General features: G+C 51.9%; 40 protein-coding genes and 2 tRNA genes (1 of these 42 only partly in view). 11 read left to right on the forward strand and 31 right to left on the reverse strand.

What is annotated here, in order from left to right:
- From nusG to ACQ4M4_RS06820, 7 genes are all read right to left on the reverse strand, one after another.
- Positions 1–326, reverse strand: partial view of a transcription termination/antitermination protein NusG gene (gene nusG / locus ACQ4M4_RS06790; RefSeq protein ID WP_430683722.1) — the 5' portion only. 313 nt of this gene lie to the left of the window's left edge; only the first 326 of its 639 coding nucleotides appear in the window; its start codon is at positions 324–326; the stop codon falls past the left edge of the window.
- Positions 326–577: a preprotein translocase subunit SecE gene (secE, locus tag ACQ4M4_RS06795; protein WP_430683723.1), complete on the reverse strand. Its 252-nt coding sequence runs from the start codon at positions 575–577 to the stop codon at positions 326–328. The genes nusG and secE overlap by 1 nt, the downstream gene beginning before the upstream one ends.
- A 241-nt stretch (positions 578–818) precedes the next feature.
- Positions 819–1997, reverse strand: coding sequence for a glycosyltransferase family 4 protein (locus ACQ4M4_RS06800; RefSeq protein WP_430683724.1), 1179 nt, complete (start codon positions 1995–1997; stop codon positions 819–821).
- Positions 1998–2075: 78 nt separating this feature from the next.
- Positions 2076–3731: an MFS transporter gene (locus ACQ4M4_RS06805; RefSeq protein WP_430683725.1), complete on the reverse strand. Its 1656-nt coding sequence runs from the start codon at positions 3729–3731 to the stop codon at positions 2076–2078.
- Between the two features lie 23 nt (positions 3732–3754).
- On the reverse strand, positions 3755–4762 hold the full coding sequence (gene recO, locus ACQ4M4_RS06810; protein WP_430683726.1) for a DNA repair protein RecO: 1008 nt from the start codon (positions 4760–4762) through the stop codon (positions 3755–3757).
- 10 nt (positions 4763–4772) lie between these two features.
- Positions 4773–5474, reverse strand: a complete 702-nt coding sequence (gene deoC, locus ACQ4M4_RS06815) for a deoxyribose-phosphate aldolase (protein WP_430683727.1) — start codon at positions 5472–5474, stop codon at positions 4773–4775.
- Between the two features lie 177 nt (positions 5475–5651).
- Entirely contained in the window at positions 5652–6503 is an 852-nt protein-coding gene (locus ACQ4M4_RS06820) for an Npun_R2479 family HD domain-containing metalloprotein (RefSeq protein WP_430683728.1), read from the reverse strand.
- Positions 6504–6775: 272 nt separating this feature from the next.
- Between ACQ4M4_RS06820 and ACQ4M4_RS06825 the strand changes: the two genes are divergently transcribed.
- Positions 6776–6847 (forward strand) — tRNA-Gly (locus ACQ4M4_RS06825).
- Here ACQ4M4_RS06825 and ACQ4M4_RS06830 read toward each other — a convergent pair.
- Entirely contained in the window at positions 6847–8463 is a 1617-nt protein-coding gene (locus ACQ4M4_RS06830; protein ID WP_430683729.1) for an MFS transporter, read from the reverse strand. The two genes, ACQ4M4_RS06825 and ACQ4M4_RS06830, sit on opposite strands and share 1 nt — an antisense overlap.
- 760 nt (positions 8464–9223) lie before the next feature.
- On the opposite strand from ACQ4M4_RS06830, the gene ACQ4M4_RS06835 reads away from it, so the two are divergent.
- From ACQ4M4_RS06835 to ppk1, 3 genes are all read left to right on the forward strand, one after another.
- The gene (locus ACQ4M4_RS06835) at positions 9224–10735 is read left to right on the forward strand and encodes a UbiD family decarboxylase (protein WP_430683730.1); all 1512 of its coding nucleotides are present in this window, start codon (positions 9224–9226) and stop codon (positions 10733–10735) included.
- A 22-nt stretch (positions 10736–10757) separates the two neighbouring features.
- The gene (locus tag ACQ4M4_RS06840) at positions 10758–11360 is read left to right on the forward strand and encodes a Uma2 family endonuclease (RefSeq protein ID WP_430683731.1); all 603 of its coding nucleotides are present in this window, start codon (positions 10758–10760) and stop codon (positions 11358–11360) included.
- Between the two features lie 97 nt (positions 11361–11457).
- Positions 11458–13602, forward strand: coding sequence for a polyphosphate kinase 1 (ppk1, locus tag ACQ4M4_RS06845; RefSeq protein ID WP_430683732.1), 2145 nt, complete (start codon positions 11458–11460; stop codon positions 13600–13602).
- Between the two features lie 242 nt (positions 13603–13844).
- On the opposite strand, the gene ACQ4M4_RS06850 is transcribed toward ppk1, so the two are convergent.
- From ACQ4M4_RS06850 to alaS, 5 genes are all read right to left on the reverse strand, one after another.
- A complete protein-coding gene (locus ACQ4M4_RS06850) occupies positions 13845–14198 on the reverse strand; it encodes a phenylpyruvate tautomerase MIF-related protein (RefSeq protein WP_430683733.1) in 354 nt (117 codons plus the stop codon).
- 84 nt (positions 14199–14282) lie between these two features.
- The gene (locus tag ACQ4M4_RS06855; protein ID WP_430683734.1) at positions 14283–14864 is read right to left on the reverse strand and encodes a GUN4 domain-containing protein; all 582 of its coding nucleotides are present in this window, start codon (positions 14862–14864) and stop codon (positions 14283–14285) included.
- A 180-nt stretch (positions 14865–15044) separates the two neighbouring features.
- Complete coding sequence (locus tag ACQ4M4_RS06860) at positions 15045–15524, reverse strand: flavin reductase family protein (RefSeq protein ID WP_430683735.1); 480 nt, start codon at positions 15522–15524, stop codon at positions 15045–15047.
- Positions 15525–15772: 248 nt separating this feature from the next.
- Positions 15773–16819: a DUF1517 domain-containing protein gene (locus ACQ4M4_RS06865; protein ID WP_430683736.1), complete on the reverse strand. Its 1047-nt coding sequence runs from the start codon at positions 16817–16819 to the stop codon at positions 15773–15775.
- A gap of 268 nt (positions 16820–17087) precedes the next feature.
- Positions 17088–19739, reverse strand: a complete 2652-nt coding sequence (gene alaS, locus ACQ4M4_RS06870; protein WP_430683737.1) for an alanine--tRNA ligase — start codon at positions 19737–19739, stop codon at positions 17088–17090.
- Between the two features lie 733 nt (positions 19740–20472).
- Between alaS and ACQ4M4_RS06875 the strand changes: the two genes are divergently transcribed.
- Positions 20473–21582 (forward strand): diguanylate cyclase, encoded by a 1110-nt coding sequence (locus ACQ4M4_RS06875; protein WP_430683738.1) that lies wholly within the window; start codon positions 20473–20475, stop codon positions 21580–21582.
- An 8-nt stretch (positions 21583–21590) separates the two neighbouring features.
- Here ACQ4M4_RS06875 and ACQ4M4_RS06880 read toward each other — a convergent pair whose 3' ends face one another.
- Together ACQ4M4_RS06880 and ACQ4M4_RS06885 are read right to left on the reverse strand one after the other, a co-directional pair.
- Positions 21591–21827, reverse strand: coding sequence for a hypothetical protein (locus tag ACQ4M4_RS06880; RefSeq protein ID WP_430683739.1), 237 nt, complete (start codon positions 21825–21827; stop codon positions 21591–21593).
- 61 nt (positions 21828–21888) lie between these two features.
- A tRNA-Arg gene (locus tag ACQ4M4_RS06885) sits at positions 21889–21961 on the reverse strand.
- Between the two features lie 36 nt (positions 21962–21997).
- On the opposite strand from ACQ4M4_RS06885, the gene ACQ4M4_RS06890 reads away from it, so the two are divergent.
- Together ACQ4M4_RS06890 and gntT are read left to right on the forward strand one after the other, a co-directional pair.
- Positions 21998–22486 carry a low molecular weight protein-tyrosine-phosphatase gene (locus tag ACQ4M4_RS06890; protein WP_430683740.1) on the forward strand — a complete coding sequence of 163 codons (489 nt, stop codon included), beginning with the start codon at positions 21998–22000 and terminating at the stop codon, positions 22484–22486.
- A 98-nt stretch (positions 22487–22584) separates the two neighbouring features.
- Positions 22585–23922 (forward strand): guanitoxin biosynthesis MATE family efflux transporter GntT, encoded by a 1338-nt coding sequence (gene gntT / locus ACQ4M4_RS06895; protein ID WP_430683741.1) that lies wholly within the window; start codon positions 22585–22587, stop codon positions 23920–23922.
- Positions 23923–24018: 96 nt separating this feature from the next.
- Here the strand turns inward: gntT and ACQ4M4_RS06900 are convergent, their stop codons facing one another.
- The 7 genes from ACQ4M4_RS06900 to ACQ4M4_RS06930 all read right to left on the reverse strand — a co-directional run bounded on the left by ACQ4M4_RS06900 (position 24019) and on the right by ACQ4M4_RS06930 (position 31700).
- Positions 24019–24819, reverse strand: a complete 801-nt coding sequence (locus ACQ4M4_RS06900) for a hypothetical protein (protein WP_430683742.1) — start codon at positions 24817–24819, stop codon at positions 24019–24021.
- Positions 24773–25687: a hypothetical protein gene (locus tag ACQ4M4_RS06905; protein ID WP_430683743.1), complete on the reverse strand. Its 915-nt coding sequence runs from the start codon at positions 25685–25687 to the stop codon at positions 24773–24775. Before ACQ4M4_RS06905 ends, ACQ4M4_RS06900 begins: the two co-directional genes overlap by 47 nt.
- Before the next feature lie 203 nt (positions 25688–25890).
- Positions 25891–26445, reverse strand: coding sequence for a Uma2 family endonuclease (locus ACQ4M4_RS06910; RefSeq protein ID WP_430683744.1), 555 nt, complete (start codon positions 26443–26445; stop codon positions 25891–25893).
- Positions 26446–26699: 254 nt separating this feature from the next.
- The gene (gene clpB, locus ACQ4M4_RS06915) at positions 26700–29321 is read right to left on the reverse strand and encodes an ATP-dependent chaperone ClpB (RefSeq protein WP_430683745.1); all 2622 of its coding nucleotides are present in this window, start codon (positions 29319–29321) and stop codon (positions 26700–26702) included.
- A 34-nt stretch (positions 29322–29355) separates the two neighbouring features.
- Positions 29356–29493, reverse strand: a complete 138-nt coding sequence (locus tag ACQ4M4_RS06920) for a hypothetical protein (protein WP_430683746.1) — start codon at positions 29491–29493, stop codon at positions 29356–29358.
- A gap of 133 nt (positions 29494–29626) precedes the next feature.
- A complete protein-coding gene (locus tag ACQ4M4_RS06925; RefSeq protein ID WP_430683747.1) occupies positions 29627–30544 on the reverse strand; it encodes a succinate--CoA ligase subunit alpha in 918 nt (305 codons plus the stop codon).
- Between the two features lie 4 nt (positions 30545–30548).
- Positions 30549–31700, reverse strand: coding sequence for an ATP-grasp domain-containing protein (locus ACQ4M4_RS06930; RefSeq protein ID WP_430683748.1), 1152 nt, complete (start codon positions 31698–31700; stop codon positions 30549–30551).
- 570 nt (positions 31701–32270) lie between these two features.
- On the opposite strand from ACQ4M4_RS06930, the gene ACQ4M4_RS06935 reads away from it, so the two are divergent.
- Positions 32271–33212 (forward strand): hypothetical protein, encoded by a 942-nt coding sequence (locus tag ACQ4M4_RS06935; protein WP_430683749.1) that lies wholly within the window; start codon positions 32271–32273, stop codon positions 33210–33212.
- Between the two features lie 136 nt (positions 33213–33348).
- Here ACQ4M4_RS06935 and ACQ4M4_RS06940 read toward each other — a convergent pair whose 3' ends face one another.
- The gene (locus tag ACQ4M4_RS06940) at positions 33349–34401 is read right to left on the reverse strand and encodes a DUF1611 domain-containing protein (RefSeq protein WP_430683750.1); all 1053 of its coding nucleotides are present in this window, start codon (positions 34399–34401) and stop codon (positions 33349–33351) included.
- A 402-nt stretch (positions 34402–34803) separates the two neighbouring features.
- On the opposite strand from ACQ4M4_RS06940, the gene ACQ4M4_RS06945 reads away from it, so the two are divergent.
- Positions 34804–35289, forward strand: coding sequence for a GNAT family N-acetyltransferase (locus tag ACQ4M4_RS06945; protein WP_430683751.1), 486 nt, complete (start codon positions 34804–34806; stop codon positions 35287–35289).
- 136 nt (positions 35290–35425) lie between these two features.
- Here the strand turns inward: ACQ4M4_RS06945 and ACQ4M4_RS06950 are convergent, their stop codons facing one another.
- Both ACQ4M4_RS06950 and ACQ4M4_RS06955 read right to left on the reverse strand, forming a co-directional pair.
- Positions 35426–36010 carry an Npun_F5749 family FMN-dependent PPOX-type flavoprotein gene (locus ACQ4M4_RS06950; RefSeq protein WP_430683752.1) on the reverse strand — a complete coding sequence of 195 codons (585 nt, stop codon included), beginning with the start codon at positions 36008–36010 and terminating at the stop codon, positions 35426–35428.
- 259 nt (positions 36011–36269) lie between these two features.
- Positions 36270–36776 carry a hypothetical protein gene (locus ACQ4M4_RS06955; protein ID WP_430683753.1) on the reverse strand — a complete coding sequence of 169 codons (507 nt, stop codon included), beginning with the start codon at positions 36774–36776 and terminating at the stop codon, positions 36270–36272.
- Between the two features lie 107 nt (positions 36777–36883).
- On the opposite strand from ACQ4M4_RS06955, the gene ACQ4M4_RS06960 reads away from it, so the two are divergent.
- Both ACQ4M4_RS06960 and ACQ4M4_RS06965 read left to right on the forward strand, forming a co-directional pair.
- Positions 36884–37060 (forward strand): hypothetical protein, encoded by a 177-nt coding sequence (locus ACQ4M4_RS06960; RefSeq protein WP_430683754.1) that lies wholly within the window; start codon positions 36884–36886, stop codon positions 37058–37060.
- Between the two features lie 41 nt (positions 37061–37101).
- Positions 37102–39051, forward strand: coding sequence for a calcium-binding protein (locus ACQ4M4_RS06965; RefSeq protein WP_430683755.1), 1950 nt, complete (start codon positions 37102–37104; stop codon positions 39049–39051).
- A 132-nt stretch (positions 39052–39183) separates the two neighbouring features.
- Here ACQ4M4_RS06965 and ACQ4M4_RS06970 read toward each other — a convergent pair whose 3' ends face one another.
- The 6 genes from ACQ4M4_RS06970 to ACQ4M4_RS06995 form a co-directional block, all read right to left on the reverse strand.
- Positions 39184–40038, reverse strand: coding sequence for a hypothetical protein (locus tag ACQ4M4_RS06970; protein ID WP_430683756.1), 855 nt, complete (start codon positions 40036–40038; stop codon positions 39184–39186).
- A gap of 136 nt (positions 40039–40174) precedes the next feature.
- Positions 40175–40915, reverse strand: a complete 741-nt coding sequence (locus ACQ4M4_RS06975) for a hypothetical protein (RefSeq protein ID WP_430683757.1) — start codon at positions 40913–40915, stop codon at positions 40175–40177.
- Between the two features lie 202 nt (positions 40916–41117).
- A complete protein-coding gene (locus ACQ4M4_RS06980; protein ID WP_430683758.1) occupies positions 41118–41648 on the reverse strand; it encodes a hypothetical protein in 531 nt (176 codons plus the stop codon).
- A 228-nt stretch (positions 41649–41876) separates the two neighbouring features.
- Positions 41877–42128: a hypothetical protein gene (locus tag ACQ4M4_RS06985; RefSeq protein WP_430683759.1), complete on the reverse strand. Its 252-nt coding sequence runs from the start codon at positions 42126–42128 to the stop codon at positions 41877–41879.
- Between the two features lie 174 nt (positions 42129–42302).
- On the reverse strand, positions 42303–42752 hold the full coding sequence (locus tag ACQ4M4_RS06990) for an SMI1/KNR4 family protein (protein WP_430683761.1): 450 nt from the start codon (positions 42750–42752) through the stop codon (positions 42303–42305).
- 323 nt (positions 42753–43075) lie between these two features.
- Complete coding sequence (locus ACQ4M4_RS06995) at positions 43076–43462, reverse strand: hypothetical protein (RefSeq protein ID WP_430683760.1); 387 nt, start codon at positions 43460–43462, stop codon at positions 43076–43078.
- Positions 43463–44136 lie beyond the last annotated feature (674 nt).

A 44136-nucleotide genomic window follows, 5' to 3' on the forward strand; every position in this document is an offset into this window, starting at 1 on the left:
GGCGTGTTTTTAACGACTTGCCATGTCTCATCATCCATCACCATGCGAATCAACACATAGCCCGGAAAAACTTTTTCTGCCCCTTCTTTCGCCTTATTTCCCTTTTGAGGCTTCAAAATTGGCGTCTGGGGAATCTCAATTTGCAGAATGCGGTTGGCCACATCCAGCGTATTGATGCGTTGCTCTAAGTTGAGTTTGACCCGGTTCTCGCATCCCGATGCAACCTGCACGGCAAACCAACGAGCAGATCCAACCGGAGCAGCTTCGTCCGCCGTGTCCACATCAGAGGGCATTAAGTTTTCCGAATCATCTGAAGCGAGAATCATCAGAACACCTGCTGGGCTATCCAGCTGAATAGGTTATCAAACAAATAGACAATGACAGCGGAAATTGTCACCATCAGCAAGACGGCGATGGACTCGCTAACGAGTTGCTGACGGCTTGGCCACACAACTTTGTCCAATTCTTCCTTCGTTCCTTTGAGGAATTCGGATGCGTTAAATCCAGAACCCTCTTCAGAAGTCTTGGTCTCAGCGGGCTTTGCTTCTTTGACTTTGGTGTCTTCTTTGTCTGCCACAGCGTTTCTTCCTTCGCCAGACTAGAGCCATAACTAGAACTATGTTGTCCTCGAGCACTCAGCCAATGCGGCCGAGAGGGAAGGAGTAGACACACTACACAAGCAGCACAGCCTGAATTTTGCGATCGCAAAATCCAGGCACCACTCCCGAATTTATCTAGGACAAAATTAGCGCTTTCCTATGATAACACTCCATACTCGCTGTTGTTCAGGAATCTACTGAACAAGGTGGGGCAGGATGTTAGAAGAGCGTTTGTCGAACGGTTCCCAGCGAGCCAATCGGAATCGTTTGGGATTTAGCCTCATCCAACACCTGTTGATACAGCGCCTCTAGATGAGAAATATTTTGGGTGAGCGTATAGCGATCCAACACCCGCTGTCGGGCTTTGTGACCAAGCAGGGCACTGAGCTCAGGCTGATCGCGAAAAAGAGGAAGCAGAGTTTGCAATTGGGAAGAGACCCGCTGAGTGCTGAGCACAACACCCGCCCCGCCATCTAACACTTCGCCATCGGCCCCAGCATCAGTCGCCAAGCAGGCAATTCCACAAGCCATAGCCTCTAGCAGAGATAGCGAAAGACCCTCCACGAGCGAAGGCAGGATGAAGGCATCGGCTCCTCGCAAAATCTCGATGCGTCGCTGCTCATTGGCCACAAACCCTAGCCAAACGACACCCGCCTCTGGGCCATAGAAGGGCATGAGCGTTGAAGCAAGGGGGCCACTACCCACGATGACCAGTTTGCTGCGATCGCCCATACCTGCAAGTTTCCAGGCTTTGAGCAAGGCTTCTACGTTTTTCTCAGGAGCGATACGGCCTTGATAAACAAAGAGTTGTTCAGCTCCGACCTGAGCCTTGATGGAGGAGTGGCCCGGCGAATACTTGTCCACATCCACCCCGTTGGGGATGACGGCAACTCGCCGTTCGGGAACCCCCAAACGAATCAGCAGCTCCTTTTGAATATAAGAAAATACAATAACTCGATTGTAGTGAGCTAGAAATGGAGCATGAAGTTGATACATCAGGTGCTGGGTGCCTGATGTTAGGTTGCGCCGCTTTCGATCAAAGGGAGGGTGAAAAGTCGCAACCAGCGGCAAACCTAGCTCTTCACAGATTTCGGGCAATACAAAATCGAGAGGAGAAAGTGTTAGCGATGCATGAATAACATCCGGCTTTAACCGACGAAGAGCGTCAGTTAATACCTTGCTAGAGCGTGGTGAAGGAATGGTATAGATCTGAGATTTGTACAAGCAAGGGATGGAGACCTCTTGCGGTTCTGCCGGAGTGTTTGTCGCTTCATCTTCTTGAGCGAAGTGTAGAAAGCTGACCTGATGGCCCCTTTCTAGAAGCGCATTCGTAACCTCTCGACCATAGGTAACGTTGCCACAAAAAGGAGATTTCTTACCGAGCCAAGCAATATGCATCCAACCACATTCTGAAGTGATCTGAAAGGTATGTTTAATACCTGAATTTAATCACTATTTAATCAATTGCGATACCGTTTAGGACAATTCAGAACGAGTCAGGCTCCAAGTTAAAACGCCACAGACGATCGCCAGTCCCGCAAGACCCAGCAACACAAGCCGAAGGCCAAACACGGTTTCAGCCACTCCAGCGAGGGCAAGCGGCAGGCTCAAGGCAATGTTGACCGCATTATTTTGCAAACCAAAAACCTTGCCGCGCATGTCTTCCGGAGTTTCTTCTTGAATAGCCGTTTGCATCGGCACACCCACAAAGGCGGCACTTGCCCCAAACCCAACGAGCACCAGCAGGGTCAGTATCAAGTAATGGGTAGAAAAGGCCAGGGCAGCGAGCCCTAATGCCATGCCCAGCGAGCCATACAAACTGAGCCGACTACGACTCATGTGATGGGCATAATGACCAATGGCGATCGCCCCAATGGCCATGCCCAAACCACCTGCCGCCAGCAAAAATCCAAATTGGGACGACTTGAGCGTTGGCATCACCTCAGCTAACCGCACCGCCAGCACCGCCAGCGCTGCAAAAATGGAAGACAAGATAACCAATTGCAGCATCGCCGCGCGGATGGTGGGTTTGTCTCGCAAATAGCGGAGCCCGTCGCGAATATTTTCCCAAACGGGTGGAAGATCCTCGCTCACCTGCTCATCTGGAGAGTGCGTGCGGATCAGCAGCAACAGCCCTCCTGCGGCAATATAGCTCAGTCCAACCAACAATTCTTTCCCAATGGTGGAGCCACCCCCAAAATGGGCGATCGCACTATCAGCCAGCACCAGCAACGGCTCCCCCACCGCAAACCCAATAATGACCGACGCCATCATGGTAGTCGTGTAAAGTGAATTGGCTGACAGCAGGTGCCGCCGTTCCACCACAAGCGGAATTACCGCTTGCTCAGCTGGGGCAAAAAACTGAGTCAACGTTGACACGAAGAACGTAATCGCTAGCAAAACGGCGAACCCAACGGGAATCCCCGCAATGGGTGACCATCCATGGGAGATCCACAGCAAGAAGGGCAACGCCAATACCAGCGCCCCACGCAGAACATTGGTGCTGACCAATACCGCTTTTTTCGACCAGTGGTCAACATACACCCCCGCAATCGACCCAAACAGGACAGCGGGAATCGTGAAAGCCACCATGATGGAGGATACCCAACCGCTGACGGTTTGGCCTGCCGCCTGAAACTGGCTGGTGATAATCATAATCATCAGCACGAGGTAGACCTTGTCGGCGAGCTGCGAAAAAACCTGGCCGCACCACAAAGACAAAAAGTTGCGATTGCGTAGAACCGGCGTGAAGCCCAATTCAGGATAATTGTCTGTAGCAGCAGGGGGAGATGGAGGTACAGTGGCGATCGCTCCATCCCGCTGAGGCTCGAACGGTTTAGACTCCTGATTCAACTTGGCGGTGCGATAGCCGTCCAACTCAAGCGCATAGCCTTCCCGTCCTTCTTCGGCGACATCGGTTTGATAGAGATGTGTCTGGGATGATTGAGCTTGGGGTATCGAATGCTTAGCAACTGGCTCCGCATGAGAGGGAGCGGGTTCTTCAGGTGACTGTTCAGCCCATTGATCCAACCGACCTTTGTAGTCTGGCTCAGAGTGATGCTTTTGCCGACCAAATTCGTCTAGCTTGGCCAGCATCGGATGATTGAGACCTGAGTCGTATCGTTGCATCATGGGTTGGTCAGGGTATCAGACAGCTAGGGAACCGCAAAACAGGCATCGATCAACGCGGCTGACTGGATGGAGCGTTCCAAATGATGTTGGGCGTGGTATCTCAAAACCCGTTCGATGGAGAGCCATACGCCCTTGGCGAAGGTTGGGGTAATGGATGCAGGGGTAGAGGTAGCTTCTTGGTTGCTCCCACTGGCGTGAGTGGTGTGCTCAAGCCACTGCAATAGCATGAGCTCAACAGCCGTCAGCGTTGTTTCTAGTGTGGCAGATGATGGACCTTTTCCTCTACGGGGGCGGTAGGATGCTGCGCCAGAGCGAACATACCCAGAATCACGCGGAGCGATCGCCGTTGAGAATAGAGGGCCCTGCGCGGATTGATCGCGCGTGACCTCAGAGGCTGGATGCCTATCTCCTGGATTGGCCTGGAGAGGCTCGGCATCCGCAGTTTGGGGCTGCCGATGATCTGGGGGCGAGGTCAAGCTCACAATACCACCAATCGCCGAGTGAAACCCAATCCGCCAATTTGGGTCGGTTGTCTCGGGTACCACCACCTGTTGAGTGACACAGCAGCGAGAAACCTGGGGTGCAACCCCTGCCAATGCCAGCAATTGAAAGGTGCCTTCTACTAATAATGACAAAGCTTGGGGGCTGGGTTGTTCCTCCAATCGATGGAAATATCCACTGAGGTGATCAAAAAGTTCATTTTGGGGTTGATCGCTCAGGGCTTGGCTCAGGGCGAGCTCGGCCAAATATTGGGCAGCCGTCAGCTTTTTTAGATCTTGACTTAAACCCGGAAACGATTCGAGGGTTTCGGCTTGAATGATCTTGTCCAGAGATTTGCCCTGCACAAGCAGGAGTTGATTAATCACAAACAATCCGCTGCGCCCCCGCAGACTGGATTGGTATTTGCGAGAACCGGGGGCGATCGCCCGCACCAGTCCCTGCTCCCGGGTGAGTACGGTCACGAGGCGATCGTTCTCTCCCATGGGGGAGCTTTTCAAATTCATTCCGATCGCCTTGTAGGTTCCCGGCATAGGTTGAGCTTTATTCTTCTGTCTGAGCGTGGTCTTGGTCGGCAACGTCCAGCATATCTAGCTGATGCAAAAGTTGAACGCTATAGGAAGTGCCAAGACGAGTTGCCCCCGCCATGACCATCTCAAGTGCTTGCTCAGCGGTTCGAATACCGCCGGATGCTTTAATGCCAACGCGATCTTTGGTGATTTCTTTCAGTAAGCGAACATCCGCAACCGTGGCTCCACCGTTCCAGCCGGTGCAGGTTTTCACAAAAGCGGCACCAGCATCCATACAAATCTCGGCAGCCAGCCGCTTTTCCTCATCGGTCAACAACGGCGTTTCCAAAATGGCCTTCACCGGACGGCCTTCGTCACAAATGGCAGCCAGGTCTTTGTACAAGGCTTCGGTATCTCCACTTTTGAGCCAGCTCAAGTTGATGACAACGTCTAATTCTTCTGCTCCGTTGTCGAGGGCTTCTTGTGCTTCGTAGAGCTTAACGGCTGAAGTGATGGCCCCTGTCGGAAAGCCAATGACCGTACTCACTTTGACGGAGCTATTGTGCAGCAAGTCTACTGCCTGACGCACGTGAATCGGTGCAACACAAACCGACGCAAATCGAAAGCGATCGGCTTCGTTGCACCATTGTGCAATATGGACTGGAGTGGCTGTTGCCACAAGCAACGTATGGTCAATCAAACTGGCGAGATCGATTTGAGTTAAGGAAGGGGCCACGAAACTTACCTCTTAAAGAGTTGGGCGTTGTTGTGTACAGCCCACTCCTGTCCCTATGCTTTCACACGGGCGATCGCCTGACAAGCAAAACGTTCTGCCACTTCCTCTATCATATTCAATCCCACCTGGGATGGGGCTCGACGCCACCCCCATGGCGTTGATTTTTGGCGTTGATTTTTATGCTGATGGTACAGCCTTGGCGATCGCCGGCTCATGCTCTACCACAAACACATTGGAGTAGAGGTTGGCAATGATTTGCTGTCCCTGCTGAGTCAGCGACAAATAGTGCAGCCCATCCTTAATGTAGGGATAAACCCCATGCCAGTAAAACTTAGGATAGTTTTGGCGCAAATCACCCGGATGGCGATAGCCCAAAGCCTTATTTACGCCCGTTTCTTCAAATTCGTAATACAGTGCTCCGATCTTTTTGAGATAGCGTGGATCACTCAATTGCCCAATCAGATCAGCAGACCGCACGAGACCAGGAAAGTTCAACGTATCCTGATGATCTCCATCTTGAGGAACCGGAAAACGAGTCAGCTCAATGTTGCGCTTGACCATTTCCGAATCGATGAGCTTGTTGCCGCCAAAACGCTCATCCACAAAGAGTTTGGCTCGATCAACGTGATACGGGGTTAGGCTGGCATCCGAAGCGCCCGGTGGCAAGGGAACCAAATCCCCGCTACCTGTTGCATATAACCCATCGCGATCGGCGCGGCACACCCCCTTCACATAACCAATGTCGTGGCACACCAGCGAAATAATGAAGTGCAGCCAGTCTTCGCAGCCAACACCGCCTTCTCGAATATGCTTACCCCGCAAAATTTCTTGGCCTACCAGGGTTACCAAGATAGTGTGCTCCACATTGTGATAGAGCGCATCACTGTTGGCGATGTTCTCCAGCGCCATCGCCCCAATCCATCCAATGATGTCCTCATAATCAGACTTTAAGCCGCCATAGGTGTGGCGGTATCCTTCTTTTAGCTGTCGAACAAAGTCGGAAATTAAAAGCTCGGTGGCGTTAAACATTTCAGCACTCAACCAGGGGAGAAGGCTTTGAAAAGGCTTTGAATAAGAATACCCAATTCTTACCTACTGATACCCTAGCGCAACTGTGGGTTTGCGTTTGTGAGTTAGGACAACATCCCTTGACTGATCTCAATCACTTACGCAGCGATCTTGATCACATGAGCAGTTCGGTCGATGCAAAAACTCTACAAGTCTGTTTTCGTTCATCTCCCAGACCTAAAACCAGCATCACGCATGCCGGCAAATGTTATCCTAAATATCAACCATATTCTGCGGGTGTAGTTCAGTGGTAGAACGTCAGCTTCCCAAGCTGAATGTCGTGGGTTCGAGTCCCATCACCCGCTTAAAAGTCTTCGAGGGTTGATTTGAGTGTGATTTCGGTCGTTGCGCCTGCAGGGTGGCATAGGCGGCTGGGAATGGAGTGAGTGGGTGGCTGCTTGAGTTGGCTGAACCAGCGTTTCAGCATATCTTTTAACGATCGCCGCTGAGGTTCTTGCACCCATACGAGTGGCAGCAGTGCCACCAGCCTCAACACACTCGACAGGGCAAAGAGTCCTGGAATGCTGACAGCATCGGTTGATTGCGCCAACCAGCCGCCGACCATGGCTCCCATGGCTCCAGCAACGCCACCGATCGCCGCTAAGGTCGCAAAATACTTAGTTTGGTGCTGAACTGGGGCGATCGCCAATTGCAAATTGTTAATGCATAGGTCAATCGCTGCGCCCGTACCGCCGCCCAAAATATGCAACAAGGGAAACCACAGCCATACTGACAAAGCCGAAGCATCCGCACCTAACCAAAGCAGCGGTAAAACTGCAACCATCACCCCAACCAACAGCAGAATCGAACGATTGCCAATTCTGTCAGCCAACTTGCCCCAAAACAGGAGCATCAGCAAGGTTGCACCGGCACCCAATGCGTTATACAAGGTAACCCAGCCCAAATCCAGCGCGAGATTATCCAGCAGATAAATATTGAAGAAGGGGTTGCAGAGATTGAGCCCAAATGCCCAAACGGCAAAATACAGCAGAAACAAGAGAAAGTGGACATCACCAAACATGTTGTGAGGTTCTGCTATGGCAGCAAGATCAACCGAGTCCGTTATGACCGTCCTTTTCCGCGTCAACTCTTGGGCCGTCACACCATCCAAGCTCGGCGCATCGGTAATATCTCCGGCGAGCCCAGATTCAGGCACTACCAAGGTAGGGTTCAAAATCGCAGCCCAATACCCTTGGGGATTGACATCCGTCATTCGGGATTGAAAGCCTAGGCTGATGAGTCCGGCGACAACAGCAACAATCACCATCACTCCAAATCCTTGAAAGCTGCCTCCCATCCAGCGAGAGACCATCACTCCCAATAGAGGCAGAGCGATCAAGTTGGTGAGGCTAAACGCACTGTTGCGAAAGCCGAAATAGCGGCCTCGGAGCTGTTTAGGAACCAGAGTTGCTAACCAGGATAGCCAGGATGCGCTGCCAATTGCTCCCAACCCATGGGTGAGCAACATTACGGCTAGGGTCGCCAAAATCATGTGTTGGGGATGATTGGGGTGATTGCTGTAGAAGATGATGGCGATCGCCAACGGTAGCCACAGCACCCGAGAAGCACCATAGACCCAAAGCCCATATCGACGACGACTGGTAGTGCGATCGGCGAAGTAAGCACCCACAGGTTGCAGTAAATTTGCCAACATCGGAATCGAAGCCAGCATACCAATTTGGATTGGGTTTGCCTCTAGTTCGACCAAAAAATTGCTGATGAGAACTCCACCAGTAATGTTGGTAAATAGCGTTGCAAAAACCCCATCCCACGTTGAAGCACGCAGGCTAGAACGAATCTCTTCTTTAGAGAATTTGATGGATGAGCTTTGGGGGTTGAGAGCTGAAGATTTTAGGGTTAGAAGAGTGTCTAAACCCTCCTGGCTTGGCGGATCAGTGATAGCTTCAAGAGAGTTGGTCACTCAGGTTTACCTTTAAAGCGCTGCACGACTTGGCATGATTTAAGATGCCCATGAAGGTTGGCTAACCGAAACCACTGAATTTTCTATGGCGTAGGCTTAATATCAAACTTAGAGGTGATTTTTTATTCTTTGAACGAATGAATTCAAGCAATGAATAAGTTGCTTGAATTCAGTTTGCTTAAACTATGTTCTGCCAACAAAATACTGTTGACTCACACTTGCCTAATCCTAAGTTTATACAAATCGTTTTATCAAGTTTTTTCGTATTAACGTCTCCTCTATTTGAACAGAGTATTCATCCTTTCAAGGATTCATAAATGAAGGATTCACAGAAATATCAGCAAATAACTTGTTTCTCAATAAAAATATGGCTGTGGCTGCTCTAGATCAACTGTCTTGAGTTGGATGACTTGCGGGGGGGAAATACTGCGGGAGTGCAAGGGCGATCGCCTGTTCCACCATCTGATCTAGCGGTACTGACTTCCACACTTCATCCGAAAACCGGGGGGTTGAATGATGAGTTGAGCGTTTCGCGTTCCAAACATCATTCAACTGACTGGAGCGTAAGGGGCATGATTGGTGCGTTGAGCCAAGTCAACCCCCAGCTTGTCCATTCCGTCCCAACTTTGAGCGTTTTGCTGAGCCAGAACACGATGGTATGCATAGAAGAATTGGCTTTTGATAGGCTTACCCGACAAAAAACAGCTCAACGGCTGAAGTCCTGAGATAATAGAAGAGAGCCACGTTACACTTCTTCATCATGCCGAGAGACCTGCGAGGATTCCTCAACCTGTTGGAACAACGGGGACAATTGCGCCGCATCAGCGCGTTGGTTGACTCAGACTTAGAGATTGCCGAAATTAGCAACCGACTTATGAAGGCGGGCGGACCTGCGCTGCTGTTTGAGAATGTGAAAGGCTCATCCATTCCTGTTGCTGTGAATGTGATGGGGACGGTGGAGCGGGTGTGCTGGGCCATGAATATGCAGCAGCCTGCGGAGTTGGAAGATTTGGGTAAAAAGCTAGCGCTGCTCTACCAACTGCGTCCGCCCAAGAAAGTGTCGCAAGCGGTGGAGTTGGGCAAAGCGCTGTTTGACGTGATTAAAGCCAAACCCATGCGTGACCTTTTGCCGCCCTGTCAGCAGGTGGTGCTGAAGGATGATGAGGTGGATCTGACCCAGTTCCCAATGCTGAAGGTGTATCCCGGCGATGCGGGCAAGGTGCTGACGCTGGGGCTGATGATTACCAAAGACCCCGAAAACAAGACGGTGAATGTGGGCGTCTACCGTTTGCAGCTCCAGTCTAAAAATACGATGACCGTGCAGTGGCTGTCGGTTCGGGGCGCAACCCGCCACTTCCGCAAGGCGGCAGAACGAGGCCAAAAGCTGGAGGTGGCGATCGCCCTCGGTGTAGATCCATTGGTGATTATGGCGGCGGCGACCCCATTGCCTGTAGATTTGTCGGAGTGGCTATTTGCTGGCATCTATGGTGGTGCGGGCATTCACCTGGCCAAATGCAAAACGGTGGATCTGGAAGTGCCCGCCGATGCGGAAATCATTTTGGAAGGGACGATTACCCCAGGAGAAACTGGAGTAGATGGCCCCGCAGGCGACCACATGGGCTACTACGGCGGCGTGAATGAGCAAGCGCCACTGATTCGCTTTCATTGCGTCACTCACCGCAAAAATCCCATTTATATGACCACGTTTAGCGGTCGTCCGCCGAAGGAAGATGCCATGATGGCGATCGCCCTCAACCGCATCTACACGCCCATCCTGAGGCAGCAAGTGACGGAAATTGTGGACTTCTTTTTGCCGATGGAGGGCTTGAGCTACAAAGCAGCCATTATTTCCATTGACAAAGCCTATCCGGGACAGGCGCGGCGGGCGGCGCTAGCATTTTGGAGCGCGTTGCCCCAGTTCAGCTACACCAAGTTTGTGATTGTGGTGGATAAGGAAATTAACGTGCGCGATCCACGCCAGGTGATGTGGGCGGTGACCTCCAAAATGGACCCGGCGCGGGATGTGTTCATTTTGCCCGAGAACCCATTTGACCATTTGGACTTTGCCACAGAGCGGCCCGGACTGGGCAGCAAAATGGGCATTGATGCCACCACCAAAATTTACCCTGAGAGCGATCGCAAGTGGAGCGAAGAACTGCATCCCCATCCCGACACAGCAGAGCTGGTAGATCGGCGCTGGGCCGAGTATGGGTTAGCCGATCTCAATCTTGCGGATGTTGACCCCAATCTATTTGGCTACGATATTCGGTAAATGGCGCTGGTGAGGCAGACCCATGCAAACCCAATCTCGCCTTTACACTCCAGAAGACTATCTGGCGCAAGAGGAAACCGCCGAATTTCGCAGCGAATATCATGATGGTGCGATCGTTCCCATGACAGGTGGTTCGATTAATCACAACCGAATTGTTCGTAACCTGCTGGCTTACTTAACCATCGCTCGCAAAGGCAGAGGATTTGAACCGTTTGGCAGCGATCTACGGCTCTGGATTCCGCAGCATCGGCGGTTTACCTATCCTGATGGGATGGTGATTTTGGGTCAGCCAGAGCTGTATGGCGATCGCACCGACACTGTTCTCAATCCCAGCCTGATTGTAGAAGTGCTGTCTCGCTGCATGCAAAGCTACGACCAATCAGAAAAGTTTCGCTGTTACCGCTCCATTCCCACGCTGCAAGAATATGTGTTGATCAACCAGTATGTTCCAGCTGTGGATCAATACACCCGTACCGAAGATGGGTTGTGGCTACTACGCGCTCACGATACGGTAGAAGGAGCGATCGCCTTTCGCTCGATTGATGCAGAACTGGCCATTGCCGACCTCTACGATGGCGTGGAGTTTGAGCCCGAAGCAGACGGTACCACCTTGCTGAACACCTAGGCGATCGCCCATTGGCAAATGCTCGTGTCATCTAGAATACGCGAGCTTTGGAAATTCCTTTGGGACAATCAAAAGCATTTACTCAATAGGCCGAGCCATGACGGAAGTAAAGGAATCATTGCCCAACGCCAACCTCACCGATGCGGAGTACTACTTCAATCGCGAGTTGAGCTGGCTGGAATTTAACCATCGCGTGCTGCATGAGGCGTTTGATTCCCGAACACCGCTGCTGGAACGGCTAAAGTTTTTGGCGATCTTTAGCTCCAACCTGGACGAATTTTTTATGGTGCGCGTCGCCATCCTCAAGGAGCAAGTAGAAGCAAATGTCAGCAAGATTACGCCGGATGGACGATCGCCTCAGCAGCAGCTCGACGACATCTGTCAACGGTTGCGCCCCATGGTAGTGGAGCAGCATCGCTTTTTTGAAAATACGCTGCGATCGCTCCTATTGGGCAATGGCATTCACCTACTCAACTATATTGATCTCAATCAAGAGCAGCGGCTTTACCTGCAAGACTATTTCGAGAAGCGTATCTTTCCAGTGCTAACGCCGCTGGCCATTGACCCAGCGCATCCCTTTCCGCACATGTCCAATCTCAGCCTCAACCTAGCCGTCATCGTCAAAGATCCGCAGGGTGAGATAGAGCGCTTTGCCCGTGTGAAAGTGCCCAGCATTTTGCCACGCTTCATTGCCTTCCCCAAAGAGTTGCAAGACCAAGACAGCATTTGGACAGGGGTACCGTTGGAGCAGGCAATCGCTCATAACCTGGAGTCGCTGTTTCCCGGCATGAACATTCAGGAATATCACCCCTTCCGCATTACCCGCGATGCTGATATTGAACTGGAGGAAGAAGAAGCAGACGACCTGCTGCTGGCGATCGAACAAGAGCTGCGCAAACGTCGGGTAGGCGGCTCCGTTGTGCGGTTGGAGCTACACGCCACCATGCCCTCCTCAATTCGCCACATGCTGGTGGAGGAAATGGAACTCACCGATGGCGACATTTACGAAGTCGAAGGATTGCTCAATCTGAAGGATTTGTTTGCACTCACAGGCTTGCCATTACCAGAACAGCGCGATCGCCCCTTTACATCCACCATTCCACCCCGCTTGCGATCGCCATTAGACGATCCCAACCTCCCGCCAGTGACCCCAGTCGATATGTTTTCCGTCATTCGCCAGGGCGACCTGCTGGTACACCATCCCTACGAATCCTTTAGCGCCTCAGTAGAACAGTTCATCACCCAGGCAGCCCACGACCCTCATGTGTTGGCCATTAAGATGACGCTGTATCGCACCTCAGGCGATTCCCCCATTGTCAACGCGCTGATTGCCGCCGCCGAAAATGGCAAACAAGTCGCCGCCCTGGTAGAACTCAAAGCTCGATTTGACGAGGAAAACAACATCACCTGGGCGCGCAAACTAGAGCAAGTTGGCGTTCACGTCGTCTACGGAGTCGTGGGATTGAAAACCCACACCAAAGTAGTCTTGGTGGTACGGCAAGAGCATGATGGCATCTGCCGCTACGTACACATTGGCACGGGTAACTACAATCCCAAAACCGCTCGGCTCTATACCGATTTTGGACTGTTGAGCTGCCGAGATGACCTGGGAGCGGATCTCACCGATTTGTTTAACTATCTCACCGGATATTCACGCCAACAGTCCTACCGCAAAGTGTTGGTGGCTCCTGTCAACTTGCGCGATCGCATGACCGCCATGATTCGTCGTGAAATCGATCACGCCAAAAAAGGAAATCCTGGACGCATCATCGCCAAAATGAACTCCCTCGTTGACGCCTCCATTATTCGTGCATTATATGAAGCATCGCAAGTGGGTGTACAAATTGATTTAATTGTGCGTGGTATTTGTTGTCTTCGCCCTGGTGTCAAAGGAATCAGCGACAACATTCGCGTACTCAGCATCGTCGGCCGTTATCTAGAGCATTCGCGCATCTTCTACTTCCATAACAATGGCCAAGAAGAAATCTACATTGGCAGTGCCGACTGGATGCCCCGTAACCTCGATCGCCGCGTAGAAGCAGTAACCCCCATCGAAGACCCAGCACTCATGGAAACATTGACAGACATTTTGGAGGTGTTCTTGCAAGACAACCGCCATGCCTGGGAGCTACAGCCCGACGGCACCTTTGTGCAACGAACACCCGGCCCCAAAGAAGACATCCTCAGCTCTCAAGATATTTTTATGGAACGGGCGATCGCCGCATCTCATCCACCTCGCTAGGGCATCAGCCCCCACCCCACCATAAACCTGATCCAACCCCAACCGATGCGAAGCGGCCCTCCACCACCCACCGACAACCCATTTGCCGAGGGGGGCTGGGGGTTTGGGGGGCGACGCGCCCCCAAGCTCAAGCTTGACTCCCCCCACTCCATCCATAAGCCCCCTCCTCCGAGCAAGCCTCCATCTGGAACACCTCCATCCGCGACAATAGATGGGGTGCCCCACAAAAAAGACAATCTGTATCAGCCAAACGTAGAGCCATTCCAGCCCCAAAGATAGCCCTTTGCATCGGTAAACTCAATGTAAGTTCGGTTTGCAGGAACCCCCAACGCTTGGCTAACCGTAGCGCAAAAGTCCTGGCTCATCGCTTGAGTCTGTGCAGGGCTAAAGGAGCCCACACTTTTCACCTCGACATAGCACACCGGATCAAACGTACCGCCAAACGTCATCGGCAGATTTGGCTCAAAAGTCGTCATCACATAAGACTCAGGCTTGCCAGTATGCTTTGCCAAACTAGCAGAAAGCGTTTTCAGCAGGCTCTCAACTTCAGCCTTATCCAGTTGAGGAATCGAAGTTTGAACTTTGATCAGTGGCATACCGCTCGTTGATTAAATGGAACAAAATTGTGAGCAAACTCAGATTTGCTATGTCAACGTTACCGTATCCAGCGTGATACAGGATTACTGAGCCATTTGACATTCCTGGATGCGATCGTACAGATACTTCGCACTGAGCATCCAGGGTTCTCCCTTGCCGACGACAGTCGTAGCCTGAACCCAATCTTGGGATGGGAAGTGCCCAACAGGAAACTCGCTCAACCCACCAACCGAAGGGTTGCGGCGAGTCCACTGTACCTCATGCTCAAAGGCCCCATAGAGGTCGAACTCGTCATTGAATTGTTTAGCAACTCGCTCAAAAATCTGCTGTTGCACACTCAGGCCAAACCTACCGCCGCTATGCTGCAACCACAGACCGTCTAACCGTTGCAGTTTTGAGCACGGATACCGATGAATGGGGTCATACCAACCAGTCAACTCACCAGACAGCAAGGCCATTCCCCACACCTGAGCGTTAGACAGCCCCCAACGGGTTTCCTGCAAGATGATCCGGGTCGTTTGGCGATCAGCCTCTTGCCAGTTCTGGGCAGCGAGCAATGCATCCAATCGGTTGTAGTGGCTGAGTTGAATGAGTTGAATGAGCTGATATCCAGCGAGCAATCCACACAGCCCGAGCAATACCCATTTTTCGCGGATGTGAGTCATAAACTGAAGCCGCTACGTACAGGCAAGACTTTATTCCTTTACTGGCTTAGCGGCAAGAGTTGTAGTGTCGATATTCTGTCAAAAGCTGAGGATGGACTGTTGTTGCGCGATCGCCCCATTGCCCACCCTCAGTATCAGGCTCCAAAGACAATTTCAGCTTCACTAGCGACCGAGCCGAAACTAGCCTCCGTATTGCCAACCTGTCGTTTCCAGCAAGAGAGGCATCCCGTCACGATGCGTACCAGAGCCAATTACTTCACCCACAAACACAGTGTGGTCACCCTGATCAACCGAGCCTACGACCTTGCATTCCACATAGCCCAGTGTGTCTTTAATAATGGGGCAACCCGTTTCACCCAAGTAGAATTCCACATCTTCAAACTTGTTGCCCACTCGACGCATCGGCTTAAAGAACTTTTGGGCGAGGTCCTTTTGGCCTGCTTCCAAAAAACTCAGTGCAAACACACCGCTGGACTGGATCATGCTGTGGGAAATGGAATCTTGCTTCACGCAATTGACCACCATGGGTGGTTTAAAGGAGCATTGCATCACCCAGCTTGCAGTGAACCCGTTGACCTCGTCTTCATTTTTAACGCCACACACATACAGCCCGTGCGGAATCTTGAGCAGAAGGGTCTTTTTGGCCTGTTCGTCTAACATGGCGAATCCTCTTGTGCTACAGGTTCAGTGTATAGCGATCTTGCAAACCAGCACTGACTCCATCGGAGGATATAGATGAGCTAGATGCCTTAATTTCACCGAAACTTCGGTGAAGTGTGTTTTAGGGACGACATCACGTTCTGCCATCCAAAACACCGACTTTTGCGTGCACGTCACGTAGGTAAAATTGGGCATTTCAGCTTATCCGTCACTCGGGTCAGTTTAGAAGTCCAGTTAACGATTTGAAGCTAAAGCTGCACCATGTTGGGATAGTTGGTCAACAGTTCATCGTAGGTGAGGCTATCGGCTTCATCCTGCGGCGACCACAGGTATTCGTAAATCAGCAGATAGTTGGGTAGAATGGCCCCAACTCGTCGCAGGGCAGCGGTGAGCTTGGAAGCATCTTTCACATCTGCAAATAGGGGTTGGTCATCCGCAGTCCCCAGCAGCAGCGTTACTACGATATAGGATGCGGGGTCTTCATCCCGGTGAATGCGATCGCGCCGATATACCTTGCCACCCACATTCACCAACGATTCCACATCAAACTTGCTGCGTTCTTCAATGGATAGTTGTTCAAACAGTTGGGAGGCTTCGGCTTGCCCATGCACCGTTTTGGACTCGGCACGAACATGAGTCCAATTTTCGGGCGATCGCAGCAAGGCCAATACTGTTTCGCGCAATGCTTCAGAACGCCCCATTGGAGTATCCAGGTTGGCGCGTTCGGTGAGTTGGTTAAGGGTAGACTGAATCGATCGAGCCTGAGCCAGCAATGCCACCTGGAGCCGCGTCACAGTGAAGATGTGATTGTTCAACTCGTCGGTGGGAATAGGGGTTCGGTAAGGGCTTGCAGAATGAGCACCACCCGTTCCCAGCCTTAGATACGAGGTTACGATTGGCAGGACAAAGAACCCTAACACCAGCAGCAGAAAGATAAAATCTAACCCGCCACCACTGCCCGTCGAGGGACCCACCACCGGGCCAGGATAAGGCCGTACAATCACTGGACCCGAGCGAGGATAGGAATAGTCGTTGGGGCGATCCCAGCCGCTGGGTGGATTGTAAGGTCGTGAGGGACCACCAAAACTGCCGCCCGAGCGTCCCCCCGAAGGACGAGACGGCGACGATCCTCCAAATGAACCGCCGCGCCCTCTTCCACCAGAAGTGCTGGCCTCGGCGCGATCGCCCAACCAATTTGATGGATGGTTTCCCGTGAAAGGAACGGTGCCTACTGCCCAAACCAGGAGGGCGATCGCCACTGCGCTCACCCTTCCCACTCTTTGCCCGGTATTCATGTGCTCATTGCTCCCAGCCTCGTGATTGCCCTCAAATCTGACGCACTTGCCTGACGCACGTTGTAAGAATCCCAGAGGGTTGGAGGATTGCTTGTGGGCTTGGCCGACAAACCATTGGCTAGCCGCATCAGTTCTAATCCTCAATCTAGCGTGAGTTTTTGGGCAGCATTTCAACCACGCGACTGAGATCGCAAAACCCGCACCTGTTACAGTCAACAAGCACGGGCTGGTTTAAAGCGGTTCGCAGTTGAATTGCCAGCTTGAGCGATTAGCCAAGAGTCGTTTTGATTTGCTGCTTGGCTTCGGCCAGGGCATCCGCCAGCTTGCTGGGATCACGACCTCCCGCTTGAGCCAAGTTGGGACGACCACCACCACCGCCACCACACAATTTGGCGATCGCACCGATGAACTTGCCCGCCTGCAATCCCTTTTGGTTCACCGCAGGAGTAAAGGCCGCAATGAGACTCACCTTTTCGGCTTCGGGAGCAGAACCCAGCACCACCGCACCATCGCCAATCTTTTGCAACAAACGCTCAGCCGCCGTTTTCAGCGAATCAGCATCGGCTCCAGGCATTTCTGCCACCAGCACCTGAAACTCGCCAATGGTCTCAGCCTGTTCCAAGAGTTGATCCGATTTAGCCAAGGCCAACTCTGCTTTGGCCGCTTCAAGCTGCTTCTGGGTCGCCTTCAGATCAGCCTGAATGGTGTTGATGCGGTCGATCAACTCTTCGGGCTTTGCCTTGAAGCGATCGCCCAGTTCTCGCACTACCTTATCGCGCACATTCAGGTATTCCAGCACAGCCGGGCCAGCCACCGCCTCAATACGGCGAACGCCAGCCGCCACACCCGTTTCCGCAATAATTTTGAACAGACCAATTTCGGCAGTGTTGCCCACGTGGGTACCGCCACATAACTCCATCGACACCCCAGGGAAGTCTATCACCCGCACTTCATCGCCATATTTCTCACCAAACATGGCAGTTGCCCCCTTGGCTTTGGCCTCAGTCAAGGGCATCACTGCCACATGAGCACCATGGGCCTCGGCAATCCAGGTGTTTACTTGATCTTCGACCCGCTCGATCTGCTCGACGGTGAGCGGTTGGGAATAGTTAAAGTCGAACCGGAGGCGATCGAACGCCACCATCGACCCTTGCTGACCAATGTTGTCGTCGATTAGCTTCTTCAAGGCCGCTTGCAGCAGGTGCGTAGCCGTATGGTTGGCTTGGGCACGACGGCGGCAAGCCAGGTCAATCTGTGCCGTCACGCGATCGCCTGGTTTTAGACTGCCTCGCTCCACTTTGCCTTTGTGGACAAAGAAAGCGCCATCTTTCTGCACATCTTCTACCCGTACAACGACCTGATCGCCCGATAGATAGCCGCGATCGCCAATCTGCCCACCCGACTCCGCATAGAACGGGGTTTTATCCAGCACGATTTGTACCGCCATTCCGGCTTCGGCAGCATCTACAGGTTTGCCCTGAAACAGCACCAGCACCACGTCAGCCGTGCTGTTCGCCGCCGTGTAGCCCAAAAATTCGGTTTCGTGCAAGTGTTCAGCCAACTTATCTAGCGAGCCCTGCACCGTCAGGTCAATGGTTTCGTGCGCTTCACGAGAGCGATCGCGCTGGGCCTCCATCGCCGCTTCAAAGCCCTCCATATCCACCGTGCGGCCTTGCTCCTCGGCAATTTCCTGCGTCAGCTCAGCCGGAAAACCGTAGGTGTCGTACAGCACAAAGGTATCTTGCCCGGAAATTTGGCCACCAGCAGGCACCTTCGCCAAAATCTCGGCCAGCAGCTTTTCGCCCCGCTCCAACGTTTCCAAAAAGCGAGACTCTTCTAACCGCAGTTCAGTTTTGATGGCGGTCTCTCGCTGGCGCAGGTTGGGATAGGCTGCCTCCGAAATGGCGATCGCCGTTTCCGCCACATCCGTCACAAATGGGCGCTCAATGCCAATCAGCCGACCATGGCGCACCACCCGCCGAATCAACCGTCGTAGAATGTAGCCCCGCCCCAGGTTAGAAGCATTAATGCCATCGGCAATCATGTGCATCACCGAACGCACATGGTCACCAATCACCTTCAAGGAAACCTTGGTGCGCTCATCGCACTCGTCGTAGGTCAACCCGGCAATTTTGGCCGCCGTTTCCACAATCGGGAAGATCAAATCCGTTTCGTAGTTGTTGGGCTTGCGCTGCAAAATTTGAGCCATGCGCTCTAGCCCCAACCCGGTGTCAATATTTTGCGCAGACAGCGGAGTGAGATTGCCCTCGGCATCCTGGTTGTATTGCATAAACACCAGGTTGTAAAACTCGATAAAGCGAGTGTCGTCTTCCAGGTCAATTGCGTTATCCCCACGCTCAGGATGGAAGTCGTAATAAATCTCGGAACAAGGCCCGCAAGGCCCCGTCGGACCAGACTGCCAAAAGTTATCCTTCTCATCCATCCGAATGATGCGCTTTTCGGGCACGCCAACTTGGTCGCGCCAAATGGCATAGGCTTCGTCATCTTCGCGAAACACGCTCACTACCAGTCGATTGGACGGCAGCTTAAACACTTCGGTTGACAGTTCCCAAGCCCAAGCGATCGCCTTTTCTTTGAAATAATCACCAAAGCTAAAGTTGCCCAGCATTTCAAAGAAAGTGTGATGGCGTGCAGTGCGGCCCACATTTTCAATATCGTTGGTGCGAATGCACTTTTGCGACGTTGTGGCCCGTGGAAACTCAGCCTTGCGCTGCCCCAAAAAAATCGGCTTAAAAGGCAGCATTCCCGCAATCGTGAGCAATACCGTTGGATCTTCTGGTATGAGCGAAGCACTAGGCAACACTTGATGGCCTTTTGCAGCGTAGAAATCCAAAAATGTTTGGCGGATTTCGGCTCCACTAAGTACAGGAATCGACGGCGCAGATTGGGGGTTCGACATAACGACTAAGGGAACTAACTAACGATGACAACATTCTGTGAAAGCTCGAAGTAGCTTTGCTTTCTACAAGTTACGAGATTGATGCGACCAACTGCCTTACCAGGCTACAAAGCTAAGCGTTGGCATCGCTATAATGCATCTTTTCAGATCTGCGGGTTTAAGCAACCACGATGAATCAGACCATTTATGCTCTTTATATCATTCTTCAATGATGCCCTAGGTTTTGACAAATCGCTGGGCAGATTTGCCAAGCCCAATGTAAAGCTGTATCAATTTTCCTCGCAAATTATCGAGTTTTATGCGTAGCGGCGATGGCGGACTCGGTCATATATCCGCCATTTAATCGAGGACATCCGCCATCAAAAATTCTGATAATCGTATAGAAACACCAGCAATTTCCGAAATAGCCGCGTTCCTGCTTGTATTAATTCATACTAGAGTTTACGTACGGGTGATTTCGTGTTCGGTTGTCATTCCCTGATTTTGAGGCTTTTGTTGCGAGTCGCGATCGCCCTGAGAATGGGTTCTGTCGCTTGCTTTGGCTCCTTGGCTACACTCCTGGGCTACATCAGTAGGTTAGCAAGTCATCTTGGTGCTCCAACAAAACCTTGCTGGCCGATTCGGCAATTCAATAGCCCTGTCTTAAGTTCTCTGTGCCACTAGAAGCTGATTTTTTCCCCGAGAAGCTTGGCGTTATCACCCTATTGGAGTTGGCTTCCAATAACATCATCACATGGATGCTTCGATACTGATTGTGGGAAGCTCCGGCTTCCTCGCTTTGTTCCTGGAAACGATCCAAAGTTTGACTCAATTTACCCTTGAGGCAGCAAGCGAGCCTCGCGATGCCATTTCGATTGTGCAAGCCCAGCAACCAGATTTATTGATTTTGGAAGCGGCTTTGCCCGAATGTTTAGACCTGTGTCATCAAATTAAATCTCAGAGTCAGCTTGCGTGGATCTACTGCATTGTGGTTGATGAGCAGGCTTTACCAGTTGATCAACAAGCCGCGCTGAGGCAACAACTTGCCGAGGCTGAAGCCAACGCCCTCACCTCTGGAGCCGATGCTTACTTTGCAGTCAACAGTGTGGCCGTCGACCCAACGGGTACAACGGGGGTAACCGAGGCTCAAAAGCTGTTACTCAAAGCTAAGATTCAAGCGGGGCTCCGCCAAGTGCAGACCCATCGCGAGCTGATGCGAACGAATGATATTCTTTCGGCGATCGCCCTCACCGATCCGCTCACAGAACTGAATAACCGTCGCGCCTTTGAGTGGGAGCTGCCTCGCCAAATCCAAAACGCTCGCATTCGCGAAATGCCCATTAGTCTCATCATGCTAGATGTGGACTACTTTAAGGATATTAACGACACCTACGGCCATTTGGTCGGGGACAATGCGCTCAAGCTCATTGCAGCACGATTGCGCCACAACCTGCGCTTCTACGACACGCCATTTCGCTATGGCGGCGAAGAGTTTGTGGTCATTCTCAGCGATACCGATGGTCACGAGGCGGTTGCGATTGCCCAGCGCCTGTGTCGGCTCATTAGCAGCCAGCCGTTTGCCATTCGGGCCTCGTTAGATCTCACCATTACAATTAGCGCCGGGTCGGCAACCTTGCTACCCAGTGACGACGCTCGAGGCACCAGCTTGCTAAACCGAGCCGATCAAAACATGCTGCGAGCTAAGGCACTAGGTCGCAATCAGGTCATTAGCAGCCTCGAAGACGAGAATTTAGACTTGGGACCATCCCAGCCGGATTTTACGGAAGAGGACGAAACAGTGAACCCAGAGTCGTCTCAGCCTGGCGACGATGGCGAATCGGAATCGGGCGAATCGGAAGCGTAGGACTTAGTTCACGCACAGCTCACGAATAAGATAGTCTTTTTAAACTTCGGCCATTTAGCGGATGGCGCTTTACGGCCTTCCGTTCTGCCGCGTTGGTGAGGATAGGCGATCGCAAAACCATACGGTTTCTGCCCCAAGTTCGTCTTGTGAAACTGGGCAATCCGTAAGGGCGATCGCACATTTTGCTGCACCACGTCAGCGAAATTGGACAGGGTCTGATAACGTAAACATTGGCAAAGAACCATGCACTGACCTGCACAGTGAAACAAGGGTGAATCGTCACCTCACTGTTGAGCCACGTTTTAACGAGCATGGAGGGATTCGAACCCCCGACCCTCAGAACCGGAATCTGATGCTCTATCCACTGAGCTACATGCCCCTAACTTTTGAGAGTATAACATCATAGCACCGAGACATGGCGTATAAAGTTTTGTTCGTTTGTTTAGGCAACATTTGCCGATCGCCCTCCGCCGAAAATATCATGAACTACTTGCTAGAGCAGGCCCCCCAGCTCCGTAGCCGAATCGAGTGCGACTCGGCAGGAACCGGGGGCTGGCATGTGGGCAATCCGCCCGATCGTCGCATGGCCGCCGCTGCCAGCAAAAAGTTGGGCATTACACTTAAGGGAGCTGCACGCCAGTTTCAGCCAGAAGATTTGGACACCTTTGACCTAATTGTGGCCATGGACCGCGACAACTACCGCGACATTTTGCTGCATGACCCCGATGGCCACTACCAGCACAAGGTCAAGCTGATGTGCGAGTACTGTCGCCAATATGGGGATGATGAGGTGCCCGATCCCTACTACGGTGGTGCCGAGGGCTTTAACTACGTGATCGATTTGCTAATGGATGCCTGCGGGGGGCTGTTAAGCGCCATTGAGCAGGAGCAGCTCACCCGATAAGCGACCTGTAAGAGATGCCGGGGCGATCGCAGAATCCACGATCGCCCTCAATTCTTGCTACCGTAGCAAAGCCAAAACGTGCATAGAGAAATAGCATCATGTCGTGGTTTGCTGGGTTTCGCGCCCATCGGTTTGAGTGGGGCGATCGCTTTTTTCGGCTGGCGGCAGTCAACATTGTGTCAAACCTGATGGTGCCGCTCGCTGGCCTAATTGATGTCGCTTTCCTGGGACATTTGGATGACATTCGCCACTTGGCTGGGGTAACGCTGGCCGCGGTGGTATTCAACTATCTGTACTGGAGCTTTGGCTTTTTGCGGATGGGGACCACAGGCATGACCGCCCAAGCGACCGGGCGAGAAGATGTAGATGCCGTGTGGCTGACGGTACTGCGCCATGGCGCGATCGCCCTCATTGCTGGGTGCGTGCTGGTGCTGGCTCAGCAGCCGATTCGCGAGGTGGCGTTTGCGCTACTCAGTGCCACCGAGGAGGTCAAGCAGTCGGGGCAAGCCTACTACACCGCCCAAATTTGGGGTGCTCCTGCGGCACTTTTAGATTTTGTGCTGGTGGGCTGGTTTTTAGGCCGGGGCCAGGGGCGAAACGTTTTGCTGCTGTCAGCCGTAAGCAACAGTGTGAACATAGCGCTGAACTATTGGCTAATTGTGCGGTTGGGATGGGAAAGCGCTGGGGCCGGAGCTGCAACTGCCTTGAGCCAAGTGGCTATGCTGCTGACCGGATTGGCCCTTATGCTGCGGGAAGTCGATTGGGGCCACATGCGTCGGCTTGCCCCCCACCTGCTGGATGCCGCAGCCTTGCGCCACATCTTCTCGCTGAATGGCAATATCACCATTCGCACCTTTGCCCTGGTGAGCACCTTTGCGGTGTTTACCAATTTGAGTGCGGCCTTGGGTACGGTGACGCTGGCAGCCAATACGCTGTTGCTGCAAGTGGTAACGCTGGCGGCTTACTTTATCGATGGGTTGGCATTTGCAACCGAAAGCTTTGCGGGCATGTTTTACGGACGGGGCGATCGCGACCAACTTGCGGCCTTAACAAAGCTGGCGGGAATGACCAGTATTGCCATTGGGCTGGCGATCGCGCTAATGTTTGCGCTGTTTCCCCAACCGTTGTTTGGGCTGCTAACGCGGCATCAATCGGTCATTGTAGAACTGCGGCAGTATGTGTGGTGGCTGGTGCCTGTATTGGCCTGGGGAGCGATCGCCTACATGCTGGATGGCTACTTTTTGGGGCTTACGGCTGGGGCCACACTGCGCACTGCAGCACTGCAATCGTCATTATTGGGATTTGGGCCAGTGGCGATCGCCGCTTATTACAGCCAAAATCCCCAATGGCTATGGCTGGCGCTGACCAGCTTTATGGCCGCTCGTAGTTTAACGTTATTGCGCAAATTGCCCAGTACCCTTCAGGTGAGGGAGTAGGGAGTAGGAAATTGAGCATTGATAGGGCAGGGCGCAACTGTTCAAAACATCATTTTGGGTTTGAGCGCATAGCGCTGCATCAGAAAAACTGTTTACTCATTTGAGGCGTTCGATTTCTTGGCGGACGCTCATACCAATTTCTAGCGCTTCGTTCAGCAATTGTCCGTAGTCGTTGGCAGCGGTGGATAGGTTGAGCGCTTGCAGCGTGGCCAGGTTAGTTTCGATGGTGGTGAAGAGTTCATGCCGTCGTGCCATCACGCGCTGATGTTTGCGGAGAATGCGCTCGGTCATGAGGGCGCTGATCAGGCTTTCGCGCGTAGCAGATAGGGCGGTGAGGACATTAGCGCGATCGCGCACTTGCGTTTGGGATGCGTCCCCACTGGCTGCCGACTGAGCTGCCGCCAACTCATCCAAAACCCGTAGCGCAGCAATCATGTCGTTGTGCTTATCCACAGTATCCAGAAGGTGAGCCAGGGTTGGGCGCGATCGCGTTTGCATCCACAGGTAGCCATTCCACACTACAAATAGCCCGACCGAAATTCCCAGGCTAATTTGCAAAAAGCGGGCCGTACTGGCTGCATCGCCTGTAAAGCCAGGAAGGTTGCGGGCAATGACCAAGCTGGCGGGTAAACAAAACACAACAATCACCCCTAAGGTGATCAGTTGCGACACCACAAACGACAACAATCGCTTCGGGTCACGAAACGTCGAGGGGCGTACCGCTCGTCCCATAAACACAGGGCTAATATCCAGCCCTGTGACATTTTCCAGGACTTCGGTTGAGATGTGGAGATCGGCTAAACGCAGTTGCATAGATAAAACGAGCGATCGCCCCGTGACAGAAGCCAGCTTAATTAAAGCCCAAGAAATTGAGCAATACCCGAAACATCGTGGCATAGAAGTTGCCTTCAATGCTGCGAAACAGTTGGAATGGCTCCCCTGGCGCACCAAAAAAGGGGCGCAGTGTCCACCCCAGTTGACTTCCTACCAATGCATAGAGCAACAGCCAAAACTTGAGCAGGCGATCGCGTGTTTGCTGCAAGTCGTCAACTGGTTTTGCCACTGCGGATTGACGTGCGGGTACCACATCCCGAGGGGGCACAAACTCTTGAGTTCGCGTTTGGGGTAGTTTCGCCAACGTAGCTCGATAGGCCGCTTCGTCTGCGCGTTCCTGCTCGTCTAGATGGGGATCATAACCTGGTTCGTAATTTGAGTCGTACTCAGGCTGGTATTCAGAAGCCGCTTCGATTTCGGAGTACGGTGGAGCTGGCCGAAACTGCTGACTGCGAGCCGAGATTTGCTGCATGCCGTTGTAAAACAGGCGCGTGCCGATAAATCCAGTTAAGGCAAAGATGGCGACATTCACCAGTAGAAAAAAGTCGTAATCATGAATGGAAATAAGGAAGAAAAGTGTAACGGGTGCAAAGCTGAATAGCAGCACGCTAATGGTAGACATGGTGCTAAGCAACAAGGCAACATATTGACCAAAGCCAAGCTTTGATCCAAATAACACATCAAAGAAAAATAAGGTTGGCAGACAAATTACCAGCGTAATGAGATAAAGTGCCGGTAATTTAACGGCTGAAGATAGCAACTGCATCCAACTGCTGGATGAACCGATGATAGCTCCATAGATGGCAAAGAAGATGCAGCTTGTCGCCAGTAGTGATACGCTCTTGCGTTCAACTTTTACATTACGACGAATATCTTCGAGGAAATTTGGGCGATCGCGCAGCAGTGTAAGCAATACAGCAAAGTGATTCATGGGAGGAACCTTTAGCGCTCGTCGCTAGGATAAATAGCCCTACAATTTGGACACGCTTATAGAAAGAATCTGCGGGAGCCTACACACCCAGCCTGCCAGATTCCAGAAAACCGGATCACAATTTATCTCTTCGCTATATTTCCCACACAAGGCTTGGTTCGCTTGATGGATGCTTAAAACTTAGTCAGGTTTAATAACGTGAGTTATGGATAAGCTGAAGTGCCCATTTTTGCGTGCGCGTTGCGCACGCAAAAATGGGCTTTTCTGAGGTTTTCGCGGCGCGAAAACCTCAGAAAAGCCCTTAACCAAAACTGACGTTTTAATACAAACCCAGGCATCACAGGTTCACCAGACAGCTCGCTTGGCAAAGGCCACGCTGCAACCAGCTGTCCAAGGCGGTAAATTTCAACCTGTTGATCCTGTGGATTGATCAGCCAACCGAGCTTTACTCCGCTGTCGATGTATTCCTGCATTTTGGCTTGCAGCGGTTGCAAGTCGTCGGTTTCGGGGCACAGCTCGATCACAAAATCGGGAGCGATTGGCGGGAACTTCTTGCGCTGTTCTGGTGTGAGGGCTTCCCATCTTGGCGTGGAAATCCAGGCAACATCGGGCGATCGCTGCGTTCCGTTCGGCAGCTTAAAGATCGTGGAGGAACTAAACACGAATCCCAATTGCGAGTTCTCATTCCAAAACCATACTCGCCCCAGTAGACTTGCTTCACGATTGCCGGATTCGTCACCTACCGGAGTCATGATCATGAGATGTCCCTACGCTGTTAGCTCAAACTAAAAGTCAGGATTGCGTTGACACAGTTCACAAAACTGCTCATCCGTCAGCGCGATCGCTTCAAGGTTTAAGGTAAGAAGTTCCATTTGGAGAACCCGCAAACCTGGCTAATCTGTGTGAGTTCAGTCTAACGTGAGTTGGATTGCTGCTGTAGTACCATATCTTCAAAAAAACTCCCCTCCAATGCTGAAGGGGAGTTAACGTTACCCATCAAAGGTTCACGTGATTACATGGTGACTAGCTCGGAGGGGAGCCGTTTGAAGGCGAGGCGTTCGTTTTCCACATCGACGTAGATGGTGTCGCCTGCGGTGAAGTCGCCGCGCAGAATGGCCTTGGCGATCGCCGTTTCCAGTTCGCGTTGGATAGCGCGCTTCAGCGGACGAGCACCATAGACGGGGTCGTAGCCCACCTCGGCCAGAAAGTCGAGGGCCGAGTCGGAGAGCTTGAGTGCCATCTTTCGATCGCGCAACCGCTCGCCCACGCGCACCACTTGCAAGCGCACAATCTCGCGTAGCTCGCTCTTTTGCAACCCATGGAAGATGATGAACTCATCCACACGGTTGAGAAACTCAGGCCGGAAGTGCGATCGCATCGCATCCATCACCCGACCGCGCATTTCCTCGTACTTGGAGTCATCACCCGCCACATCCAAAATGTATTGCGACCCGATGTTACTGGTCATGATGATGATGGTGTTCTTGAAGTCCACCGTGCGACCTTGGGAATCGGTCACGCGGCCATCATCCAAAATTTGCAGGAACACGTTGAACACATCGGGATGAGCCTTCTCGATTTCATCAAACAGCACCACCGAGTAGGGCCGACGCCGAATCGCTTCAGTGAGCTGACCTCCCTCTTCGTAGCCCACATATCCTGGAGGTGCCCCCACCAGGCGCGAGACGGCGTGCTTCTCCATGTATTCCGACATGTCGATGCGCACCATGGCCTCTTCGGTATCGAACAGGTAAGCGGCGAGGGCTTTGGCCAACTCCGTTTTACCCACACCCGTGGGGCCGAGGAAAATGAAGCTGGCGATGGGACGGTTGGGGTCAGACATGCCCGCGCGCGATCGCAGAATGGAATCCGCAACAGCGGTCACGGCTTCGTTTTGGCCAATCACCCGCTCATGCAGCACATCTTCCAGGCTGAGGAGCTTCTGCATTTCCGACTCCACCAGCTTGCTCACGGGAATGCCCGTCCACTTGGAGATGATTTCGGCGATGTCGGCCTCGGTGACTTCTTCCCGCAGCAGCGATTTGCCACTGGTTTGGGTTTGGTTGAGGCGAGTTTCGGCTTCATCCAGCTTGCGTTGCAGTTCGGTGAGCTTGCCGTACTTCAGCTCGGCGGCTCGGTTCAGGTCGTAACTGCGTTCGGCCTGTTCAATTTCCAGCGTCACCTTGTCCATCTCTTCCTTCAGGGCTTTGCGCTCATCCAGAATGTCTTTTTCGGCTTGCCACTGGGCATTGAGCGAACTTTGCGTTTCCTTCAGGTCGGCCAGTTCTCTGTCCAGCTTCTCCAGGCGATCGCGCGATCCGGTATCGGTCTCTTTCTGCAATGACAGCCGCTCCATTTCCAACTGGAGGATCTTGCGATCGACTTCGTCCAATTCATCGGGCTTGGAGGTAACCTCCATTTTCAGCTTGGCAGCGGCTTCATCCACTAGGTCAATCGCCTTGTCAGGCAGGAAGCGATCGCTAATGTACCGATTGGACAGCACCGCTGCCGCCACCAGCGAAGTATCAGCAATCTTCACGTTGTGGTGAGTTTCGTAGCGATCCTTCAGGCCACGCAGGATGGAGATCGTGTCTTCCACCGTCGGTTGATCCACATAGACCTGCTGGAATCGTCGCTCCAGAGCCGCATCCTTTTCGATGTACTTGCGGTACTCATCCAGTGTGGTAGCACCAATACAGCGCAACTCGCCCCGAGCCAGCATCGGCTTCAGCAGGTTGCCCGCATCCATGGAACCCTGAGTGGCACCCGCGCCTACGACTGTATGGATTTCGTCGATGAACAGAATGATGTTGCCTTCGGAGTCGGTGACTTCCTTTAGCACCGCTTTCAGTCGCTCCTCAAATTCACCGCGATATTTGGCCCCGGCGATCAGTGCGCCCATATCCAGCGCGATTAGCTTGCGATCCTTAAGCGATTCGGGCACGTCGCCTTTGACAATGCGCTGAGCCAGACCTTCGGCGATCGCCGTTTTACCCACACCGGGTTCCCCAATTAGTACGGGGTTGTTCTTGGTGCGTCGAGACAAAATTTGGATGGTGCGGCGAATTTCATCATCTCGGCCAATCACCGGGTCTAGCTTGCCCTGACGCGCCATTTCAGTGAGGTCACGCCCGTATTTTTCTAATGCTTCGTATTTGCCTTCAGGATTTTGATCCGTCACTTTTTGGTTGCCTCGTACCTGAGTAATCACACGTCGTAGTTTGGCGTCGTCCAATCGAAATTCTTTGAGCAGCCCTTTGCCAAAGCGATCGTCGTTGGCGTAGGCCAGCAACAAATGTTCGACTGAGATGAATTCATCGCCCATCTCTTTGCGCAAGGCATCGGCACGATCAAGCAAGGTGTCGAGCGATCGCCCCAAATACACATTGCTACCACTGCCCGAAACCTTGGGCTGGCGCGCAATGAACTGTTCGGTGTAGTCTCTAGCCCGCTGTACATTGACTTCGGCTTTGTTGAAAATGCTGACGACCAACCCGTCTTCTTGCTCCAACAACGCCCGCATCAAATGCTCAGATTCAATTTGCTGCTGTTGCGATTGCTTGGCAATATCGGGAGTACGGGCGATCGCTTCCCAGGCTTTTTCGGTAAATTGATTCGGGTTATTCGGTTGCATAGTCTTACGTCTTAGATAGTAGGGAATTTAGAAGTTACAGACCCATCAAACTGTCGAGATTTAGAACGGCAACCGATACCAGCATCCACTGAGCGCACCCAACAGTCGCGCATGTCACCAGTTCTAACGTGCGATCGCGCATAAATTTCACGTGGTGGCAGGCTCTACCCATGGCATTAGTCTAAACCCGCACTTCGCTTTCACACTACTCTGATGCTTTACATTGTAAAAACTTCCGCCAGGGGAGAGATTCGGTCTTCCCACCTTAAGCCATAGGTATTTCCACACATGGGCTTCGACTGGGGTTATTCGTCATCGTTGGTGCGGTTTTTTGCGGATTTCAGCGCCCTTTTCACCAATTTGGGCAGGTCAGATGGGCGATCGCCTACGGGAATCTCTGCCGCTTTGAATGAGGCCAGCTTGCTTTCCATCGTGCCAATATCATCCCCCCAATCTCCCAACTGGGAGGCAATGATGGCTCCAGCGTGGCCCATCACCTGCCCCTTGGGAGCCGAGCGTCCGGCCAGGTAGGCAATCACAGGTTTATCAATCGCCTCGGCGATGTAGCGGGCGGCCACTTCTTCGCTGTCGCCGCCAATTTCACCCACCAGCACAATGGCCTCAGTGCGATCGTCTTCATCCAAAATTTGCAGCCATTGCTGAAAGGTCGATCCCATAATGCGATCGCTACCAATGCCCACCACAATGGATTGTCCAATACCTGCCTTGGTGAGCTGTAACGCGACTTCGTAGGTGAGCGTGCTGCTGCGGCTAATCACCCCCACCGAACCAGGTGCGTAAAACTCGGCAGGATGCGTTCCCAACAGCACTTGCCCTGGCACAATCACCCCCGGACAGTTCGGGCCAACCACCAACGTATCCGTGGCCTCTGCCTTGCGCAGCAGCCGCACCATATCTAACGGCGGTACTCCCTCTGTCACTAAAATGAGCTGACGAATGCCAGCCGCGATCGCCTCCAATGACGCATCCAACACATCATAAGGCTCTACAAAAATGACGCTGGCATCCACCTCGCCCACGGCAGCCAACGCCTGCTCCACCATGTCAAACACAGGAATGCTCGCCACATCTTGCCCGCCATCACCCGATGCCACCCCTGCCAGCACCGAGGTGCCATAACTTAGCATCAGCGGCGTATACACTGAGCCCAATGCATTGGTTATCCCCTGAACGAGCACTCTCGTATCCGATGAAAAGAACATTCCGCTACCCTGCCTTTTGCTGTGTGAGCGCAACTACACGGGCGATCGCCTGATCCAAATCTTCGTATACAGGCACATTCAGTTCAGCTAAATGCGCCTTGGCCTGGTCAAACTGCCGCCCCAACAGCCGCACAACATACGCCGATCGCTGTCGGCTGCTGAGGGATTGTAGCCCCTGGGCGATCGCCTCAGCAATGACCGTACAGCCCGTCACGCTGCCCAGTACGTTAATCAGCACCGCTCGAATGGTGCGATCGCGCGACATCAACTCCATGCCCGCCTGCACCCGCTGAGCCAGTGTTTCTGGCGGTGCCCCATGGGTTCCCTCGCCGCCCACATTCAAAAAGTTGGCTGCACGGCCCTTGGCGCTCAGCACCAAATCCATGGTGGCCATGGCCAAACCCGCTCCATTGCACAGAATGCCAATATCCCCATCCAGCTCCACCAGGCTCATACCCGCAGGCAACTCTTCCCGAATGCGCTGATGGGCAGGTGGCGGCTGCGTTCCCAACGCCAAAATTTCAGGATGGCGATCGAGGGCATTGTCATTCACGGTGACTTTGCCATCCAGGGCCATCACCTCTCCATCTGGGCTAACCGCCAAGGGATTGATCTCCAACACATCCAAATCAAACTGTTCAAACAGTGCGTACATCTTTTCCAGCACGCTGCTAACCGATTGGATCAGCCGACCCTCCAACCCCATCAAAATCGCCAATCGCCGCGCATAAAACGGTGAAAAGTCCTGATCCACCAACACCTGCTGCACCTGATTTAGCGCGGTTTCCACCTCGATGCCGCCGGCCTGCGATCCCAGCAAGACCGGACGCCCAACAGAGCGATCGAGGGCGATCGCCAGATACAATTCCTGCCGAGGTTTATAGCGCGCTTCGGCTAGCAGCACATTGGGAGGCTGCCCTAGAATCGGCAAATGAAACATTGCTTGGGCCGCAGCCACCGCATCGATCGTGTTCTCAACAAAGCGAATGCCACCCGCCTTGGCCCGCCCGCCCGCATATACCTGCGACTTCAACACCACCGGATAGGGAATCTTCAATCCCTTAATATCCTGCAAGCTATCAATCCGCTGAGACGGCAATACCGGAATCCCAACGTGTTTGAAGAGTTCTTTGGCTTGGTATTCGAGCAAATCCATAGGGAGAGCGTAGGAGTTAAGAGTTAGCAGCGAGGAGACGAGAGGACATCACGGGAGGACATCACCAGTAAGCTGGGCATTGCCCACCATACCACTCACGCTGTGACAAGTCGGGCGAGGTGGAGGCTGTTAGCGGTAGCGTAACGCACCATGAGTGCTTGAGAGCGTTGGAGGTTATTGGCAACCCCAATTGAGGTTTGCGCTAGCCAATTGAGGTTTTCGCTAGATTGATGATTTTAGATGACGGCGAGTGAGTTGGTAGTGATCTTGGTAACTTGTTGCAAATGCCGCATCTATTGAGTTGATGAATCGGGGTGTGATTAACCAGCATTTCTTCGAGAGGTTGAACAGTTGGGATAACGTTGACAGCTCCATTACTACAGCTCCACTACCAGCGATCGCACCGTTGTCGATTGGCAAAGAAGCAGTAAAAGCTTTGAAGCGATCGCTCCTATTCGCATCCGTTCCCTGGGAAAAGACGATCACACCACACAAAAATTAACGCAATAGAGGAACCCTCCATCAAAATTCCGGGTCACGACACTCGAAACCTTTTCGAGGAATCGTTCCATGCTGAGGTCTAAACACTGGCGGTCTCGGATAGCCCTAATGATGACGCTGGGAGTGACGACAACGACCTTGTTACCTGTTGTCTTGGGAATACCAGCGATGGCACAAGAGTCGATGCGAATTGCACAAAATTACGAACGGTATCGTGGAAGCTTACCGCGAGGTACTCAAATTTCAGTGTATGCGGAGAATGAACGGGTCATTGTTACTCCGGATGAAACCGCAGATCTGAAACTCACTACGGCAGAACCTTTGCGCAACAACCGGGGCGAAATTGTAGTTCCGGCAGGTAGCACCCTTGAGGGAGAGCTTCGTCCAGCGGATGGGGGAACGCAGTTTGTCGCCCAGGATCTCATTTTGCGGGGAAGCAGCGATCGCATTCCCATTGAGGCCGTTTCAAATCCTGTCACTCGTCGTCAATTGGTGACTCGGCGCAGCGATCCGGATCTGTTGCGAGGAGCGGCGATTGGCTCTGCGGCGGCTGCCGTTCTGTCCGAATTTTTTGGTCGAATTGACTTTATTGAAGTGTTGGCGGGTGCAGGTTTGGGTGTGCTGGGCGAGGTACTCCTCCGGCGTGATCGCGAAGTCGAAGTCGTGGTCGTTTTTCCTGAAACGGATCTCGACATCCGGTTAGTGTCTGATCTATATGTGGACAGTGACGTTCGTGATTATCAATACGACGAGCGTTCTTCGAATGATGATTACTATCGTCCTGCTCGCAATCACTATCCCGATGAAGAGAATTACGACTATCGTTCTCTTGAGTATGATGAGCGGCGTTCTGTTGAAGAGTACGACGCGTCTGAATCTAGGGATGATGACTATCGTTTTTTTGAGGAGGATTCCTATCGCGCAGGCGACTCAGGAGAAAGTTCGGAAGCGATTGGCCAACGTTTGCGTGAGCAATGGATGGAACGTTATCGCAACAATACGCAGCGTTAAACGAATGGGATGGTGAACGCCATCACTCACGTTCTCCAATCGCGAATGGTGAATTGCCAACAAAACCGAGGGCGATCGCATAATCTACGCACCAAATTAGATTGATGCGAGGCCTAATTTCAGGCATTCAGTCGGTCTACGATTTTGTATGCCCCAAAATCGCATCTATCACCGGATCTGCCCCGTATCGAATCACATCGGTACAGGGCAATCTTGTCTCGTAACGGGTTTGGGCGATCGCACGTTGGGCGTCTTCTTCCGCCAGGTGAGCTGTATTGAGGGCGATCGCCACCACCTTGGTTGGGGCAAAAGAGCCACCCGCTGCCGCCACCGTTTCATAAACACGAATGACCTCCGTTAGGGGCGGAATGGGCACATCGGGAAAGTTGTGAATGTGGGTTTGGCGAGCGCGATGAACCAAAACTAAATGGGTGGGTTGGCTCCCGCGAATGAGAGGCAGCGTGGCCGTCGAGGCTGGATTCATGAACGAACCTTGGCCTTCAACATGTACGATATCGTGGCTAGGGCCATGCTTCATCACAGCTTGCTCGACCGCACCCGAAGCAAAATCAACCCGAATTGCATCCAAGGGAATGCCATCATGTCCCAGCATGAGTCCGGTTTGTCCGGTGGCAACAAAGTGCGATCGCAATCCCCGCTGTTGACAGGCCCGATGCAGCTCCAAACTGGTTGACATTTTGCCAACGCTCATATCAGTTCCCACGGTGAGCACCCGCAGACAAGGCAGCGATCGCGCCTTGCCGCTGCCCGAGGTTAAGCCCGTGGGTTCTTGCCGCACATCCCAAATCCATTGCTGGGGCTGAAGCTGCGATCGCAAGGCAGGATCATTGGCCATGGGGGTATGTAGCCCATTCACCACATTTAAGCCAGCGGCAACCGCTTGCTGAATTTCTTGCTGCCATGCTTCTGGCAGGCCACCCCCCAACGGCGCAATCCCAATCGTTAGGGTGGTGGGGTGGTAGGCGATCGCCTCCGCAACAGAGGCCACAATTGGCACATCGCGGGGAATGCCCGTGAGCGTGGGTAAGTCGCCACCGGCACAAGCTTGATCGATCACAGCAACAATCGGCAAGTCACTGTAGCGCAATAACGAGAGTCCGGTTTTTCCACGAGTGGTCGTGGTGCCGCCGTGCAGCAAAATGGCAATGCGATCGCTAGCTTTGAGCATGAAAATAGCAGAGAACGATGGGGGTTAATCACGATGGACGGTGGCAAGGTTGGGGCAGCTTAGCCGCTTAACAACTCCGATGACTGAACAGCATGGAGTCGTCCTATTTGGAAAAAGGAGTTGGAGGATGGGAGCAGCTTGGTCAAGCATTCCTCAAAGATTGCCGGGTCATCCTAGCACTAGACCGATCAGGCGGATGGGTGCCAAACAACCCATTTTGGGAGCCTGGGTTTCACAACCTGTGCCTGAGCTTCATTAACCATACCGTGAGTTTCAATTTGCCAAACAGCACAATTGACGGGTCAAAACGAGAGAGTACTAGAGACTACAAAACTGTCAGCTTAAAATGAGAACCCAGCCCTACAGCGCATCACTTGGGGGCTCCTCACCGGAACTGCATGTATGCATACTCACTCGTTTCATATTCGCCCGTTTCATCCTGAAGATACAGAGCATGTTGGCCACATCTATGTGGAGGCAATTTACGCCTTGGCTGAACACTACACACCCGACCAATGTGCAGCCTGGGCTGCCAGCGCTGATGATCGGGCTGCATTTGGCGATCGCCTATTGCGCGGGCTCACTGTTGTGCTAGAGACGGATGGAAAAATTGCCGCTTTTGGCCAGCTCCACCCCTCCAACCACATTGACCTCATGTTTTGTGCCACAGAGTTTGCCCGACGGGGATTTGCCTCGCGAGTGTTGGAATATTTGGAAGCCGAGGCGCGATCGCACGACCACACTATGATCCACACCGAAGCCAGCTTAGCCGCTCGTCCATTTTTTGAGCGGCACGGCTTCCAGGTGGTGGAATCGGAAGTGGTATCTCGCAAAGGAGTCGATCTACGGCGCTTTATTATGATGAAGCCGCTCACCCAGCCTAGTTAATGAGTCACCTAGTTCTCGCCTGCACACGGCATAGAGAACCAAGCAGCCGAACGTCAATTCCCTGAGCGATCGCCTTCTCAGTCAGGCTTGGCAATGCCAGATTCCCAGGCAAAAAAGATTCGATACATCCTTATCGCTAAGGATTGACTTCGGTAGTTGTCCACTGATCGGCTTCGCGGCAAAAGTGAACGCGCTGCTGTGGCTCACCGCGTAGTTCTAAATGATCCACCTCGACCGGATCGAGCAGGAGTAGGCAAAACGTGCCTAGCGGCTCCAATGGATTGGGCGGCGGTGGAGCAAAATCGGCATCGTCGGTGCGGGGGGCTCTGGGATGGGGCCAAGCAAACTGTACCCGAGCATTGTCGGAAAGGTCATGCCATTGCGATCGCCGCGCTGTTTGTAGAGTCTCGTTCGGTTCTGTCGCGGTAACGACCTGCAACGAGCCCAATAGGCGAAACTGTTCGCGCGTTTTGGGAAAGTACCAGCACAGCTCACCCCACGGCTGCTGAACCAGTTGGTCAACTTTTTGGCTGCGGCGATCGCAAATAAACTTAAGCTGGTTGCCATCCTGCCAAAAGCCGCGAAACACCACCGTGCGGTTAGCCGGACGACCATTGGCCCGCACTGTTGCCAGCTGAGCATAGCGGGCATACACCAACGACCGATTGCGATGCAAGGCACGAGCAAGGGGCGATCGCCAAGGAGCTAAAAGAGCAGGCATACATGCAAAAAAGGATCACGACTCAAAAGCATGATCCTCTATTTCTGGCTTGGGCAAAAGGGGCAATCGGGTTGAGTAGCCCTCTTGCATGAATCGTTGTATGGCAGAACCATACAACGATTCATGCTTCCTAAACGTCATCCATGCATGGGTTGAACTAGTTCAAATACCAAGCTGAGAATCTCGTTCTCTTCTCAAGCCGAGACGAACGCCGATTAACTGGTTCCTAGTGGCTAACCAATTCGTTACTGGCTAATCATTACTGGCCAATGTTTAAGGTATAGCCGAAGCGATCGCCCGCCACACTGCTGCCCACCCATACTTCATACGACCCCGCAGACCAATCATTGCCCGTCAGCTGATCATCCAAATTGGTTCGTGAAATGTCGCTACCACAGCGCACTCCATCTGGCCCGCGTACCACCAGAGCCGAATCGTTGCCGTTGCTGTTGACTTGCAGCGTTAGCCGCGAAAAGTCTTGCTCCAACGTGATGATGTGATCCGGCGTAGAACTACCAAATCCACTGCAAATCACATTCGCGCGATCGCGGTTAGCCACAATACTCGGTAGCGAGACTTGGCCCCCCGTGCGGCCCCGTAGCGTACCCTGAGCCGCCGAAAACCCAGCTGACAAAGATACGGAATCAAAATTGGCCTGTGCTACCACCAACTGCGCCACACTACTGAGCGGAGTTGCCACAATTGACCCCAAACCCACCGCAACTCCAAACCCTAGCCCCAAGCCCCAAATCCACTGTTGTTTCATAGGTTTACTCAACTTCACATCGCTCCTCGCATACCCTAAAAAGACGATCAACCCAAAGACAAGGTTCCTAATGCGGAACTTTCGCCATCACCCCCCAGTCAGGAAATTTGACGATATCGACGCAACATTTCAATCCATCGCTTACCGTAATTCTACGGGGCGATCGCGGAGGTGGCGATCGCATGTATCCATCGCACCCATCTATCGCGCCTACCCAACTCTCCCCTTCTCACTTTCAATACTCTTCGTATCCAAAACTGCAACGTCCACCCATTGGGCCATAAGTCAAATTTTCGACCTCATCATTCATCAACTCGGTTAACCCATGGCAATTATTAACGGTTCTATCTTTTCCGATAACCTAGATGGCACCTCTAGCGGCGACATTATCTCCGGCTTCAGTGGCAACGACACAATCGATGGCCGCGGGGGAAGCGACCTAATCTATGGAGACGGTGACAACGACGACCTATACGGTGGCTCGGGCAACGACACCTTGCTCGGCGGCTCCGGTAGCGATTTGCTCAAAGGTGAAAGCGGCAATGACCGGATGGAAGGGGGCACTGGCAACGACCTGCTAGAAGGGGGCACTGGCAACGACCTGCTAAGAGGCCAAAGTGGCAACGATATCCTCTATGGCCAAGATGGCGATGACATCTTGGAAGGGGGCGACGGCAGAGATACGCTGTGGGGCGGTGACGATGAAGACTTCCTCGACGGAGGAAGTGACGATGACAACCTGTATGGAGAAGATGACAACGACGAAATCCTTGGCGGGAGTGGCGACGATAAGCTCTCTGGTGGCCGAGGTAACGACGTACTGAGCGGTGGCGACGGCCAAGATCTGCTAGAGGGTGATGATGGCGATGATTTGCTCTTTGGTGGCAATGATAACGATCTCATCTATGGCGGCGCTGGCAACGATCAACTCAACGGACAAGCCGGGAACGATGCTTTGTTTGGTGGAGAGGGTAACGATTTCCTCGCTGGCGAGATTGGGGACGACTCCTTACGGGGTGAAAATGGCGAGGATGAGCTACTGGGTGGCGATGGCAACGATTTGCTCTTTGGCGATGCTGGCAACGATACGCTCAGCGGCGGCAATGACCAAGATCGCCTAGAAGGTGGCGATGGTATTGACAGTCTATTTGGTGGGGCTGGCAATGACACCCTACTGGGCGGCAATGACCAAGATCGCTTAGAAGGTGGCGACAACGAAGACTTGCTGCTGGGTGGGGCTGGCAACGATACGCTGATCGGCGGCAACGGCAATGACACGCTCTACGGCGAACTGGGCAACGACCTAATGTATGGCGGGGTCGGTATCGACACACTGCTGAGCGGCAGTGGCGATGACACACTCTATGGCGAAGATGGCAACGATCGCATGAACGGTGAAGATGGCAATGACCAGCTGTTCGGCGGTAGCGGCAATGATTTCCTAATTGGCCTGAATGGGCTGGATAGGCTGGATGGCGGTACGGGCAACGATACGCTGTATGGGGGACTTGGCAACGACACCCTATTTGGGGGAGATGGCAGCGATATCTTGTTTGGCGAGGCAGATCAGGACGTGCTGTATGGTGGTGCTGGTAACGATGCCCTCTACGGTTTGGTTGGCAACGATGTTGTGCTGGGAGAAGCGGACCAAGACCAACTCTATGGAGATGTGGGCAACGACACGCTATACGGCGGCCTGGGCAACGATACGTTGTACGGCGAAGCGGACCAAGACCTCCTTTACGGTGGAGCGGGTAGCGATACGCTATTCGGTGGCCTGGGCAACGATACGCTACTGGGTGAGAATGGGCGCGATCGCCTAGAAGGCGGTGCTGGTATTGATCAACTCATTGGCGGACGAGGCAGCGACACGCTACTTGGTGGCGATGGCAACGATTTTTTGGTAGGGATTCAGCCTTCTAATGGCCCTGCCCTGCCTGGCTTGGGCGAAATTGACCTAATGTTTGGTGGTGCAGGAGTAGATACCTTTGTGGTGGGAAATGCAACTCGCGCCTTTTATGACAGTGGCAACAGTGCAACCCCTGGCATCAACGACTATGCTCAAATTGCCGATTTCCAAATCAACCTCGACAAGATTCGGCTCCATGGCTCGGCTCAGCAATACGTAACAGGAGGAGTTACCGCATTGGGCTTTGGCGCGGCGGCTGTTGGCATTTTCTTGCGGAAGCCAGTGGGCCAGCCCAATGAACTTGTGGCGGTGGTACAAGGCGTGGGCAGCCTCAATCTCAATCAGTCGTATTTCCAGTACGCCTAGGTTCACAATTAGGGTAAGAGCCAATAGGCTAAACCTGGTTTCCTATCTGTAATATCTGTTTGGTTGACCGAGGTGAAGCTACCCATGCTTCACCTCGTTTTTTGGGATTTGTCAATGCGCAAGTTTGAACTGTTACCGACGCCGATACCAATGAGGACGAACGCGGTATTGTTCCTGCACCTCTTTCAAATTCAGCGCTTCCACCATCTCACCCAGCTTCGCCAAATGAGCGGAATTGTACACACTGGTTGGCTCCTCCGTTGCAACCAGCAAGAACCCTGCGGGACGCTCGATGATGCGGGACCAACCCGCATTGCGAACTCGCTCCACTCCCACGTTCTCAACCTGCGTTGGAGTCCAGAAGTTGATCCACCAAACACCTTCAGGCACTTGCACCCGATCGATTTCTTGTTGGAATAGCAGTGGAGGCAAGGTGTCTACAACACCCTCAATTGGTATGGGCTTCGGGATTTGCGAGTGTTCTTTAGGTGGTGTAATTTCCAAGCGCATTTGATAATATCTTTCGCGCCGACCATGCAACTTTTGCAATCTTCTGTCTAATGTGTAGGCATAGAATGGTTCAAACTCGACACAAATCCGTTCGAAAGTCGAAAGCAATGGGTCGAGTTGAACTTGTTTCGGCAGAGTGAACTGAACCTCTTCTGTCGGAAACGGGAGTTGATAGCAGTTGTAAAACAGATCAATGCGAGAATCGCGAGAACGGTTTGTCAGCCCCCAGGGGTTAGATTTTCCATCTTTTGCCAGTTGCTCAAGTGCAGTGAACCACGCTTCAATCGCCTGTTCAGAGAACTCAGCTAAGCGAGGGCCTGTAACTGAATGGCGAAGTGGCGGGACGGATAATCCGTCTGAGATGGCTTGAGCCACTCCGAAAAATGTTCGGGCGCGGGGTGCGCCAGTTCCAGCTTTCCGCTGAGCCGTTAATTCGTAGTAATCAACAGGTGTTTCTGAATGCGGAGTCGAGGTCATAGCAAGATGAGTGAGCGCGATCGCCCTCTATTCTTCCCCTAGATTTGCCAGATGTTTCTTAAGCAAGCTGCAAACGAGCGTTGGGTTTCGTTATCTCACTAATCGACGAGAGCGATCGCACTAATCCACAACAGAATTAATCTTGCTCAGTTTCAGAAATATCGTCTTCCATGATTTGAGAGAGATACTGTTGATATACCATTGCGCGATTTATTGCGTCTTGAGAGTTGCGTGCGATCGGAATATAAAGCTGTTCTGCAACCTGCAAAAGAGTGTTTTCAGGTGCAAAGATGACGGTGATAAATTGATCTCCTGGGAAAAGTATGTAGAATCGCTCTGAATGTCCAGCTTCTTCCAAAGCCAGGTTTAGGGCATCCAAAACAGCATCAACATCGTACCAATCTCCCATATACCTAGCTGTGAAGCGATACAGCTTGTCGTTGTAAGTAAACTGTAATTCATACCCTTCGCTTTCTTCGGCGGCATCCCAAATCTCTGTTACCTCATCTTCGGCTGGTCTAATTTCAGACAACGCTTCCACCTGAAAGACATTGGCGCTAATTTCCATTAGCTCCTCAATCAAATGCACATGATCAACTGGAATTGTTGATGCTTCCGCATCAAAGGGAGCAAGCTGAAAAGAGTCTCCTAACAGCGAAAAGATGATGGAATCTGAAGGCCCCCATTCGAGCCATTCAGCATCCAATACAGATAGTTGTTCCTCGGAAAGAGGCGGAATCATGCCTACGTTGGCCATTCTTTGGGCTGCCACTCTATGAGTGATGCCGTTGTGCGTCCAAGCAATTTCCATTGCAGTATAGGGGTTAAATTCTATCATCTGGATTTGTAGAGTAGAAACGACATCGCCACCAATCATATTGCATCCCCAATGGCACAATCTCCGCCTTGCAGGGTGCGTTTACAGAGCAAAGGCGTTTCTGAATGTGGAGTCGAGATAGTAGCAAAATGAATGAGCGCGATCGCCCTCTATTCTTTCCTCATAGCCGAGCGATCTGAGCCGATAGCCCAAAATATGTTGGAAATTGCCAAAGTCTCTGCGATCGTGCCGACTCCAGATTTCAACGAAACATCGGCTTGCATGAAGAAAATTCGCTAGGCGAATAAACACCTACTGGAAGACTAAATAGGTCGTCTTTTATGACAATAAAGCCATCTAACAACCTAGCGATCGCTTTAGATATTGCAACCAGCAAAACAGTCTCTCCCTCCGTGCGCCCTCCCCAACTTTCAACAGCATAGCTATATCCCACTTCTGCCCAGCATTTGGATATGTATGCACGAATGTCTGGAGTAAGATTTCGACCAAAGTCATCTAAATAAGCTTGTTCATCCGTGTAAGTTTCAGCGTTCTTGTCACAAGACAACATCAAGGTATTGTCACGTGTGAGTTGAAAACAGTAGTAATTAGTTGGCAAGATAACTTGTCCAACTTCAACCTCATGCCTAGAACTCAATTTCAATAGCTTTGGTTCTCTTCCAAGAAGTAGAGATACCTGCTGGTCTAGGGAAAGTGCGAGTAGCTCAAATTTTAAGGCTTCCCAAGTGAATGTTTTATTTTTGACAGGAATTACTTCAATGTCAACACTCATGATTTTGTCACTAATCCGACCATGTATGGGCTGGTGTTTTTGGCTAATATTTGGCTCAGATCATGCTTGATATGGTTAACAAGACATCAAAATCATCGGGGGAATAGGCATAATAAGCCTTGCTGCTGCGATCGCTGATAAATTTAGTCGTAAAGGCTACCAGAACTTTGAGTGAACGTTTAGGAATTTATCAAAGCAGCGATCGGACTCGTTCTAACGTGAGCCACTTTACTTCGTACCCAAGAAGATGACCATTATGGGATCTGTTTTATCAATTGCTCTGTTATCTTTACCAATTGAGATATCATCACGCGGCATCTCATCTGTTAAAGATGCATGCTGCTCCGGAGATATCAAGCCCCATTCTAGAAGAGCAGCTAGATAACCATGCCATGCCAATGCATGGTTATTATTGTAGAAATCCTTATTTCTAACGCTTACCAATCTTTCTCTTAGCTCTTGCACATCAATGGCATCCATGTACAGTCTCTCCTTAAATCTAGTGCGATCGCACTACTAGCTAAGATTCATTTACCCGTCGGTATAGATTCTGGGGTTCGCGAACGTTCTTCAGAGAAGACGAATAACGCAAAGATCAAACTATAAATAGCTGCTGATACTCTCCACCCTTTCTTAAAAATTAATATCTATTAATTAAGATGATACTTTAATAAACCAATTGATTTTTTCAAGACAGAATTCTTCGAGATTAGATGAATGATTCCATACAATTTTGGATTCTAATGGCGAATTTGGAGAAGTGCGGACTGGTAGATAGTAGTGAACAGGCGGATCTACTCCTTCAGAAGCGCGAATAAATGCAAATGCATAGCCTCCTTGCTGAAGAAAGCAAACAATTGCATCTTCTGGCAGTACTTCCGAGGAAGAATCTTCGTGTAGGGTTTCAATTGCATCCTCCCTATTAAAGGGTACATTAGTAACTTTAAATCTATATCCTCCAAAAAGTTCACCGCCACTACCGGTCCAACGCAAGAACTCTTTATAGGCATCCGGTAATCTTAACCCTAATCTATCTTCCAGTACTGCAATATCATCTTCTGAACAAGGACGAACAAAAATTGTCGATTGCTGCAGTTGACGCAGTTCTTGATACCGCTACTTTGCTTTATCTAAATACATCTATTGATTTATTATCTATTTTCGCAATAGTGCGATCGCCCTCTATTCTTCCCCTACAGATGAGCGATCGAACCATAGTTGAAACTATTTTGGGAGCTGCCGAAGTGTTTGCGATCGCAGCTTTTCTCATTGGGTGTGATGGTAGCGAAGAAAAAGGGGCGATCGCCTTCCCAGCGTCAGCTGCTCCCAAAATAATGCAAAAGCCTGGGTGTTGCAGCACACCCAGGCTTTTGAACTCATCAAGCTAATCTTAGAAATTGCTTGGCTGGTGCCAGCTTCCTAGCACATTAGTTGCTAGGAGCCTCAGCCGGGGCGGGTTCTGTACCGCTAGCTTCAGGTGCGGCAGGGGCTTCTGGCGCGGCAGGGGCTTCTGGCGCAGGCACCGTCACATTCACATCTGGCACAGCTGGGGGCTGCACGTTCACTTCGGGGGGCTGAACCTGAGGAACCTGGGGCTGGGGCACTTCAACGTTCACATCGGGGGGTTGTAAAACTGGGGCCTCGGTTTGAGTATTGCGCTGTCCCACAATAAACAACGCTGCACCCAGAGCGGCAAGGGCAGCAACAAACAACACAGCAAATAGTGCGCTGTTTGCATTTGCATTGTCACGGGAAACTTGAGCCTCACGGCGCAACTCGCGCTCGTACATTTCTCGTTCTCTTTCGCTTCTCATAAATAAGACCTGAATTCAACAAAATGATGCAAAAGTGTATGCAACCCAAACTGGATATAAATCCTAACGTTGGTTTTAGTTACTGATAGAAATCAGAACCGCAAACCTTTGCCAGATAAACGGATAAATGCCCAATTCATCTGTTCAAAATCGCTTTATAACCGAAGAATCCTTCTAGTTCCATGCTATTTTTCTTTGAACGTTTCAACAATCCAACAATAACAATTGGAAAGTTTGAACCTCTCTATCTAAAGAGGCACAATTTATTTGCCAAAAGAATGATTCCTTTTAATCAACGGAAAAACTTAGCGATCGCTTTTGTAGGTTGGATTGAGGCAGCGAAACCCAACTTCAAAACTTTAATTCAGCTTCATGATTTCTTCATCTAAAACGGCTGCAAATGTGCGACCGTCCTCTATTTTTTTCCTAGATCTACTAGATGTCCCTTAAAGACTGTTTGAAACGTTCAATAGCGACCCGAATTTTCCTCCTAAGTCCCCCAATTTTGGGGGGTTGGGGGGGCAAATGCAGCACGTTTGATACCTTTAGAGCTGATTTATAAAGAGAAGCTAAAAGCCTGTTATGTTGAGCTTGTGCAGATTTTAGGCTGGATGTAGCCGAATGGGTGCTCATCATGACTCGTCTGCCAAAGATTGCCAATCCTATCCGTAAAC

It is taken from the genome of Leptolyngbya sp. AN02str (assembly GCF_050565595.1).
In the GTDB taxonomy this organism is placed as follows: Bacteria; Cyanobacteriota; Cyanobacteriia; order Elainellales; family Elainellaceae; genus Kaiparowitsia.

Coding starts and splice junctions, on each gene's coding strand:
- ACQ4M4_RS06925 (WP_430683747.1), bottom strand. CDS start 30,544: ATGTTCTTTTCATCGGATACGAGAGTGCTCGTTCAGGGGATAACCAAT.
- ACQ4M4_RS06820 (WP_430683728.1), bottom strand. CDS start 6,503: ATGTTTAACGCCACCGAGCTTTTAATTTCCGACTTTGTTCGACAGCTA.
- alaS (WP_430683737.1), bottom strand. CDS start 19,739: ATGTCGAACCCCCAATCTGCGCCGTCGATTCCTGTACTTAGTGGAGCC.
- ACQ4M4_RS06835 (WP_430683730.1), top strand. CDS start 9,224: ATGCCGAGAGACCTGCGAGGATTCCTCAACCTGTTGGAACAACGGGGA.
- ACQ4M4_RS06875 (WP_430683738.1), top strand. CDS start 20,473: ATGGATGCTTCGATACTGATTGTGGGAAGCTCCGGCTTCCTCGCTTTG.
- ACQ4M4_RS06840 (WP_430683731.1), top strand. CDS start 10,758: ATGCAAACCCAATCTCGCCTTTACACTCCAGAAGACTATCTGGCGCAA.
- ACQ4M4_RS06930 (WP_430683748.1), bottom strand. CDS start 31,700: ATGGATTTGCTCGAATACCAAGCCAAAGAACTCTTCAAACACGTTGGG.
- ACQ4M4_RS06935 (WP_430683749.1), top strand. CDS start 32,271: ATGCTGAGGTCTAAACACTGGCGGTCTCGGATAGCCCTAATGATGACG.
- ACQ4M4_RS06980 (WP_430683758.1), bottom strand. CDS start 41,648: ATGAGTGTTGACATTGAAGTAATTCCTGTCAAAAATAAAACATTCACT.
- ACQ4M4_RS06965 (WP_430683755.1), top strand. CDS start 37,102: ATGGCAATTATTAACGGTTCTATCTTTTCCGATAACCTAGATGGCACC.
- ACQ4M4_RS06950 (WP_430683752.1), bottom strand. CDS start 36,010: ATGCCTGCTCTTTTAGCTCCTTGGCGATCGCCCCTTGCTCGTGCCTTG.
- gntT (WP_430683741.1), top strand. CDS start 22,585: ATGTCGTGGTTTGCTGGGTTTCGCGCCCATCGGTTTGAGTGGGGCGAT.
- ppk1 (WP_430683732.1), top strand. CDS start 11,458: ATGACGGAAGTAAAGGAATCATTGCCCAACGCCAACCTCACCGATGCG.
- ACQ4M4_RS06945 (WP_430683751.1), top strand. CDS start 34,804: ATGCATACTCACTCGTTTCATATTCGCCCGTTTCATCCTGAAGATACA.
- ACQ4M4_RS06955 (WP_430683753.1), bottom strand. CDS start 36,776: ATGAAACAACAGTGGATTTGGGGCTTGGGGCTAGGGTTTGGAGTTGCG.
- ACQ4M4_RS06890 (WP_430683740.1), top strand. CDS start 21,998: ATGGCGTATAAAGTTTTGTTCGTTTGTTTAGGCAACATTTGCCGATCG.
- ACQ4M4_RS06800 (WP_430683724.1), bottom strand. CDS start 1,997: ATGCATATTGCTTGGCTCGGTAAGAAATCTCCTTTTTGTGGCAACGTT.
- ACQ4M4_RS06985 (WP_430683759.1), bottom strand. CDS start 42,128: ATGGATGCCATTGATGTGCAAGAGCTAAGAGAAAGATTGGTAAGCGTT.
- ACQ4M4_RS06910 (WP_430683744.1), bottom strand. CDS start 26,445: ATGATCATGACTCCGGTAGGTGACGAATCCGGCAATCGTGAAGCAAGT.
- clpB (WP_430683745.1), bottom strand. CDS start 29,321: ATGCAACCGAATAACCCGAATCAATTTACCGAAAAAGCCTGGGAAGCG.
- ACQ4M4_RS06860 (WP_430683735.1), bottom strand. CDS start 15,524: ATGTTAGACGAACAGGCCAAAAAGACCCTTCTGCTCAAGATTCCGCAC.
- ACQ4M4_RS06855 (WP_430683734.1), bottom strand. CDS start 14,864: ATGACTCACATCCGCGAAAAATGGGTATTGCTCGGGCTGTGTGGATTG.
- ACQ4M4_RS06880 (WP_430683739.1), bottom strand. CDS start 21,827: ATGGTTCTTTGCCAATGTTTACGTTATCAGACCCTGTCCAATTTCGCT.
- ACQ4M4_RS06850 (WP_430683733.1), bottom strand. CDS start 14,198: ATGCCACTGATCAAAGTTCAAACTTCGATTCCTCAACTGGATAAGGCT.
- ACQ4M4_RS06940 (WP_430683750.1), bottom strand. CDS start 34,401: ATGCTCAAAGCTAGCGATCGCATTGCCATTTTGCTGCACGGCGGCACC.
- ACQ4M4_RS06900 (WP_430683742.1), bottom strand. CDS start 24,819: ATGCCACGATGTTTCGGGTATTGCTCAATTTCTTGGGCTTTAATTAAG.
- recO (WP_430683726.1), bottom strand. CDS start 4,762: ATGCCGGGAACCTACAAGGCGATCGGAATGAATTTGAAAAGCTCCCCC.
- ACQ4M4_RS06970 (WP_430683756.1), bottom strand. CDS start 40,038: ATGACCTCGACTCCGCATTCAGAAACACCTGTTGATTACTACGAATTA.
- ACQ4M4_RS06865 (WP_430683736.1), bottom strand. CDS start 16,819: ATGAATACCGGGCAAAGAGTGGGAAGGGTGAGCGCAGTGGCGATCGCC.
- ACQ4M4_RS06905 (WP_430683743.1), bottom strand. CDS start 25,687: ATGAATCACTTTGCTGTATTGCTTACACTGCTGCGCGATCGCCCAAAT.
- ACQ4M4_RS06995 (WP_430683760.1), bottom strand. CDS start 43,462: ATGAGAAGCGAAAGAGAACGAGAAATGTACGAGCGCGAGTTGCGCCGT.
- ACQ4M4_RS06975 (WP_430683757.1), bottom strand. CDS start 40,915: ATGATTGGTGGCGATGTCGTTTCTACTCTACAAATCCAGATGATAGAA.
- ACQ4M4_RS06920 (WP_430683746.1), bottom strand. CDS start 29,493: ATGGGTAGAGCCTGCCACCACGTGAAATTTATGCGCGATCGCACGTTA.
- ACQ4M4_RS06805 (WP_430683725.1), bottom strand. CDS start 3,731: ATGATGCAACGATACGACTCAGGTCTCAATCATCCGATGCTGGCCAAG.